General features: G+C 61.0%; 47 protein-coding genes, 6 pseudogenes and 1 riboswitch (1 of these 54 only partly in view). Of the genes and pseudogenes, 34 read left to right on the forward strand and 19 right to left on the reverse strand.

Annotated elements, in window-relative coordinates:
* Positions 1-87 (reverse strand): annotated as a pseudogene (locus K9B37_RS22405) (IS5/IS1182 family transposase); the annotation flags it as partial.
* A gap of 452 nt (positions 88-539) precedes the next feature.
* On the opposite strand from K9B37_RS22405, the gene K9B37_RS22410 reads away from it, so the two are divergent.
* Complete coding sequence (locus tag K9B37_RS22410) at positions 540-2,195, forward strand: squalene/phytoene synthase family protein (protein ID WP_224315769.1); 1,656 nt, start codon at positions 540-542, stop codon at positions 2,193-2,195.
* The gene (locus K9B37_RS22415; protein WP_224315770.1) at positions 2,192-3,436 is read left to right on the forward strand and encodes a hydroxysqualene dehydroxylase; all 1,245 of its coding nucleotides are present in this window, start codon (positions 2,192-2,194) and stop codon (positions 3,434-3,436) included. The genes K9B37_RS22410 and K9B37_RS22415 overlap by 4 nt, the downstream gene beginning before the upstream one ends.
* A gap of 1,283 nt (positions 3,437-4,719) precedes the next feature.
* On the opposite strand, the gene K9B37_RS22420 is transcribed toward K9B37_RS22415, so the two are convergent.
* Positions 4,720-5,124, reverse strand: a complete 405-nt coding sequence (locus K9B37_RS22420) for a winged helix-turn-helix transcriptional regulator (protein WP_224315771.1) — start codon at positions 5,122-5,124, stop codon at positions 4,720-4,722.
* Between the two features lie 74 nt (positions 5,125-5,198).
* Here K9B37_RS22420 and K9B37_RS22425 point away from each other — a divergent pair, with 74 nt between their 5' ends.
* From K9B37_RS22425 to K9B37_RS22435, 3 genes and pseudogenes are all read left to right on the forward strand, one after another.
* A complete protein-coding gene (locus tag K9B37_RS22425) occupies positions 5,199-5,786 on the forward strand; it encodes an NADPH-dependent FMN reductase (protein ID WP_224315772.1) in 588 nt (195 codons plus the stop codon).
* Positions 5,787-6,238: 452 nt separating this feature from the next.
* Positions 6,239-6,937, forward strand: a pseudogene (locus K9B37_RS22430) (IS6 family transposase).
* A gap of 244 nt (positions 6,938-7,181) precedes the next feature.
* Complete coding sequence (locus tag K9B37_RS22435) at positions 7,182-7,922, forward strand: hypothetical protein (RefSeq protein WP_224315773.1); 741 nt, start codon at positions 7,182-7,184, stop codon at positions 7,920-7,922.
* 436 nt (positions 7,923-8,358) lie between these two features.
* Here the strand turns inward: K9B37_RS22435 and K9B37_RS22445 are convergent, their stop codons facing one another.
* Positions 8,359-9,201: an IclR family transcriptional regulator gene (locus K9B37_RS22445; RefSeq protein ID WP_224315774.1), complete on the reverse strand. Its 843-nt coding sequence runs from the start codon at positions 9,199-9,201 to the stop codon at positions 8,359-8,361.
* A 1-nt stretch (position 9,202) separates the two neighbouring features.
* Positions 9,203-9,955: pseudogene (locus K9B37_RS22450) on the reverse strand (Rossmann-fold NAD(P)-binding domain-containing protein); the annotation flags it as partial.
* Between the two features lie 193 nt (positions 9,956-10,148).
* Between K9B37_RS22450 and K9B37_RS22455 the strand changes: the two are divergent.
* The 3 genes and pseudogenes from K9B37_RS22455 to K9B37_RS22465 all read left to right on the forward strand — a co-directional run bounded on the left by K9B37_RS22455 (position 10,149) and on the right by K9B37_RS22465 (position 12,587).
* Positions 10,149-10,847 (forward strand): annotated as a pseudogene (locus K9B37_RS22455) (IS6 family transposase).
* A gap of 459 nt (positions 10,848-11,306) precedes the next feature.
* The gene (locus tag K9B37_RS22460) at positions 11,307-12,320 is read left to right on the forward strand and encodes a nitrilase-related carbon-nitrogen hydrolase (protein ID WP_224315775.1); all 1,014 of its coding nucleotides are present in this window, start codon (positions 11,307-11,309) and stop codon (positions 12,318-12,320) included.
* A gap of 18 nt (positions 12,321-12,338) precedes the next feature.
* Complete coding sequence (locus K9B37_RS22465; RefSeq protein ID WP_224315817.1) at positions 12,339-12,587, forward strand: transposase; 249 nt, start codon at positions 12,339-12,341, stop codon at positions 12,585-12,587.
* Between the two features lie 10 nt (positions 12,588-12,597).
* On the opposite strand, the gene K9B37_RS22470 is transcribed toward K9B37_RS22465, so the two are convergent.
* Complete coding sequence (locus tag K9B37_RS22470) at positions 12,598-13,029, reverse strand: hypothetical protein (RefSeq protein WP_224315776.1); 432 nt, start codon at positions 13,027-13,029, stop codon at positions 12,598-12,600.
* Between the two features lie 308 nt (positions 13,030-13,337).
* Positions 13,338-14,909, reverse strand: a complete 1,572-nt coding sequence (locus K9B37_RS22475) for a winged helix-turn-helix domain-containing tetratricopeptide repeat protein (protein ID WP_224315777.1) — start codon at positions 14,907-14,909, stop codon at positions 13,338-13,340.
* A 217-nt stretch (positions 14,910-15,126) separates the two neighbouring features.
* Here K9B37_RS22475 and K9B37_RS22480 point away from each other — a divergent pair, with 217 nt between their 5' ends.
* The 5 genes from K9B37_RS22480 to K9B37_RS22500 all read left to right on the forward strand — a co-directional run bounded on the left by K9B37_RS22480 (position 15,127) and on the right by K9B37_RS22500 (position 21,039).
* The gene (locus tag K9B37_RS22480) at positions 15,127-15,555 is read left to right on the forward strand and encodes a hypothetical protein (protein ID WP_224315778.1); all 429 of its coding nucleotides are present in this window, start codon (positions 15,127-15,129) and stop codon (positions 15,553-15,555) included.
* Between the two features lie 1,371 nt (positions 15,556-16,926).
* The gene (locus tag K9B37_RS22485; RefSeq protein WP_224315779.1) at positions 16,927-18,099 is read left to right on the forward strand and encodes a patatin-like phospholipase family protein; all 1,173 of its coding nucleotides are present in this window, start codon (positions 16,927-16,929) and stop codon (positions 18,097-18,099) included.
* A 137-nt stretch (positions 18,100-18,236) separates the two neighbouring features.
* Positions 18,237-19,022, forward strand: a complete 786-nt coding sequence (locus K9B37_RS22490) for an acetoacetate decarboxylase (protein WP_224315780.1) — start codon at positions 18,237-18,239, stop codon at positions 19,020-19,022.
* Positions 19,023-19,370: 348 nt separating this feature from the next.
* Positions 19,371-19,781, forward strand: a complete 411-nt coding sequence (locus K9B37_RS22495) for a DNA-binding transcriptional response regulator (protein ID WP_224315781.1) — start codon at positions 19,371-19,373, stop codon at positions 19,779-19,781.
* A gap of 472 nt (positions 19,782-20,253) precedes the next feature.
* A complete protein-coding gene (locus K9B37_RS22500; protein ID WP_224315782.1) occupies positions 20,254-21,039 on the forward strand; it encodes a 3-hydroxybutyrate dehydrogenase in 786 nt (261 codons plus the stop codon).
* Positions 21,040-21,130: 91 nt separating this feature from the next.
* On the opposite strand, the gene K9B37_RS22505 is transcribed toward K9B37_RS22500, so the two are convergent.
* Positions 21,131-21,775 (reverse strand): TetR/AcrR family transcriptional regulator, encoded by a 645-nt coding sequence (locus tag K9B37_RS22505; RefSeq protein ID WP_224315783.1) that lies wholly within the window; start codon positions 21,773-21,775, stop codon positions 21,131-21,133.
* A 384-nt stretch (positions 21,776-22,159) separates the two neighbouring features.
* On the opposite strand from K9B37_RS22505, the gene K9B37_RS22510 reads away from it, so the two are divergent.
* The 5 genes from K9B37_RS22510 (at position 22,160) to K9B37_RS22530 (ending at position 29,024) form a co-directional block, all read left to right on the forward strand.
* A complete protein-coding gene (locus K9B37_RS22510; RefSeq protein WP_224315784.1) occupies positions 22,160-23,266 on the forward strand; it encodes an efflux RND transporter periplasmic adaptor subunit in 1,107 nt (368 codons plus the stop codon).
* The gene (locus tag K9B37_RS22515) at positions 23,263-24,342 is read left to right on the forward strand and encodes an efflux RND transporter periplasmic adaptor subunit (protein ID WP_224315785.1); all 1,080 of its coding nucleotides are present in this window, start codon (positions 23,263-23,265) and stop codon (positions 24,340-24,342) included. The genes K9B37_RS22510 and K9B37_RS22515 overlap by 4 nt, the downstream gene beginning before the upstream one ends.
* The gene (locus tag K9B37_RS22520) at positions 24,339-27,425 is read left to right on the forward strand and encodes an efflux RND transporter permease subunit (RefSeq protein ID WP_224315786.1); all 3,087 of its coding nucleotides are present in this window, start codon (positions 24,339-24,341) and stop codon (positions 27,423-27,425) included. The genes K9B37_RS22515 and K9B37_RS22520 overlap by 4 nt, the downstream gene beginning before the upstream one ends.
* A gap of 127 nt (positions 27,426-27,552) precedes the next feature.
* Entirely contained in the window at positions 27,553-28,047 is a 495-nt protein-coding gene (locus K9B37_RS22525) for a hypothetical protein (RefSeq protein ID WP_224315787.1), read from the forward strand.
* Positions 28,048-28,424: 377 nt separating this feature from the next.
* Positions 28,425-29,024: a M15 family metallopeptidase gene (locus K9B37_RS22530; RefSeq protein ID WP_224315788.1), complete on the forward strand. Its 600-nt coding sequence runs from the start codon at positions 28,425-28,427 to the stop codon at positions 29,022-29,024.
* Between the two features lie 657 nt (positions 29,025-29,681).
* Here K9B37_RS22530 and K9B37_RS22535 read toward each other — a convergent pair.
* The 3 genes from K9B37_RS22535 to K9B37_RS22545 form a co-directional block, all read right to left on the reverse strand.
* Positions 29,682-30,698, reverse strand: a complete 1,017-nt coding sequence (locus tag K9B37_RS22535; protein ID WP_369414407.1) for an IS481 family transposase — start codon at positions 30,696-30,698, stop codon at positions 29,682-29,684.
* A 481-nt stretch (positions 30,699-31,179) separates the two neighbouring features.
* Positions 31,180-32,229 carry a LacI family DNA-binding transcriptional regulator gene (locus tag K9B37_RS22540; protein WP_224315790.1) on the reverse strand — a complete coding sequence of 350 codons (1,050 nt, stop codon included), beginning with the start codon at positions 32,227-32,229 and terminating at the stop codon, positions 31,180-31,182.
* 79 nt (positions 32,230-32,308) lie between these two features.
* A complete protein-coding gene (locus tag K9B37_RS22545) occupies positions 32,309-33,499 on the reverse strand; it encodes a glycoside hydrolase family 88 protein (RefSeq protein ID WP_224315791.1) in 1,191 nt (396 codons plus the stop codon).
* A 146-nt stretch (positions 33,500-33,645) separates the two neighbouring features.
* Here K9B37_RS22545 and K9B37_RS22550 point away from each other — a divergent pair, with 146 nt between their 5' ends.
* The 6 genes from K9B37_RS22550 (at position 33,646) to kduI (ending at position 40,772) form a co-directional block, all read left to right on the forward strand.
* A complete protein-coding gene (locus tag K9B37_RS22550; protein ID WP_224315792.1) occupies positions 33,646-34,611 on the forward strand; it encodes a carbohydrate ABC transporter permease in 966 nt (321 codons plus the stop codon).
* A gap of 28 nt (positions 34,612-34,639) precedes the next feature.
* Positions 34,640-35,473, forward strand: coding sequence for a carbohydrate ABC transporter permease (locus K9B37_RS22555; protein WP_224315793.1), 834 nt, complete (start codon positions 34,640-34,642; stop codon positions 35,471-35,473).
* A gap of 42 nt (positions 35,474-35,515) precedes the next feature.
* Positions 35,516-36,610, forward strand: coding sequence for an ABC transporter ATP-binding protein (locus K9B37_RS22560; protein ID WP_224315794.1), 1,095 nt, complete (start codon positions 35,516-35,518; stop codon positions 36,608-36,610).
* A 46-nt stretch (positions 36,611-36,656) separates the two neighbouring features.
* On the forward strand, positions 36,657-37,943 hold the full coding sequence (locus tag K9B37_RS22565) for an ABC transporter substrate-binding protein (RefSeq protein WP_224315795.1): 1,287 nt from the start codon (positions 36,657-36,659) through the stop codon (positions 37,941-37,943).
* A gap of 74 nt (positions 37,944-38,017) precedes the next feature.
* Positions 38,018-39,880, forward strand: a complete 1,863-nt coding sequence (locus K9B37_RS22570; protein WP_224315796.1) for a DUF2264 domain-containing protein — start codon at positions 38,018-38,020, stop codon at positions 39,878-39,880.
* A 52-nt stretch (positions 39,881-39,932) separates the two neighbouring features.
* Positions 39,933-40,772, forward strand: coding sequence for a 5-dehydro-4-deoxy-D-glucuronate isomerase (gene kduI, locus K9B37_RS22575; RefSeq protein ID WP_224315797.1), 840 nt, complete (start codon positions 39,933-39,935; stop codon positions 40,770-40,772).
* A 195-nt stretch (positions 40,773-40,967) separates the two neighbouring features.
* Positions 40,968-41,055: riboswitch (glycine riboswitch) on the reverse strand.
* 298 nt (positions 41,056-41,353) lie between these two features.
* Here the strand turns inward: kduI and K9B37_RS22580 are convergent.
* The 3 genes and pseudogenes from K9B37_RS22580 to K9B37_RS22590 form a co-directional block, all read right to left on the reverse strand.
* Positions 41,354-41,854, reverse strand: a pseudogene (locus K9B37_RS22580) (transposase); the annotation flags it as partial.
* 58 nt (positions 41,855-41,912) lie between these two features.
* A protein-coding gene (locus K9B37_RS22585; RefSeq protein WP_224315818.1) for an IS6 family transposase occupies positions 41,913-42,612 on the reverse strand; the annotation gives its coding sequence in 2 pieces (ribosomal slippage) (positions 41,913-42,113 and positions 42,115-42,612; 699 coding nt in all).
* A 338-nt stretch (positions 42,613-42,950) separates the two neighbouring features.
* Positions 42,951-43,268: a DUF1236 domain-containing protein gene (locus K9B37_RS22590; protein WP_224315798.1), complete on the reverse strand. Its 318-nt coding sequence runs from the start codon at positions 43,266-43,268 to the stop codon at positions 42,951-42,953.
* 234 nt (positions 43,269-43,502) lie between these two features.
* Here K9B37_RS22590 and K9B37_RS22595 point away from each other — a divergent pair, with 234 nt between their 5' ends.
* Positions 43,503-43,694, forward strand: coding sequence for a hypothetical protein (locus tag K9B37_RS22595; RefSeq protein ID WP_224315799.1), 192 nt, complete (start codon positions 43,503-43,505; stop codon positions 43,692-43,694).
* Positions 43,695-44,048: 354 nt separating this feature from the next.
* On the forward strand, positions 44,049-44,384 hold the full coding sequence (locus tag K9B37_RS22600) for a hypothetical protein (protein WP_224315800.1): 336 nt from the start codon (positions 44,049-44,051) through the stop codon (positions 44,382-44,384).
* Between the two features lie 18 nt (positions 44,385-44,402).
* On the opposite strand, the gene K9B37_RS22605 is transcribed toward K9B37_RS22600, so the two are convergent.
* Complete coding sequence (locus tag K9B37_RS22605; protein WP_255616742.1) at positions 44,403-45,356, reverse strand: sensor histidine kinase; 954 nt, start codon at positions 45,354-45,356, stop codon at positions 44,403-44,405.
* A 248-nt stretch (positions 45,357-45,604) separates the two neighbouring features.
* On the opposite strand from K9B37_RS22605, the gene K9B37_RS22610 reads away from it, so the two are divergent.
* Positions 45,605-45,853 carry a hypothetical protein gene (locus K9B37_RS22610; RefSeq protein WP_224315802.1) on the forward strand — a complete coding sequence of 83 codons (249 nt, stop codon included), beginning with the start codon at positions 45,605-45,607 and terminating at the stop codon, positions 45,851-45,853.
* A 478-nt stretch (positions 45,854-46,331) separates the two neighbouring features.
* Here the strand turns inward: K9B37_RS22610 and K9B37_RS24730 are convergent, their stop codons facing one another.
* The 3 genes from K9B37_RS24730 to K9B37_RS22620 all read right to left on the reverse strand — a co-directional run bounded on the left by K9B37_RS24730 (position 46,332) and on the right by K9B37_RS22620 (position 48,473).
* Positions 46,332-46,463: a hypothetical protein gene (locus tag K9B37_RS24730; RefSeq protein ID WP_255616743.1), complete on the reverse strand. Its 132-nt coding sequence runs from the start codon at positions 46,461-46,463 to the stop codon at positions 46,332-46,334.
* Positions 46,464-46,876: 413 nt separating this feature from the next.
* The gene (locus K9B37_RS22615) at positions 46,877-48,199 is read right to left on the reverse strand and encodes a type II toxin-antitoxin system HipA family toxin (protein ID WP_224315819.1); all 1,323 of its coding nucleotides are present in this window, start codon (positions 48,197-48,199) and stop codon (positions 46,877-46,879) included.
* Positions 48,189-48,473, reverse strand: a complete 285-nt coding sequence (locus K9B37_RS22620; RefSeq protein ID WP_224315803.1) for a helix-turn-helix transcriptional regulator — start codon at positions 48,471-48,473, stop codon at positions 48,189-48,191. The genes K9B37_RS22615 and K9B37_RS22620 overlap by 11 nt, the downstream gene beginning before the upstream one ends.
* 413 nt (positions 48,474-48,886) lie before the next feature.
* Between K9B37_RS22620 and K9B37_RS22625 the strand changes: the two are divergent.
* From K9B37_RS22625 to K9B37_RS22640, 4 genes and pseudogenes are all read left to right on the forward strand, one after another.
* Positions 48,887-49,584, forward strand: a pseudogene (locus K9B37_RS22625) (IS6 family transposase).
* A gap of 276 nt (positions 49,585-49,860) precedes the next feature.
* Complete coding sequence (locus tag K9B37_RS22630; RefSeq protein WP_224315820.1) at positions 49,861-50,859, forward strand: ABC transporter substrate-binding protein; 999 nt, start codon at positions 49,861-49,863, stop codon at positions 50,857-50,859.
* 187 nt (positions 50,860-51,046) lie between these two features.
* Positions 51,047-51,868 carry an ABC transporter ATP-binding protein gene (locus K9B37_RS22635; protein WP_224315804.1) on the forward strand — a complete coding sequence of 274 codons (822 nt, stop codon included), beginning with the start codon at positions 51,047-51,049 and terminating at the stop codon, positions 51,866-51,868.
* Positions 51,869-51,880: 12 nt separating this feature from the next.
* On the forward strand, positions 51,881-52,765 hold the full coding sequence (locus K9B37_RS22640) for an ABC transporter permease (protein WP_224315805.1): 885 nt from the start codon (positions 51,881-51,883) through the stop codon (positions 52,763-52,765).
* Between the two features lie 8 nt (positions 52,766-52,773).
* Here K9B37_RS22640 and K9B37_RS22645 read toward each other — a convergent pair whose 3' ends face one another.
* Positions 52,774-54,162 (reverse strand): sensor histidine kinase, encoded by a 1,389-nt coding sequence (locus K9B37_RS22645; protein WP_224315806.1) that lies wholly within the window; start codon positions 54,160-54,162, stop codon positions 52,774-52,776.
* Positions 54,146-54,826 (reverse strand): response regulator, encoded by a 681-nt coding sequence (locus K9B37_RS22650; RefSeq protein ID WP_224315807.1) that lies wholly within the window; start codon positions 54,824-54,826, stop codon positions 54,146-54,148. The genes K9B37_RS22645 and K9B37_RS22650 overlap by 17 nt, the downstream gene beginning before the upstream one ends.
* Positions 54,827-55,880: 1,054 nt before the next feature.
* On the opposite strand from K9B37_RS22650, the gene K9B37_RS22655 reads away from it, so the two are divergent.
* The 3 genes from K9B37_RS22655 to K9B37_RS22665 form a co-directional block, all read left to right on the forward strand.
* A complete protein-coding gene (locus tag K9B37_RS22655; RefSeq protein ID WP_224315808.1) occupies positions 55,881-56,189 on the forward strand; it encodes a hypothetical protein in 309 nt (102 codons plus the stop codon).
* A gap of 149 nt (positions 56,190-56,338) precedes the next feature.
* Positions 56,339-56,482 carry a hypothetical protein gene (locus K9B37_RS22660; RefSeq protein ID WP_224315809.1) on the forward strand — a complete coding sequence of 48 codons (144 nt, stop codon included), beginning with the start codon at positions 56,339-56,341 and terminating at the stop codon, positions 56,480-56,482.
* Positions 56,483-56,644: 162 nt separating this feature from the next.
* Positions 56,645-56,649 carry the beginning of a CBS domain-containing protein gene (locus tag K9B37_RS22665; protein ID WP_224315810.1) on the forward strand. Its footprint extends 727 nt past the window's final position, so only the first 5 of its 732 coding nucleotides appear in the window; it begins with the start codon at positions 56,645-56,647; the stop codon falls past the right edge of the window.

The raw sequence follows: 56,649 nt of genomic DNA on the forward strand, positions 1-56,649 counted from the left end.
TCTTCCACCTCTGGGCTTGGCGGGCTCCGGCGGCAGGAGCGGCTCAACGGCCGCCCACAGAGCTTTGGAAACAAGAGGTTGGGCCATGCCAAACCAACGCACTCACGCCAGTTTTGTTAGGCGCTCTAAATGCACAAGTCTGAAACGCGACGATTGCATTCGGCGGAGAATAAAGAGGCAATAGTCCACCGGGCCTGTCGGGATGATATAAAAATATCTCTCTGGTTCATCAATTGCATAGTCTAGCGATACACATGAGCCAAGCCACGTGTGCTTGTGTCCATCAGGCATCACATATTAGCCAATTTTGAGAATATTTATCATTCTATATGCCGCGACTCCTGATAGCACCTATTAAGGAGCTCGATTGTCATAAGAAAATCGCGGCTTTTTGCAGGCTCGCATCCGCGTATCATAGGAGTGTTCTTGGCTTGCTTTCATCGTCCTAATGAGCCGGGCGACTCAATGGGGTGTATTCCTGCGAAGTAACCAAGCCTCCAGCGGACTGGAGGCGCAGGCATTATCTGATAAGATAAGGCATGCACGCACGCGATAGGCTCCGAGCGAAACGACCTAAGCACGAGAATTTTCCTGTTGCCTCACTCATGCTCTCTCGCGTCCATCGCGACGCAGTGCTCGCCTTCTATCGCTTTGCCCGGCTAGCTGATGATGTTGCAGATGCTCCCGATCTGACAGCCTCCGATAAGCTTGCCGAGCTCGAAGCACTCGAGCAGGCCTTGATCTGCGGCGATCCCCAGACGCCGGAGGCCGCGCAGCTCCATGCCGTGAATGCCCGCCACGGTGCCGGCGTCTCTGAAGCTCGCGACCTGCTGCGCGCCTTCCGGCAGGATGCGGTGAAAACATGCTATCAAAGCTGGGCGGATCTCGTGGCCTACTGCGCCTTTTCGGCCAATCCGGTGGGACATTTTCTCCTGCGCCTACATGGAGAGCACGCAGACGCCCAGGCTCCAGCGAACGCCCTTTGCACCGCGCTTCAAATCCTCAATCACATGCAGGACTGCAGGCTCGATTGGGAGCGTCTGAAGCGTCTCTATCTTCCACTCATCTGGATTGCGAGCATAGGTGGAGAAAGCACATTCTTCGAGCCGTCCCGCGCATCCCTGCGCCGCCCGGTTCTCGATACCATGCTCAACCGCGTCGACGCGTTGATCGACCGCGCGCGCGTTCTGCCCGAGCGTCTGCAGAACCGAGGTCTCCGGGCCCAGAGCATCGCGACGATTGAGCTCGCGGGACGGCTGAGCCAACGCCTGCGCAGCCGCGACCCGGTTATCACCCGCGTCGAGATCAGCAAGTCCGACGCCGCCATAGCTTTCCTCTGTGGTCTTGGCGGTGCCCGCTGCCCAGTCAATCATGACCACCATGTAACCTCTGCGATGGTGCAGCACGCTGACTTGTCCTATCGGCTCAGCATACAAACCCTGTCGGGGGAACGTCGCCGCGCCATTCATGCGGTCTACGCCTTTTACCGCGCGGTGGACGACATCGCCGACGGCGTAGCTCCTCCCTCCGAGAAGCGCTTCTTCCTGGGCGAGTGGCGCAGGGAAATTGACCGCTTGCATCGTGCCCCCGAGACCCCGGTCGGACGCGAGCTTGCGCGCGCGTTGAGCGTCTTTGCGCTGCCGCTGGACGAATGCCATGCCCTGCTCGACGGCATGGAGACCGACAGCGTCGAGCGTGTGCGATTCGTGGATGATCGCGCGCTCGATCTCTACAGCCGCCGCATTTCCGGATCGGCATGCGCTCTGTTGATCTGTATCTGTGGTGCTCCCAACGCGAATGATTTTGCCTTTGACCTTGGGAGGACCTTGCAGCTCGTTAATCTTCTGCTCAACACGGACGAGGACGCCGCGAGGGAGCGCGTCTATGTTCCCCTATCACGGCTAGCCCTCCTCGACCTGTATGACGCGCCGGCTGCAACTCTCGTAGCCGACCCGCGCTTCGTGCGCGTCTGCCAGGACTTGTCTGAGGACGCCCGCGCCAGTTTTGCCGCAGTCGACGAAGCGCTGAAACGGCTCGATCGCTGCGCCCTGAAGCCTGCGATCCTGATGATGGAGAGCCATCGCCGCATCCTCAATCAGCTGGTAGCGCGCGGCTGGGGCGCGCGGCGTGGAAAACTCCGCCTCACCGCGACCGACCGGTTCCAACTCATCACTCTGGCCTTGAGGCCTGAATGACGATGAAGCGGACTCACATCGTGGGCGCCGGCATTGCGGGCTTGAGTGCAGCGCTCGCGGCAACCGACGAAGACGGTGAGGCCGTTCTCTACGAAGCCGCGCCACAGGCCGGAGGGCGCTGCCGAACACTCTATCCACCGGACGGCTTCGTTCATGATAATGGCACCCACGTGCTCTTCACTGCCAACCGGCGCGCCCTTGCGTTCCTGAGGGCCATTGGTGCCACGCACCGGTGGGCCGAGCCTGAGCCCGGCGGAGTTCCGATCTACAATCGGCGCACGGAACGGATGCGACGCGTCGGCCTGTCGCCGTGGTCGTGGCTCTTTCCATCGCGTTGTCCTGAGGGATTGGGCCCGCAAGATCTCGGGCGTATCCTGCGCCTGATTTTATCGTCCTGCGACCGGCCGGTGGCATCCGTTATCGGCGAGCGACCGATCATGGAGAGCCTGATCGAGCCGCTCACGGTCGCAGTGCTCAACACGCCCGCTGCAGAGGCATCGTCGAAGCGCCTCGGCCGCACCCTGCGGCTCCTCCTACGTCCAGGGGCGAGCAAGCTCTTGGTGGCACGCTGCGGGCTGAATGAGGATCTCGTCGCTCCGGCCCTTACGCTCCTTCAGGCCCGAGGCGTGCGCCTTCTCACCAGCCAGCGTCTTCGCTCCGTGCTGGTCGATAATGGGCGCGCGACGGGGCTCGCCCTGGCAGACCGCATCATTGCCCTAGGCCCCTCGGATCAGGTCGTCCTGGCGCTGCCGCCCTGGGAAATCGCACGGCTGCTGCCCACAATCCCCGTCCCATGTCGCTTCGAACCTATTCTAAATTTTCACTATCCCCTTCGGGGACCAGACCGCCCTCGCTTTATTGGACTTATCGGCACCCTCGCCCAATGGGCCCTGATCCGGCGCGACCATGTGAGCGTGACGGTATCGGCTGCCGATGCGGTGATCGACCGGGATGTGAACGAAGTGGCGGCCCAGATCTGGCGCGAGATTGCGCCGGCACTTGCCGCCCTCGGCCTTAACGTCGATGTCGACCGGCAACCCAGAGCGCGGGTCGTGAAGGAAAAGCGCGCGACGATTCGCCAAGCTGCCGGCCCGCTTCCCCAGCCCCCGGTTCGCCCCCTGGTCAATCTGGCTCTAGCGGGCGACTGGATTGGCTACCTGCCAGCCACTATCGAGAGTGCTATCACTGCAGGCGAGGACGCGATTTCTGCTCTTCGAGATCGACACGTCAAGTTAACCTGACGGCGCCCTCAAGCTGGCGTACGAGCATCATGACCACCTGAATGCCGAGACCATTGCTGGCCCCTAGCCGAAAGGTCTCAGGAAGTCCCGACCCGAGATCGGCTACGCTCAGGCAGAGCTCGTTGGCGACCCGGTCCAGGGGGCTCCGTTGCAAACCCTGACGCAAGTCAAGCGAAGGCTGGAAGGGGGCTCAGCTTAAGCAGCAGCACTGAAGAGAGCAGCAATGAATTTGCTCTGAGCCTCCATGTCGTTCGCGGGTGCGTTCGCGACCTGTCCCTTACTGTCGCTTTGCCCCTAAAGGCGAGACCAGGAACTCAACAACATCACTGGCAATCCTTTGCCGCTCAATGTGAGATTTTTTGCCTAAATGTGAGCCAGCGTTGACCGGGGCGTGCAGCTGGCTGCAATGGCGATGGAACGGGACCTGACAAGGTCGCCTTGCTCCGGAGCTGTCACAAGCAAGCCCGTTGGCGCGCCACCGTCGATCGGATCGCGCCCCGGATCCAGCACCGCGGTCACAGGCAGGGATCAAAGAGCCGCGAATACACCTGATCGGCCTCTCGCCGTTAAGGGCAAAGAAGGTCACTTTTCGACACCCAGCGCGACAAATCTCAAAATTAAGGGCAAAGTGACACGAGGGATCGCGACAGAGTTCCGAACTGGCCATTCGCAATCGCGCGCGGATCGGCGTTCGTCAGGCGTTGAGAAAGAGCCACGTCGAGGCCTCTGAACTCTCGATGCACGGCCTCCTCGGCAAGACGAGCGCCGGCGCGCGTCGGCCGGCGACGCCAGCGCCTCCCGCATAGCAGGGGAGGGCAGGGGGATGCCAATCTTCGCCCGCGCCCGGACGTCCCGATGCTCGAAGCGGGCGCGGCCTTCGAGCTCCGGTCGATCCGCAAGGATCGTCGGGGCGACAAGGTACTGGCGCCCTGCATTATGGAGAGCACAAGGAAATGTGGGGCAGCGATGTCTCCTGCGATATGGTACCGCCACCGATCAGGCTTGCTGCAACCTTCTGAAGGGCCTCCCGCACCGGTCGCCCCACATAACCTCATGCTCCCGTTCATTGGGGGCCAGCGCAAGATCTGATGGGACTCCCCACCTTTTCTGAGTGACTGTTCCGGGCTGGACTTAGGCGCTGGAAGGAAGCCTTCGGGCGCCCCAGGGTTGAAGAGAGTGCCATGTCTGAGCATGGCGCAGGCCACATTCAGAAGACGGTCAGCCACACTGTGCAGGGCGCGTGGATGAGAATGACCGCGTTCGCGAACCCGATGACGGTCCAATCAGCCGGTCATCGATGATCCATGCAACTTGGCGCGAGGTTCGTTCAGCGCATCGAAGGTGGCGCGAGCGGCCTCGACGCGCCGTCGATTTTTCTGGGCCCATTCGCCAAGCGCGGTTACAGGTTTCCACAGACCTCGCCCGAGTTCCGTGAGTTCGTAGTCGACGCGTGGCGGAATGGTCGGGGTCACCGTGCGAACAACGAAGCCGTCGCGCTCCAATCCCCGCAGTGTCGATGTCAGCATCTTCTGGGAAATTCCGTCGAGTGAGCGCCGCAGCTCGGTAAACCGCATCTTGCGCCGACCCAGGTGGCGGACCACGCCAACAGACCATTTGTCGCCGATCCGGTTGAGAAGCTCCGTTACGGCACGGCAACTGTCGGGCACCTCGGAGTGACTGGGTTTCAAAAAAGTGCCTCCTTTTGCGTACCGAGTTTCCAAAATAGCCTCAGTTTCCAAGATATACCAATTCGGAGATCACAGTGACCCGCCCCAGGATCGGCATTATCATCAGTTCCACACGTGAGAAGCGCTTCGGAGAGAAGGCGGCCAGATGGATCCATGGCCTCGCCGCCCGGCGCACGGATTTGGATTTCGAGATCGTCGACCTGCGCGACTATCCGATGCCGTTCTTCGAAGGCATCTCGCCGCTCCATGCACCAGTGACCGACGAGGCAGCAATCCGCTGGGGGCGCAAGATGGCCGAGCTCGACGGCTATCTGTTCGTCACCGCAGAATATAACCGGTCTATCACCGGCGTTCTCAAGAACGCCCTCGATTGGGCCTATCGCGAATTCAACCGCAAGCCGGCCGCCTATCTCGGCTATGGCGGCGTGGGCGGCGCTCGCGCGATCGAGCAGCTCCGGCTGATCTGCGTCGAGCTTCAGATGGCGCCGACGCGGCCGGGCGTTCACATCGCCGGCAGCGATGCAACCGCCCTGATCTTCCAGGGCAAGAGCTTCGAGGAGCTGGAGCTGCCGCATCTGGTGCAGGCCGCCAACATCATGCTGGACGATCTCGCCTGGTGGACCTTCGCCCTGAAGGCGACGCGAGATGCTTCGGCGGCTTGAGCACCGGGCGCGGTCTTGAATATTCCTGACATTCGGCGAGCGACATCGAAATGACTGCCCATTCACCCGAAGAGCTTCTGCCCTAACCGCTGCCATCAACGCCGGCGACCTGACCGATGTGCTGCGCTATTGGGATGAGGAGGGCTGCTTCGCTCTACCCGACGGCATGCAGCTGAGCGGGCATGCCCAATTGCGACGACTTTACGAGCAAAGGCTCGCCCTTCGGCCCACATCTCAGCCTGCACCATCGCCGCTCACCCCACTGACCGACGTCCTGGAGAAGCAGTGGAACCGGGAGCACGAGGATGCTAAGTTCAAGGCGCACGATCCCCTACGTCGCCTGCCTTATGGACGTGTTCGACAACCTCGATGCCGCTTACCGCAGGTTCTGTCGCAACTCTTGCTTTCCTGTCGCGGACCTAGAACTTCATAGGCGGGGAGGATGAAACAGGATGTTCAAGGGCAGGCATTTTGATCGGTCGGTGATCCTGCTCTGCGCTCGATGGTACTTGGCTTACAGCCTCAGCCTCCGAACCTTGGAGGAGATGATGGCCGGACGCGGTGTCTCCGTCGACCATGCCACGCTTCATCGCTGGACATTACGCTACGCGCCTGAGCTGCTGGAGCGCTTCGATCAACCCAAGAGAGCTATCACAGGCCGATGGCACATCGACGAGACCTATGTCAGAGTCCGAGGCTAGTGGCGCTATCTGGATCGCGTCATCGACAGCAACGGTGACACAGTCGAGTTCTGGTTCAGCGAAAGGCGGAATCTCACTGCGGCCGAACGACTTTTGCGCGAGGCATTGAAGCGACATGGCCGGCCTGAGCGCATCGTCATTGACGGCGGCCAAACGAACCGCGAGGCGATCCTCGTCTGCGACACAACAGACCGGCTCTGTGATCGATCTCGGCGCCAGCTGAAACCAATCCGCATCCGGCAAAGTGCCTACCTGAACAATCGCATCGAGCAGGACCATCGGGCCGTTAAGCGCTGGGTTCGATCAATGCTCGGATTCAATTCAGTTTTATCCGCGCGGGCAATACTAGGTGGGATCGAGATGGTTCACATGATGCGCAAACAACAGGCAAAGTACGCCTGCAATTCGCAACTATCTCTCGTCGAGCAGTTCAAGCGTGTCGCCGCATAAGAGGATACGAGCCGCTCTCAGATCTTTTTGTCCGCAGTCCAAGTTTGCGACAGAGTCCCTGTCCCTGCATTCAGTCCCCCGCAGCAACGCTGCACCCGTCCATGAAGACGAGAGCCTTAGAACCCAACTTGTCGCCATAAGGTTAAGAGGCGGTCAACGTATCTTCGGTATCTTTCGCGCACCCTAGGATTGCGAACGGTGGATGCGAAATTGGCGCTGAAATCGATGAGACAGCGGATCTGACATGTCGAGTTGGCGAGAAGAGAAAAACCAGAAGGCACATGCCCGGCTCGAGAAGCGCCTCTCTGAGCACTTTCCCTCGTGCGTTCTGTCCCACGCGCTCCGACAGCCGTTGATCCCGCCGACGCAGCGGCGCGCCATGGAGTCCTATTGGCGGCATCGTCCGCTTCTGGCCGATAGATTGGCCCGGGCTCTCGCAGCCAAGAGCGGACAGCCTGCAGGCTGGCAGTGGCGCCTCGGATCCGGCAAGGACGAGGGCTTGCCGATGTCGTTTCGCTTGCCGCCGTCGCCCTATCGCGAGGGCGCCTTCTCGCGCGGGCCAGGGCATTGCTGCGTCTGCGGGCAGCCTGTTTATCGTCTGGGATGGAATCGTGATCTCTGGGGTGACGGCACGCCCAACAAGAATGCCTCCTGGCATGCCGCTTGTGTCGTGGCCTGGCAACTCTGGACTGCACCGACCGATCATCTGAGGATGCTGAAGCTTCGCCAGAGCCGGAAATGCGCAGCAACCGGACGTCGCCTGCTGAGGACTGCCGAGGTGGACCATCGCGTCCCGCTCTTTGCTGTCTGGTCCCAGTACCGTGCGAAACCTTGGCCGGAACTGCTTGCGTTCTGGGGCGCCCCCAATCTCCAAGTCATCAACAGAGCAGCGCATGTCGAGAAGTGTGCGGAGGAGGCGGCGCAGCGGTCAGAACGACGGATTGTCGTACTCTCTTCTAAGGAGAGGACTGTCGGGAGCGCATAAGGAGTTGTGAGGCAGCGATGTCTCTCGCGATATTGAACTGCCACCGATCAGGCTTGCCGCAACCTTCTGAAAGGCCTCCCGTACCAGTCGCTCCACATAACCTCATGCTCTCCCAATTGGATCGAGCAGGACCATCGCGTCCTCAATCACCCGATCCCACCAAAGCTCGGCTTTAAGTCAGGGGCGTCCCCTTGGGCAACCCTGAAGGAGGCCGAGACGGTCCACATGATGCGCAAAGGTCAGGCGAAATACACCCGTAAATCGTTGCCATCGCATGCCGAGCAATTTGAACTGCGCGCTGGCTAAACGCACTATCGAATGCCTGTCCTTTCGTTGTCCCTCCACGAAATTCGCAACGCACCCTTTGTCCAAAAGGGTGGCTCGGTCCAACTCCTGTTTGAGCTGTGCAACGGTTTGCAGCAGACCCCTCTCAGACCTAGCGGAGCCGCGCCTCGATTCGCCGCGAGGCGGCCATCACCTGCTCTGCCGCGCCCAAGGGATAGAAGCGTGTCGCAGGACCGACGACAGTCAGTGCATAAAGTCCTGTTCCATCTTGGATCGGCACCGAGATCGAGGCGGTACCTGGCGTCACCTCGCCGAAGCTGATCGCATATCCGATCTGAGTGACCTCCTGCACACGCGCCAAGATCTGTGCGGGGTTCATCACCGTCTTGCTGGTCTCCATTTCAAGCGGCACGCGTTCGAGCACGTAGCGCAAGTCGTCCACCGGCATATGCGACATCAACGCGGCGCCCGTGGCACCGGAATGGAAGCGCGAGGAATAGCCGCGGCCGTATTCGAACTTGATCCCATGCAGCGATACGATCTCTTCGACAATGGCCTTGCGCGTGCCCATGCGTCGGCACAGGCAAACAGTTTCGCCGATGATATCCCGTAGTGCATACATCTCATCTGACGCCACTATCACATGGCGCGAGAACTGGCTTTCCATTTTTGCAGCCAAGCGCAGAAGATCCGCACTCAGGAAATAGTCTTTGGTTAGCGGATCCTGCGAGACAAAGCCGGCATCGGATAGGTTCTTCAGTAGCCGGTGCAGTGTGCCATTCGAATGGCCGGTGATCCGCGACAGTTGGGAAAACCGCGAGACCCCCTCGGCCAGCAGATCGAGAAGCTGCGCACTCTTCCCAACCATGTTCATAGCTTTCGGCGGAGCAGGCGCGGTTCCTTCCTGCTGCATCTCTGCGGTCAATTCCATAAGATCCCCATTATGTTCGTCGGGCGGCGCAATATCTCGTGCGCCACCGGCCGGGTCGTTCATTTCAGCCCCAGTGACCCTGTTCCCAAAGGATTAGCTCCTGTCCGGCGGCCCTTACTTCCGCAGCCTTCTGAACGCGATTGCCGCAGATTGCATCATAGATTGCCATGCCTCGCGCGAAATAGACAATGATCTGGTCATCGTTATCGCGCCCGGCGACGTCGCCCGCGATGACACCCCCCAGATCCAGGAGCTGATCCGGCTTCAGGATCCCGGCATCCACAAGGCAGCCCGGCGTGAGGTTGTGCCGCTCGATGGATTCTGCGGCATTCGCGTAGAACTTGTCGGCATGTTCATACAGGTCGAATTTCGCATCCCAGATCGAAAGATAGATATAGAGCGCGCCGCGCTTGAACCACTCGTACGGAATATAGGCCTGTTCGGGCACAGTAAGCGTTGTTGCCGGCATGACGATATCCGCTGCGCGGACGGCCGCCTCGACACTGTCGGCCACCTGGGTCCGAACCTTCAGCTCCTGCTCGATCCGGCGTGCGTAAGCTTCTGCCCGCTCGCGGTTCAGGTCGAAGACATGAACAACGCCGATATCGGCGCCATCATTGCAGACGTGGTGCAGGGCTGCCATGGCCGCTTGGTTGATCGGACCGACACCAATCAAGCATACGTCATTCACCCCTGAGTGCCGCAGGTAGCGTGCGCCAATCGCGCCGAGCGCGCCAGTGCGGGTGCAACTGATTACCGCACAATCCATCAGGGCAATAGGATATCCGCTTTCGGGATCGAGCATAGTCAGGAGACCCGAGGCCCGGGGTCCGCGGTTCTTCTGCGGATTCTAGGGATTCGAAGGGATGTTCTTGACGCCGACCATGCGCTCGCCGGCATTGTCAACGAAGGCCGCATGGCAGTTCACACGCTTTGTCCCCTTGTAGCCGGGGATCGTTGCATTAACCCCGGCCGTATAACGAGGAGCGGTTCGTCAAGGAGCCGTCTCGTTGTCTCTGTTCAAGCGCCGCCGCTTTCCTGTCGAGATCGTCCTGCTGTGCGTGCGCTGGTATTGCAAATACGGGATCAGCTATCGCAACTTAGCTGAGATGATGCAAGAGCGCGGTGTGGAGGTCGATCCCTCCACCATCTTCCGCTGAGTTCAGCGCTACGCGCCCGAGATCGAGAAGCGGATCCGACCTTACCAGGGACCTCGCTCAGGATCGTGGAGGGTGGACGAGACCTATGTGCGGGTCGGTGGCAAATGGAAATACCTGTTTCGGGCTGTCGACAAGCACGGTCAGCTGATTGACTTTATGCTCTCCGACCGTCGCAACACCCGAGCGGCTTATCGCTTCCTGCGAAAAGCCCTCAAGACGATGATTACCTATCCGCCATCTTCGATCACAACTGACAAACTCGCTTCCTACCCGAAGGCAATCCAACGCTTACAAAGCGAAGGGCTGCTGTCGAAGGATGCCGAGCATCGCACCTCGAAATTTCTCAATAACGTCATTGAGGCGGATCATTGTGCGCTCAAGCGCGTGATCCGGCCGACACGCGGCTTCTAGAGCATGAAAACGGCGCGTGCAACAATCAAAGGCTTCGAGGTGATGCGCATGATCCGTCGCGGGCACTGCATCTCGCAACTGCAAGGAGTGACAGGCGAAAACGGTCTCGTTAACCGGCTCTTCGCTCTCGCCGCGTGAGGCAAGCTCCCAGATGGGTTCGTTATGCCCTTTCCAAGTTACTGCAACAGAGCCCATGAGGCGCCCCTTCTCTCATTCAGAGCCCCTGGTACCTACAGTCGGCACATGTCACTTCCTGGCACTCCTGCGACGTCGGCGCTCGGTTCGCTTGAGACCTCAAGAGCTGACGTTCGTTAAGCGGTCAGAATGTGAAAGTTTGACCCGAAGGAGACTTTCGGCGCGCCTGCTCTCGGTCGAAGGCTACGACGAGCCTACCGTAAACGAGGACCGTTCGCGCCCGTTCGGCGAGGCTGGCGCCAGACTGGATCCTGTCTGTGAACTCTACCTGCTCGAGCGCCTCACTCGGCGGCCTGAGATACACCTGGAGTCGTCGTAATCGCCGGCATCAGCTCGAGCCAGTCCATCATTGTCTTATCCATGTTATAAGGAACGCCTCAGGGTGAGCGGAGGATTGGGATTATGACTGATGCCAATGGGACGGGCTCGCATGGCGCAGCCCGACGCGTTGCGGTGGTTCAGGCGGCTCCCGTCGCGTTCAATACTGCCCGAACTCTGGAGAAAGTCTCGGATCTTGCGTCCGACGCCGCGCGGGCGGGCGCGCGCCTGACGCTCTTTCCGGAAGCTTTCATCTCAGCTTACCCGCGCGGGCTTGGCTTCGGCGCTGTGGTAGGATCCCGGACCGCCACCGGACGGGAGCAGTTCCGGCTTTATTGGGAAAGTGCGATCGACGTGCCGGGGCCGGACACGGAGCATCTCTCCCGGATTGCACGAGCTAACCAGATCCATCTCGTGATCGGAGTGATCGAGCGGGACGGGGGCACCCTCTATTGTACGGTGCTTTTCTTCGGCCCAGACGGCCGCTATCTCGGCAGGCACCGCAAGCTCATGCCTACCGCGAGCGAACGCCTGATCTGGGGCTTTGGCGATGGCTCGACCCTACCAGTGCTGCAAACCGACATCGGGCGGGTCGGTGCGGTCATCTGCTGGGAGAACTACATGCCGCTTTTGCGGACGGCCATGTACGCCAAGGGTGTTGAGATCTACTGCGCGCCGACCGCGGATGGGCGAGACACCTGGCTGCCGACCATGCAGCATATTGCACTGGAAGGCCGCTGCTTTGTCCTGTCCAGCAACCAGTTCGCCCGGCGACGGGACTACCCGCCGGAATACGAGACGGCGTTCGGCGACGAGCCGGATACGGTCCTCTCCCGCGGCGGAAGCTGCATCATCGGCCCACTTGGGCAGATTCTCGCCGGTCCGGATTTCACGGGCGAGGCCATCCTGACCGCGGACATTGATCTTGGTGAGATCGCCCGTGCCCGCCTCGATTTCGATGCGGTGGGCCACTATGCCCGGCCCGATGTCTTTCAACTGCATGTTGACGAGACAAGTCGGACTGCCGTCTCTTTCCGCAATACCACCCCCAGCGAAGGCGCGTCACTGACTGTGCCGGACACCGCTGGCGTCACCTGATCATCGAATGGCGAGAGCATCTCGACGAACCAGATCGAGAGCGTCTTCTCGCGGGTGCGGCGGGCCTACAGGGGCATCCATCATCGCTTCTCGGTGAAGTACCTGGACTGGTACATCGTCGAACTTTCCCGGCGCGAAGACCGTAGCCGCCTCGGCAACCGTGGGCAGACGCTCGAGATGCTCGGGCGAGCGCTAGCCCATCCGACCTCACGGAACCTATGCGGCTACTGGCAGGGCAACAAGCCACCGACCTGGTGTGGGAACTAGGCGGCAAGGCCTAACGCGCGATCTCCCAAAGGTTCTTGCGCCCATCGACGGTTCCTGCCTGTCGCACCCGTCCACGCTTCTCCAAGTTCGAAAGGGTGGCTGAGATACGGCTCGGCATCGCCTTGAAGAAGGGATCGTCCTCGGCAAGTCCCTTATCCCTCGCAATGGCCGAGGAGCACGCCGCCGTGCTGATGGATTCCTTGGCTTCCCGGATCGTCTTGAGGGCGATCGCGCTCAGGTTCTCTCCCGTGAGCGGGTTGCTGCCAGCGGGCAGCTTCTTTCGTGAGGTTATGGTCGGCAGAATGCTTGGGTCGAACAACCTTGCGACCTGATCGATGGCGGCCAAATCGCTGTCGATTTGCTTGATCTCCTGTTCCAGGGTTCGCCGCCGCTCGGTTAACTCGCCACGCTTCTTTAATAACTCCTCAACTGCACCCGCCATCCTACGCTCCGCTCGCCCCGAATTATGCAAGGAAACCCTGCACAATTGGTTGCGGACATTATCGGATCAGGTCACGGAAATCTGGTGGCGTTTGCTACCGAATGCCGCGAATTTATCTGAGCGGACGGAGATTGGTTCCGCGTGACAACCTGCCAACAAGATGGCATCTCTATCGCACAGGAAGTACGGCTGCTCGCGATCTCCGACGCGGAGTGATGGCGAGTGAGGCCTGTTGCTGGGCCCGTATTGCTCGCCGGCGTAAGCCTTACACTTGGTGGCTCCCCACGAACGGAAACAACCTGGACAGTTTACTGCGGCAGCCCGGCTCGGCGGAGCGTCTCGATGTAGGTTTGCAATACCGGCTCGCTGACATACGGCATCCGATCAGGGATCCTGGCGACAGTTGCGTCCGGTTCGATCGTCAGGATCTCGTTCACGATCAGTCGCGCTCTGTCCACTTCGCCAACATTCACCAGAGCGACCGCGAGGCTGCGGAGCGCGAGAGCAAAGCGGCGATTTTGAACCACCGCCTGTTCAGCCCACCAAACCGCCTCTGGATATTTGCCTTCGGCAATATACGTGAACGCCATCCCGGCCAGCGCGACCCATGGCGTGGGAGGGGTGGGGTTGAGACGCCTGGACTTCTCGATCAACTCCCGGCCCGCCGCGGGATTTCCATTCGCGGCCTCGACCCAGCCAGCCAGCGCCATTGCGATCTCGGAGTTCTGATTGATGCTCAGCGAGCGCCGAAAAAGCTCCTGGGAGCGTGGCCCGTCCTTGGCCAAGACCCAGATCGCGAATGCTGCCATCCACAGCACGTTGGGGTCGTTAGGAGCAAGGGCGATGGCATCCCACGCCAGCCGCACGCCCCTGGAGCTTGGCTCCTCCGAGGGGCCTGCCCAACCCTGGAAGAGGGACAAACCGCGATAGCACGCCGAAGCCGCCATGGCCTGAGCGTAGCTGGGATCACACTCCAGGGCCTTGTCAAAGCAATGCAAAGCCTCAAGAGTGGCTTCAGCGGTGTATTCGTTGATCAATGAGAGCCCACGGAGATAGAGGTCATAGGCATCCGGGCTCTGTGGCGGCCGCCGACGGGTACGGTCAGCCTCGGTAAACAGCAGCTTCGGTTCGATAATCGCAACCACACTTTCTGTGATCCGGTCCTGGAGCTCAAAGACGTCTTGGGAGCCCCCATCGAAGCGGTCAGCCCACAGATGGGCCCCAGATCTCGCGTCGATAAGCTGGGCCGTAATGCGCAATCGCGCGGCGCTGCGGCGGACGCTGCCTTCCAGCACATAGCTCACGCCGAGTTCATCCCCGATCCGCCGAATGTCGACCGATCGTCCCCTGAAAGTGAACGAGGAGTTCCGGGCCAAGACAGTCAATCCACTGCATTGCGCCAGCCCGGTAATGATCTCCTCGGACATCCCATCTGCAAAATAGTCGTCTTCTCGATCACCGCTCATGTTGTCGAACGGCAGCACGGCAATCGATGGGCTTTTGGCTGTGGAATCCGAGGAAGTAGCCTGTAGGGACACCGGCTCAAGTTCTGACTTTGCGTTCCATTCCTGCTCTTCTCGGACCTCCCCAACAAAGCGGACGCCCTTGCGCGGCAACGTCCGGATCAGACGCTGCTCCGAGCCGGAGTCGCCGATCGCCGCTCGTGCGGCATTGATCCGGCTGCTCAGGGTTGATTCGGATACGAGGCGCCCCCGCCACACGGCTTCGAGCAGGTCATCCCTGCTGGCCACCCTGTCGCGTGTGCGGATCAGGAATTCCAGGACATCGAACACCTGAGGCTCAAGTTCAATGCGGTCGCCCGTCCGACGGAGCTCGCGACGGTCGGGGTCAAGCACGAAGTCATCAAACAGGTAGCGCATGGTGAGGCTCCTACCGGGAGCACACCAGCGCAGATTATCACGACCGCGGCTGGGGCAACAATCGCTTCCGTGGAGTCAGAAAATCAGGGATACCTGACCGTACGCTAGCTCCTGGCGGCGTTTGTGTTGGTTGATGACCGCGGGTTGATCCTATGACGTCGCCGTCTACATAAAGCGTGGGCTGGGGTTGGGCGAACCTTTCGAAAGGGGATCCACCATGGCCAAGCCTCTCTCCGAACTACTCACTGAATTGTCGGCTCGCGCCAAGAACGCCGAGGATCATGTGGCGGCGGCCCAGCAGGAGGCGCATGACAAGATCGCGGCGCGTAGGGAGCAGTCACGTGCCGCCGTCGAGACGGCAATCACGAAGGTGAATCAGGACATCAAGTCTGCTGGCGAAACTGCGGCTGACAAATGGAAGTCGCTGCAAGCAAAAGTCGCCGCTGACATGGAGGCCCTGAAGGAAAATATGGCCCAGCGTAAACATGAACGAGATGTCAAACACGCGGAGAACCGTGCCGAAAGGCTAGAGTGGGAGGCCGCTCTTGCGATTGACTATGCCGCGGCGTCGATCGAACAGGCCGAGCTGGCCGTCTATGATGCCATTATTGGCCGCGTTGAGGTCGCACAGGCCAGAAACGCCTAAGCACTGCCTTTCGATCCGATGCTCATTTTCTCAAGCTGCGCATCGTGCGGAAATCGCGATCCACTTATCTGCTCTGCACGGTGCGCTACGCTGACTGCTGATGCGTGCAGACCCAAGGCCCGTCCAGTATCAGATTTCGGCTCCCAGCTTCCTTGGTCAGGTCCACAGATACCTTTGCCGAAATCCCGGCCTTGATCCAACGGCTGAAGCGGTTAAGCGCCTTCTTCCACTTGTCGTAGCGCTCAAAAGGTTATGCCAATGAGCGCTCGGGCACAGAATCCCGATATCCCCTTCCGACATAGACGGCAGTCCGCTCCCGTCCTGCCAAGGTCTCTAGCCTTATCATGCAGCGGCAACATAAGTTGTTGCCGTTGCATGTCGCTATGTTCGTAACGGTTCAAGCCCGTCAAAAGACTGCGCGAACCGCGGAGCTTCATGAATGCCCCGTCACTCAAAAACGGGAGCCCTGAATGTCCAGTGGACCCAGCTACGCTTTCTGACGTTGGTCCCAGGCAGCATCGTTGCACTACCATCTGCCATGTTTGATCGGAATCATCCGCCGGCTGAAGCTCGCACGGCCATCGAGCGGATGCCAGATCGGCTCACGGATTCGCTGGATTAAAGTCCGCTGAAGTCAAATCAATCTCAAATGAAAATCAAGCCGGTCTCAACGGAAAATGGATGCTGTCTCAAAGCGGAGCGTGAATTGCTCTGGCAAGTTCCATATGTCCGCTGGCGAGGCGCCAAGCCTTTCGATCGCAGGCATCGCCGGCAACTCACACCTGTATGGAGACCGGAATGCTGCCTGAACCTAGCCTAATGATGCCTGCCGCCATCCTACCGATGGAGGGTTGCAGCGAGGTCGCACCGAACGAAGGGCTCAAAGGCCGGCCGGGCCCGGCAGCGTTAGGTTTCGCGGGGGACTTCTCTCCCGCTTGCAACCTGTTTCGGAACAAACCTGAACTCGACCTGTTCTGCTCCGTCCCGGAGGATCGTCCGGTTCCAGCCTTCATCAAAGCACCAAACTGGACGTATGCCGGCAGGACCGACGCTGTTTCTCGGGGAGCATTCGAGCCCGAAACAGCGAGCGCAGCCGTGCGGACTACCGGCGCCCATCTGTTTTTTGCTCTCGATCGGCAAGGGCGCGGACATCCTGACCAGAAATCTGTGGCGGGATCGGAATTCCGCCGAAACCCGGCCTGTTGAAGCTGATGGGTCCTGCCGATGACCAGTTTCAGCGAGGCTACACGAAACGAAGCACGAGATCCGGCTGGCCGACGCGATCACCCGCATTGTTGATCGGTTTGGGCCACGGCGCGGGTCCGCATGATGGCGGCTGCCACGGACCATCGAGGCAAAGGAACACATGCCATGAACATTCAAATTCACCCGTATCTCGCGGCCGCGGAACAACCGCTCCCGTTTGAATGCGTCGCGCTGGTACTGCAAGGCGGGGGTGCGCTGGGGGCCTACCAGGCGGGAGTCTACGAAGCTCTCGCGGAAGCCGGCATTCGTCCCGACTGGGTCGCCGGCGTCTCAATCGGCGCGGTCAACTCCGCGATCATCGCCGGGAATGCACCGGGTGACCGGGTGGCGAAGCTGCGCACGTTTTGGCAGGAGATCACGGCCAACCCGCTGCTCGACTGCTCCCCAGCCTTCCATGCCATCAGCCCCAAAGGAGACTTGGCACGCGCTCTCTTCAACCAGATGAGCGCGACTTGCGCACTCGTCAGCGGGGCCGCGAGCTTTTTCACGCCCCGGCTGCTGGCTCCCTGGCTGCATCCGGACGGCGCTCTCGAGGCGACGAGCTTCTACGAGACCAAACACCTGAAAAGCACGTTGGAGCGGGTCGTCGACTTTGACCGGATCAATACGGGCGAGGTGCGCTTCAGCGTCGGTGCCGTGAACGTGCGCACCGGCAACTTCGTCTATTTCGACAACACCACGCACACAATCCGACCCGAGCACGTGATGGCGAGCGGAGCGCTGCCGCCCGGCTTCCCGGCCGTCGAAATCGACGGCGAGTACTATTGGGACGGCGGCCTCATCTCGAACACGCCGCTGGAATGGGTCGTCGATTCGAGCCCGCGGCAGGACACGCTTGCGTTCCAGGTCGATCTGTGGAGTGCCCACGGGGAACTGCCGCGCAATTTGGCCGAGGTCGCAACGCGGCACAAGGAAATCCAGTATTCCAGCCGGACGCGCGCCAGCACCGACCAGTTCAAGCGCGTGCAGCGCCTACGCAATGCACTCGCCAGTCTGCTGTCGAGAATGCCGGATACCCTGCGAACCACCGAGGAGGCGAAGATCCTCAGCCCGGAGGCGGACCGCAAGACGTACAACATCATCCAGATGATTTACCGGTCGAGGCACTACGAAGGCCACTCGAAGGATTATGAGTTTTCGCGGGTGTCCATGGAGGAGCACTGGCGTGCCGGCTATCACGATGCGGTGCGCACGTTGCGGCATTCCGAGGTGTTGCAACGCCCTGACGATCAGGAAGGGGTCCGCACATTCGACCTGGTCAAGGACGGACGAGAATAGCGCCAAAGAGACAGTCGCGCCAAGAGCATCCCGCGGCCAGGGTTCTGAAGCGCAACTGGGCTCTGCACCGACGCATGCGGTCGCGAACTGGTTCTCAGCCCCAGCAACCCTCTCGCCAAACATTGGAGATTTCAGCCATGCACGAAGATACCGTTCGGACCAGAGCCTTCGCTATGCCCTTGACGAGCCCCGCCTTCCCGATCGGGCCCTATCGCTTTCACAACCGGGAATATCTGATCATCACCTACCGGACCGACCCGCAGAAGCTGCGCGAGCTTGTTCCGGAGCCGCTCCAGGTCGACGAGCCGCTGGTGAAGTTCGAGTTCATCCGCATGCCGGACACGACCGGCTTCGGCGACTACACCGAGAGCGGACAGGTCATCCCCGTCTCGTTCCGGGGCCGCAAGGGTGGCTACAGCCACTGCATGTTTCTCAATAATCATCCGCCCATCGCCGGCGGTCGTGAACTGTGGGGCTTTCCCAAGAAGCTTGCGAACCCCACCCTGCGTACGGAAGTCGATACCCTGGTCGGCACGCTCGACTACGGTCCGGTTCGCGTCGCGGCCGCCACGATGGGCTACAAGCATAGGGCGGCCGATCTCGGGAGCGTGAAGGCCGCGCTCCAGAAGCCGAATTTCCTGCTCAAGATTATCCCGCATGTCGACGGTTCGCCGCGGATCTGCGAGCTCGTCGAGTACTACCTGGAGGATATCGACCTGAAAGAGGCTTGGGTCGGTCCTGCATCCTTGAACCTCTGGTCGCATGCCTTGGCGCCGGTCGCGGAGCTGCCGGTGCTGGAGGTGGTCTCGGCCACCCACATCCTCGCCGACCTGACGCTTGGGCTCGGCAAGGTTGCGCATGACTATCTGGCGCCATCCGAGCCGTCCCACCGGAAAGAGAGGCGCCATGAATTTCTGGGATGAGGCTTCACCTACTGTGCACGCGACGAGCTGCGTTGCTCGTCACTTGGTCGAACATGAAAGGAGACTAGATTATGATCACGAATCTCACATCTCTCCACGCTTACGTTGCTACAGTCGCATTTGCGAACGCCTCGCCAGCGTCGTCGGAGCATCGGCCTGCGTGTGACGTTGCACCCGTGGCGCTCCTCGCCACACCGTGGACAAGGGCAAGCCGGGTGCCCGATGCAGCCGCCAATGCTGGCGGCAGGCATGCAACGCGCGAAAGTCAACACGCATCTCGAAATTGAAATAACAAACGGATGAGCGTGACCGACGGACTGAAGCCATCAGCTCATCCCGGAGAGCACCATGAGCATGGTCGAACCACAACGGATCCTCATTGCCGACAACAACCCAATCATGTGCGAGGCGGTCGCACGATGGCTGCGCGCTCAGGGCCATGAGGTCATTACGATGGATACGGGCGAGAAAGCGCTCCTGGCTTTGCGCGATTGGAACCGCCCCATCGGCTGGCTGTACACACGTGCCGCGCTGCCCGGCCTCGTCGACGGCTGGATTCTCGCCGATGAGTACCACGACATGCACAAGGGGCGGGTTGTGATCCTGGCTGGCTCCGAGCAGCGGGTATCGGCACGCGGCGACCTTGTCCTGAAGCAGCCGGCGCCGGTTGAGGTATGCCATGCCATTCGTCAGGCCCTGGCGGCCGAAAGAGCAACGGCCTTTGTCGCGGCGCAGGTCGAGATGCGCCAAGCCGCCTGAGGCTGCGTCTGCCTGACATTCGGTGATGCAATGAGACAAGTTCGGCGTTGGACGAGCGCACTTTGGAGGGGTTCGGCTCACACCGTCACTTCAGAAGCCGCTTCGCTATCGATGGCTCACGATTGGAATTGCGTCTGCGTGTTGGCCTACGAAGGCGCCAGCGCGTTCAGGGAGACATGCCATGACAGGCAAAGCATTGTCTTTCGCTCTAGGGATTGTTGCCCCGCTCGCATTGGTCGGATGGGCGCTATTTTTCCACTGACGGTACCCTGAGAACGCCTGGTACAATGTCGAAGATGCGTTTGATCCTGCCATCAGGAGCCCCGATACATGGGGATCTACGCACACGAACAATGGTCGAGTGAAAGTTCGTACACGGTACCACACTCGACGGGTCGAGGATCGTGAGGAGATCCCAGATCAAGACGAGTGCTTCGATTGACCGATTGGACCTAGCAACAAGGAGGCTTCGATGATACTTCGCTCCAGATCTGCCGTCGTGACCGGCTCGACCAGCGGCATTGGCCTCGCCATCGCCCGGGCGCTCGCCAAGGAAGGCGCCAATGTCGTCATCAACGGCTTCGGCGACGCAGGTGCAATCGAGAAGGAGCGTGCCGGCATCGAGCGCGAGTTCGGCGTCAAGGCGATCCATTCGCCGGCCGACATGACGAAGCCGCGCGAGATCGAGGAGATGGTGCGGCTGGGCGAGCGGACCTTCGGGTCCGTCGACATCCTCGTCAACAACGCCGGCATCCAATTCGTCTCACCGGTGGAGGATTTCCCGGTCGAGAAGTGGGACCAGATCATCGCCATCAACCTATCCTCCGCATTCCACGCCATCCGGGCGGCGGTTCCCGGCATGAAGGCGCGGGGCTGGGGCCGGATCATCAACACGGCCTCGGCCCATTCGCTCGTCGCCTCGCCGTTCAAGTCGGCCTACGTGGCCGCCAAGCACGGCATCGCGGGGCTCACCAAGACGTTGGCGCTGGAGGTGGCGACCCACGGCATCACGGTCAATTGCATCAGCCCCGGCTATGTCTGGACGCCGCTGGTGGAGAAGCAGATCCCCGACACCATGAAGGCGCGCGGGCTGACCAAGGAGCAGGTGATCAACGACGTGCTGCTGGAGGCCCAGCCCACCAAACAGTTCGTCACCGTCGATCAGGTGGCGGCACTCGCCGTGTTCCTGTGCTCCGACGCGGCCAGCCAGATCACCGGCACGAATCTGCCGATGGATGGCGGCTGGACCGCGGAGTGACAGGTCGATCCGGACCGCGGCAGGAAATCTTCGCTTATCTGATCGAGCCCAGATACCTGCCGCGGCACGTCCGTCCGCCAAGCGGACGTGATTAGGTCGTTGTCCGGCTTGACCTGCCAACCCTATCAGACACGATTTCCATCCTGGGCTGGGACGCGCCGAGGGCGCGCAGCACGGCACCAAGAGCCAGGTCAGATAGATCCGACACAGTCCGTCGCTCGAGACTGCCACGCACAACCTGGAGCCAGATGCCGAGGACGATGTCGGCAGCCAGCTCCACGTCCCGCACACTCAGCCGGCCCTGGTCAATCGCCTCGGTGAGATCAGCCTTGAGATGAGCGCGAATGCCGCGGGCGAACTCAGTAGGAGCCTGCGCGCTCTGGAGCACGAGCCGTGCCCAGGCAGGGTCCGAGGTCGCCTTCTCCAGGAATTGCGTGAAGGCAAAGGACAGACGCGCGATGGGATCGGGCAGCTCAAGCCTGGCGGCAGTCAGCAGATCGTCGAAGCTCTCCCCGAGCTTTGACCCTACCGCGGCGGCCAGTTCCTCGATGTTCTGGAAGTGATAGTAGAACGTGCCCTTCGCGACGCCCGCCGCCTCGACGATCGCATCCACCGTGAGCGCCTCGGGCGGTTTCTCCGCGAGAAGCATCGTGCCCGCTTCGAGGATCTGCGCCCGTGTCCTGGCACGCTTCTCCCGACCGATCTCTGCCCTGCGGGCCGCGTCAATCTTCGCCATGGGGATCCTCACTCCACGATTTCTCAAATTTCCTATTGACTATATAGTCGAATTGACTTAAATGTTCAATATGAGAAAGGGCAGCACGATACGCCCGCTCCTTAGCCTCAGCGACCGCCCACGATAGGGCCGTTCGGATGGAAGGCTCTCATGCAACCGGCATTCGATCAGTTCCTGTGTGCTTGCGTCTCCTTCGGAAGCCGGTTCGACGACAGGCCCCAGTGTGATCGGGGTTGGCGTCGTCACGCCCAACAGACTCGCTTCCGTGGCCCAATCTGCCGACCGCAACCGGCTGCGCCACGGGAGCCATGTGGGATTTGAGGTCGCCTGCCACCTCATCGCCCGCGATTGCGCAACCAGCAGTGCATACAGCCGAGTGGATCGATGATTTCCTGCTTCCGTGCAGACACCTGCCGCTTTGCCTCGGCAGCCTCAGTGGCGGTGATCGCCCTGGGTCTTGCCTCTTGCCAACAACAGACGAGCGAGCCGCAGAGCCTTCCGACCATGGTGCAGGTGGAAACTGTCACCCTGACCGACTATGCCCCGACCGTTCGACTGACGGGCGAGGTCCGCGCTCAGGCCGAGAGCGATCTGTCCTTTCGGGTGGCCGGCCGGGTCAGCGAACGCCTGGTCAATGTCGGTGACCACGTGACCGCCGACCAGGTGCTGGCCAGACTCGACCCGCAGCAGCAGCAGGCAACGCTGACCGCCGCCGAGGCCGCCGTTCAGGCTGCCGAAGCCACACTCCGCCAGGCGACCTCCACCTATGAGCGCCAGGAGGCGCTGCTCGCTCGGGGCTACACGACCAAGCGAGAGCATGACCAAGCCCAGGAAGCCTACCTCACGGCCCAGGCCGCGCTCGACAATGCGAAGGCGCAGCTCGGCACCGCCCGCGACCATCTTTCCGACACGGTCCTGCGGGCGGGCGTTGCCGGTGTCGTCACGGCGCGCAAGGCGGAGGTGGGCCAAGTCGTGCAGGTGGCCCAGACCGTCTTCTCGATCGCCCAGGACGGGTCGCGCGACGCGGTGTTCAATGTCTACGAGTCGATCTTTACCCGCGAACCCGCCGATCCCGCGATCGCGCTGACGCTGGTGTCCGATCCGGCCGTCGAAGCCAAGGGCACCGTGCGCGAGGTTTCGCCGACCGTGGATCTGTCCAGCGGCACCGTTAAAGTCAAGGTCGGCATCGAGCATCCGCCGGCGGCGATGACACTCGGAGCGGCCATCGTCGGCGAAGGCCGGTTCCAGTCCCGTGAACTCGTGATGGTCCCGTCGAGCGCTCTTTCCAGCGAGGGTGGGCACCCAGCGGTGTGGACCGTCGATCCCCAGACCAAAACGGTGTCGCTGAAGCCGATCGCCGTCGAAGGCTACGACATCGGAAAGGTCATCGTGCGGGAGGGGCTCGAGCCTGGCGAGGTCGTTGTGACCGCCGGGGCGCAGTTCCTGCGGCCCCGGCAGGTTGTCGCGTTCACCGAAGGAGGGGCCCTATGAAACCGATCCTCGTATCCCTGACCGCCCTGGGCTCGGTCGGCCTGCTCGCTGCCTGCCAGGATCAGCAGCACGCCAAGGCGCCGGCACCACGGCCGGCTCTCTCCCTCGCGGTGACCTCGCAGGCTGTGCAGACGGTGGGCTTCGCCGGAACCGTCGAGCCTCGATACAGATCCGACCTCGGCTTCCGGGTGCTCGGACGCATCATCAGCCGTGACGTCAATGTCGGTGACGTCGTCAGGAAGGGACAGCGCCTCGCTACACTTGATCCGGTCGCCTACCAGCTTGCGGTGCGATCGGCGCAGGCCGACCTCGCCAGCGCCACTGCCCGCCTGGAGAATGCCGCCGCGACCGAGGCTCGCCAACGCACGCTGCTCCAGCAGAACATTGCCAACCAGGCTCAGTACGACGCTGCGAGGGAGGCCCGCGAAACCGCGGAGGCGGGCGTCACGAGCGCCAAGGCAAACCTCGACAAGTCGGAGGAGCAGTTCGGCTACACCGAGCTGCGCGCCGATTTCGACGGTGTGGTCACCGCCACCGCGGCAGAACTCGGTCAGGTGGTCCAGCCGGGACAGACGGTCGTCACCGTGGCTCGCCCGGACATCCGCGAAGCGGTGGTCGATCTGCCCGACAGCATCGCGCGTGAACTCAAGCCAGGTGATCGTTTGGACATCGCCCTGCAATTGGATCCTTCGGTGCAGGCGACCGGATCGGTGCGGGAGATTGCCCCGCAAGCGGATCCTACCACCCGCACGCTGCGGGTGAGGATCACCCTCGCCAATCCACCGGAGAGTTTCCGGCTCGGAACGACGATCACCGCGACGGTCAGGACGCAGGCTGCCCCGGGCATCGAGCTGCCGGTCTCGGCCCTGCTGGAGCGGGACGGCAGGACGATGGTGTGGATCGTGGATCCGGCCCTCCGGACGGTGTCGACCCGCGACGTGACGGTTGTCGCCCGGGACGGGTCCGCAGTCCGGGTCCTGGATGGGATCGCGCCCGGCACGCGTGTGGTCACCGCCGGCGTGCACAGCCTGACCCCCGACCAAACAGTCAAGATCGCAGACGAGGTCTCCCAATGAAAAGCCGCTTCAACCTGTCCGACTGGGCGCTCGAGCACCGCTCCCTCGTCCGGTACTTCATGATCGTGTCCGCCATTGCCGGCATCTTCGCGTACGTCACCCTCGGTCGCGAGGAGGATCCGTCGTTCACCATCAAGACGATGGTGATTGCCGCCCAGTGGCCCGGCGCTACCGTCGAGGACACCGCCCGCCAGGTCACCGACCGGATCGAGAAGAAGCTCGAGGAGCTCGACGCGCTCGACTACACCCGCAGCCAGACCACGCCGGGCCAGACCGTGATCTACGTCAACCTGAAGGACACGGTCAAAAGCCGCGACGTGCCGGGCGTCTGGGTGAAGGTGCGGAACATGGTCAACGACATCAAACGGGAGCTTCCCCAAGGCGTCGCGGGCCCCTTCTTCAATGATGATTTCGGCGACGTGTACGGCAACGTCTACGCGTTCACCGCGGACGGACTGACGCAGCGGCAGTTGCGCGACTACGTCGAGGACGTGCGGGCCAAGGTGCTGACGGTGCCCAATGTCGGCAAGGTCAATCTGATCGGCGTCCAGGACGAGGTGATCTTCCTGGAGTTCTCGACACGCGAGATCGCCGCCCTCGGCATCAGCGAGCAGGATGTGGTTCGGACGCTCCAGGCCCAGAACGCCATCACGCCCTCCGGCGTCATCCAGGCTGGTCCCGAGCGCATCAGCGTCCGGGTGACGGGGCAGTTCACGTCGGAGGAGAGCCTGCGCGGCCTCAACCTGCGCATCAACGACCGCTTCTTCCGCCTCAGCGACATCGCCACCATTCGCCGGGGCTATGTCGACCCGCCGCAGGCGTTGTTCCGGTTCAACGGCCAGCCTGCCATCGGGCTTGCCATCGGCATGAAGACCGGCGCGAACCTGCTGGAATTCGGCAAGGCGCTGGAGGAGCAGATGGACAGGATCGTCGGCGAACTGCCCATCGGCGTCGGCGTGCACCTCGTGGCCGATCAGCCCGTCGTGGTCGAGGAGGCGGTCGGCGGCTTCACCAAGGCCCTGTTCGAGGCCGTGGCGATCGTGCTGGTGGTCAGCTTCGTCAGTCTCGGCATGCGGGCCGGGCTCGTGGTCGCGCTGTCGATCCCGCTCGTGCTCGCCATGACGTTCATGGTCATGCAGTATTTCGGCATCTCGTTGCAGCGCATCTCGCTCGGTGCTCTCATCATCGCACTCGGCCTTCTGGTCGACGATGCCATGATCGCCGTCGAGATGATGGTGGCGCGGCTGGAGGCCGGCGACACGCTGCGCAAGGCCGCCACCGCCGTCTACACCTCCACTGCGTTCCCGATGCTTACCGGAACGCTCGTCACCGTGGCGAGCTTTATCCCGGTCGGCCTCAACAGCAGCAACGCGGGCGAGTACACGTTCACGCTGTTCGTGGTGATCGCGGTCTCCCTGCTGTTGTCGTGGATCGTCGCGGTGCTGTTCGCGCCCCTGCTCGGCGTGACGCTTCTGCCAAAGACAATGAAGAAGCATCACGACGAACCGGGCCGCCTCGCGAGGGCGTTCTCGCGCGTCCTCGACGGCGCCATGCGCTGGCGCTGGGTGACCATCGGGGTGGCGGTCGCGCTGTTCGGCGCCTCGCTCTACGGCCTGCGGTTCGTCGAGCAGCAGTTCTTCCCGTCCTCGGACCGCACCGAGCTCCTCGTCGACTTCACCTTGCCGCAGAACGCTTCGATCGCGGAGACGAAGGCGCAGATGGACCGCTTCGAGGCCAAGCTCGCAGGCGATTCCGACATCGATCACTGGTCGTCCTATGTCGGCCAGGGCGCGGTGCGGTTCATCCTCTCCTTCGACCCTCAGCCGGCGAACCCCAACTACGGCCAGATCGTCATCGTGACCAAGAGCATCGAGGCCCGGGAGCGCCTCAGGTCCAAGATCAAGACCCTGGCCCGGCAGGAATTTGCCGGCCTGGATGTGTACGTGGACCTGTTGGCGTTGGGGCCGCCAGCCGGGCGCCCGGTGCAGTACCGGCTCAGCGGGCCCGATGTCCAGAAGGTGAGGGAGCTGGCCCAGCAGCTCGCGGCTCTCGTGGGCGAGCATCCTCTGGTCACTGATATCGGCTTCAACTGGAACGAGCCCGCCCGCGTGGTGAAGGTGGACGTGCTCCAGGACAAGGCCCGCCAGCTCGGCGTCACCTCGCAGGACATCGCCGGCGCCCTCAACGGCATCGTGGGCGGAACGAGCATCACCCAGGTGCGCGACGCGATCTATCTGGTCGATGTGGTGGAGCGCGCGCGCTCCGCGGAGCGCCAGTCGATCGAGACGCTCCAGAACCTGCAATTGCCGGGCCGGAACGGCCAGTCCGTGCCGCTGGCGGCCGTCGCGACCTTCCATTACGAGCTCGAACACCCCGTGATCTGGCGCCGCACCCGGCTGCCGACGATCACGGTCCGGGGCAGCATCGCCGATGCGACCCAACCGGCCACGGTTGTCCGGCAGCTCGAGCCCAAGGTGCAGGAATTCGTCCGCACGCTCCCGGCCGGCTACCGGGTGGCGGTGGGCGGTCCCGTGGAGGAGAGCGCCAAATCCCAGGGCCCCATCGCAGCGGTGGTACCGCTCATGCTGTTCATCATGGCGACGATCCTGATGGTTCAACTCCAGAGCTTCTCGCGGCTGTTCCTGGTGGTGGCGGTCGCGCCGCTTGGGCTGATCGGCGTGGTGGCGGCGATGCTGCCCAGCGGGGCTCCTCTGGGCTTCGTGGCGATCCTTGGCGTGCTGGCGCTGGTCGGGATCCTGATCCGCAACTCGGTCATCCTGATCGTGCAGATCGAGGATCTGCGGCGTGAGGGCTGGGCTCCATGGGAGGCGGTGATCGAGGCGACCATGCACCGGACGCGGCCGATCCTGCTGACCGCGGCGGCGGCGAGCTTGGCGCTGATCCCGATCTCGCGCGAGGTTTTCTGGGGCCCGATGGCCTACGCGATGATGGGCGGGATCATCGTCGGCACACTGCTGACCCTCCTGTTTCTGCCGGCGCTGTACGTGGCCTGGTTCCGCATCAAGGCGCCCTCCCTGTCCAGGGAAGAACCGCTGGCGGAGGCGGCGCATGAGGCGGCATAGAACGCGACGAGCTGACGGCTCGCATCACGGACCGTGGCCCTTCGTTCCCGGTCCGGTTGCCCAGCTGGCCGACGCCCGACATCCAGGCTGAAGGAACCGCGAAAGCCCACACCCGAGGACAACGAACATGGACATCAACCCACAGTGGATCACCCTGATCTTCGCCAGTAATGCGATGATCGCCTCGATTGCCGGCGCGTTCGTCAACACGAGGAACGCGAAAATCGAGTTCAAGGCGAACGTGCTGTCGGTGAATCGCCAGAGGTGGATCGAGACGATGCGCGACCTTGTGGCGAGCCTCAATTCGCAGCTTCTGACCACGGCAGCCGTGCGCCACACCGTGGAGGAGCCCATCGGCACCGTCATCGCCCGGGATCCCGAGCTGTTCAGACGGGTCGAGAGCCTGCTGCGGATAGTGTCCAAGACCGAGCTCATGTTGAACCCGCTGGAGAAGGATCATCAGCAGCTCAAGGCTCTGATGAGCGAGGCAGTCGACCAACTTCGGTCACCCTCGCCCGGGGAGGACATCGACGAGCGCATCGATATCATCAGCCGTGCCATCATCCAGGTCTCGCAAGCTATCCTCAAACGCGAGTGGGTGCGGGTGAAGCGGGGCGAGTAGGTCATCAGACCTCATCTCGGAACGTCTAGGTGCGGTTGCCGAACTCAGGGCGCAAGTATTTTAGGTCCACCTTGCTCATCATGGGCCCGATACCGCGCAACCTGTGAGTTAAAAGGACCGAACAAGGGAGAGGTCTGCTCCTGGCGCTTCTCGGACATTGCGCCATGGTCAGCTTGCGGCCGCCAAGAAGAAGTTCATAAAGCTCAAGTGATAGTGCTGTTCGGCCTGTTGCAAAACCCTGCATGCTCGTTTGTGATCGAGCCATTCTGGAACGAACGGCAGCAGCCCGCGCTTTCCAGACTGAGCAGGATGAACCTGACGAGCCGCATGGCTCTGCCTTCCTTTCGCACCATCGTGCTGTGACTGTGCATGTCGCCATGACGCGAAACCTACGATTCCTCCATCTCGGGTTGCCCATCGTTGTGCTCATCGGTTTCGGTTCGGACGCCGCGGCTCAAGGTGCAACCGGTATCGGATCGCGAAGCCCTCCGGCTATCGCCGCCAATCTCCTGAGCGGACCGGGCGGTGTGTACGCGAAGATCCCCGCGAGAGATGAATATGGGCGGGATCAGCTCGCGATGTTCCGGGCCTGGAATCCGGACCCCGTCGGAAATCATGAGGCCAACCTGCGCTCCCTCGACCCGGCACTCGCCAATGTGGTGAGAAAGGCGCAGGCCGATAATCCAGGCCTGCGCTTCGTGATCGGATCGGGCCGACGCACCGACAAGCTGCAACGCCAAGCGGTCGCTTGGGGCTGGTCCAGAACGCAGGACAGCCCGCATCGGTCAGGCAATGCGGTGGATGTATGGCCTCTCGACCCGCAGGGCCATGTCTATTTTGATCGGCAGGTCCAGAAGCGGATTGCCATCGCGCTGAAGAAGGCTGCTGCCGAACTGGGGGTATCTATCCGCTGGGGTGGCTATTTCCATGGGTTCAAGGACATGGACCGCTCGCACTTTGAACGCGTGCCGCCATGATCGGAACAGGTGCCTAGCGGCAGTTTAGAGCGAGCGACTATGGCTGCATACAGCCGAGCTTCCATGTTCAAGCGGAAGACAGACTGTCATTGCCTCCTTTCAAAGTCGCACCTTGACCCCAAGGTGACTTTGCGAACGCCGGACGCTGATGCCGAGAGTGTCCGAATGCCATCGAGACGAGCCGCACGCTTTCCAGTTCGCATGCGGATGTCTCAAACGGATAAGTCGCTGTCCGAGGCAGTCAAGCAGGCGGTCGCCGATGGGCTGTACGGTACCAATTCCGTGGCTGGCCACGCCCTGTGCCGACAACGGTTGCGCTTGACTGGCTGTTCGAAGCCTCTTCGCTGAACACAGGACACACGGGCCATGACAGCGATCTTCCGAACCCTTTCCCGCCGGTTGCTGCCCAGTTGTCTCGCCTTGTTGATCCTGGGCTTGGTGGCCGCGGCCCATGCGGCCGCAACGAGGTATGTCCGTTGGCTCATCGGCGGTGCCTTCCATTCCAGGGACTGGCCGCAGTAGCTTGCGCGGGCCGTTCCGATGAAGCGTAGCGTAAGGAAAGGCAGGACGGAAAGCGGTTCTTTTGGAGTGTAGTAGTCGGTATTTGATCTGGCATTTGGCGTCTGAGAGTGATCGGGTTGAGCCTGTCCGACAGGATCAGGCTGCAATCATCTTCTCCTTTGCCAGCGGCATGCCATCCAGGAAGGTTTGCATCGGCGTCTTGCCAAAACACCACCGGCCTTGGTGCGGCCGCTCCTCATTATAACTCCGAACCCAAGCATCGAGATCACTCTGCAGTTCTGCAATCGAGCCATAGATCTTCTTGCGGAACGCCACACGATAGAACTCGTCCAGCACCGTCTTGTGGAAGCGCTCCACAATGCCGTTGGTCTGTAGGCTCTTGGTTTTGGTCCTGGAATGATCCACGGCCTCAACCGCCAGATAGAGCTCGTACTCATGGTGCTCGAGATTGCCGCAGTACTCGGTGCCGCGGTCGGTGAGCACCCGACATAGTTTCACCTCGTGGGCATCGAAGAAGGGTAGAACCCGATCATTGAGCAGGTCGGCCGCGGTGATCGGAGTCTTGCGGTCGTACAGCTTGGCGAACGCCACCTTGGTGTAGGTGTCGATGAAGGTCTGCTGGTAGATGCGCCCAACTCCTTTCATGGTGCCGACGTAGAAGGTGTCTTGGGCTCCGCAGTAGCCGGGGCACTCGCTCTCGAACTCACCATGCGCATCCTTCTCGGCCTTGGCCTTCTCCAGGGCCGCCACCTGGCTCTCGGTGAGGATTAGGCCCTCCTGCGCCACCTTCGCCTCGAGCGCCTTCAGGCGTTTCTTCATCGTCTCGAGATCGTGCCGCTGCCACACCCCGCGCACGCCGGCCGGGGAGATCGAATGGCCGTGCTTGCGCATCCCGTTGGCAATCCGGATCTGGCCGAAGGCGGGTTGCTCCAGGGACAGTTCAACGAGGACGGCCTCCACCCCCGGTGGCGTGCGGTTGGCCAGCAGCGGCTTGCGCCGGGTCAGCTCCTGCAGCGCCATCTCGCCGCCGGCCTCGTAGAGCTCTTTGAAGCGGTAGAAGCTGCCGCGGGAATAGCCCATCATATGGCAGGCTTGGCTGACATTGCCGAGCTGCTCGGCCAGCTCCAAAAGGCCGAGCTTGACGCGGATGATCTTCTGCTCGTTGGTTCATGGCGGTGGTCCTTGTGAACGCCGAGGCCGGGCGCTGCGCACCCCGACTACTCCGCGCCCGGCCTCGGCTCTTGCCTCAGCCAATCGACACCGTCTGTCAGATTAAGTTCCAACTACTTCAGTTCAAGTCGGTCCGGCACGCGCAGCAATTTCTCGCCACTCACACTCCGATCCACAACCACTTTCAACTCCGCCGTCACCGTCCTTCCGCCAGTGAGTATCGCGTGGCCCGCGATCGCGCTTTCAATTCCTGGCGCGATGTGTCCGGGGTTGCCTTGATAAGCTGATTGGACTGGCTTGATGGCTGTACTTGCGGTAGCTGTGCCGATCGGGCGTCAAGTTGACAATACCGCCTCTATACCTGATGGCCAGCCCTATCCGACACCCGAACCTTTTTATGCACCAACGTCTCGAAAGGTGAATGAGCGCAGTCCGGGAAGGAGGCCCGTCACGAAACGGCCCATTAAGCCGGCTGCGTGCGCGGAGGGCCAACTGTTGCGCGTTCGATCAGTGGTACAGCCATTGCAACACGGCGAGGGCTGGCATTGGGATTGGCAATCCTCTCCATCAGCATTGCAATCCCCTGCCGTCCCAATTCTCCGCGGTCGATCCTCATCGTGGTCAGCGGCGGTCGGCTGTGCAGCGCGATTGTCATGTCGTCGAAGCCGATGACCGAGTAGTCGGATGGAACCGACAGGCCGCGCGCCTCAAGCGATTGCAGGACGCCCAGAGCGATCACATCGGTGCTGCAAAGAAAAGCCGTTGTGTCTTTGAGACGCCCACTCTTGAACGCGCGGTCGACTGCAATGCGGGCCTCGAAATCCGCGACCTTTTCCTTGTCGAGGTCGATCACATGACGATCGGGGTCGAAGGCTATTCCGGCACTCTCCATGGCATCCCGGAAACCGTCGAGGCGCCGGCGCAGCGACAACCTGAGTGGGAGAGTGATGTAGACGATCTCGCGATGACCGGCATCGAGCAGCCGGCGCGTCGCCAGCCAACCGGAGAAACGGTTGTCGGGCGAGATGCTGCTCAAGCGCATCGTCGGATCGAGGCCATTAATGATGACGGCCGGAACCCCGCTTGCCACGACCTGATCCACGATGGCGGGCTGGTCCAGTCCCAAAAGCAGGATAGAGCTAGGTGGCCCATTACGGATAATGTCGGAAACATCGACCTCCGTCTGGGGGCGGTCCGACGGAAGAAGTCGCACATCGGTGTCGAGTGAATGTGCATCGGCCTCCTCCACAATCCCCTGGAAAATCTCCTCGTAGAATTGGCTGTCTGACAAATAACGGGACAGGGTGACGATCGTGACGCTGTTGATCGCCGAACGAGAGGCGCGCCCGGCACGGCCGAGATAGCCGAGTTCACCCGCAACACCGAGAACGCGGCGCCGGCTTTCGTCGCTAACGCCGGGGCGATTGTTCAGAACCTTTGAGACTGACGCAACGGAAACGCCCGCCGCCTGGGCGATATCGTGAAGGGTTGGTGTCGCCGGTCGATTATCCATCACTTCAGTCTACTTTTCATGGCTGCGGTGCAATATCGAGCTGCTCCATTGCACTTTTAGAATCTGTTTATTTCTGCCTCTACCAGAAAAATTGGGTGTGACCCAAGGAGCGCATTAAGGCCTCCATGAAATAATAGTCGCCGTAAGGCAGCATCGTGTCCGTGAATCCCGCTTTCACGTGAGCGGCCCCATGGTCCAGCAAACCATGGGCCGCCGGATTCGTTGTCAGATCGCAGGTCGTCAGCAGGCCATCCAGCAGCCGGTCGCCGAAGGCGTTCCAGCGCGCGGCCTCAGCCCCTGTGGTCAGGCTTGCGATGATGTAGACGCCGGCCGCCATGATGGCACCGGCCGAGCTGTCGCGATAAGCCGGAGTGTCTTCGGTGATGCAGTAATCCCAGACGGGCACTGGATCCTGGCCCATGAGAGCCTCTGCCTTGGCCGCGAGCCTGCGAGCGATGTCGAGAGCTTCCTTGTCGCCCGTGGTAAGTGCGCATTGAGCGAAGCCATGGATCATCCAGGCCTGTCCGCGCGACCAGCAGGACTCGTCGGCAAAGCCCTGATGGGTTTCGCCGCGCAATGGCGCTCCTGAAACGGTATCGAAGACAAAGGTGTGATAGCTCGTACCGTCGCTTCGGACCAGATGTCTGGCGGTCGTCGCTGCATGCGCGAGCGCCGCGTCGCGAAAATCCGCATGCCCGGTTTCCTGATGCGCCCAGTACAGGAGGGCGAGATTCTGCATCGTGTCGGCAATCACGCGTCCGGCCACGAACTCGGCGCGGGATCCGCCGTGGGTCGTGCGCGGATTCCATGCCTGCAGATACTGGCCTTCCTCGTGAAAACGGGCCAAAAGGGCTTCTGCAGCGCGCAAGCCCAGCTCCCGTGCCTCCGGCGAACTCGTCATCAGCCAGTCGGCGACGCAACTCAAGGAGAACTGGAAGCCGAGATCGTGATCGCGGGCGTGACGGTTCTGAAGAATCTGTCGGAAGATGGGGCGCCGCGCGCGGGCGGCATTCAGGAATATCGGCTCGCCGGTGAGCTGAAGCGCCAGCCATAGCTGGCCGGACTGGAAGCTGACTACCCAATCGAAAGGTCCGCAATAGTTCCAGGTCAGGTCCGGGCGCCCGATCTTGGGATTCCTCAGCCCGACAATCGGCATCACGTCTCGAAGCCGCTCGAGACAGCGCTCGAGCGCTCGTTGGTAACGATCGGTCGAACGGGTCGCCCCGGCCTCGGTAAGAACACCAAAGTAGGAATCCAGCTGAGCTCTCATAGGTCCATCCGAAAATTTCTACAATTTTCTAATTAAACGAAAGTTTCGTCAATATATAAATTTTCGGTTGACATTTTTTCGACCTGTCAGCACGCTAGCCGACAATAAAAAAGAAAACCGGAATGGGCCTTGCATAGGGAGGGTTCATGGAGGCGCAATATCTTCGCGAAGATGCGAGTCGCATTGCGACCGCGGCCGATCGTCAGGCAACGACCCGTCATGAATGCGGTTCCGCCCTGCGCTATCAGCTCGCGTCCTACAGCTTTCTTCTTCCCTGGCTCATCGGCTTTTTCGCGCTGACACTCGGACCGGCGCTGAGCTCGCTTTATTTATCCTTCACCGACTACGATCTCGTGGACACGCCGTACTGGATCGGCATCGGGAATTATGCGCGCATCGCGAGTGATGATCCGCGCTTCCTGAAGGCGATGCAAGTCACCTTCACCTTCGTGGTTCTCTCGGTGCCGTTGAAGCTCACTTTCGCTCTCGCCATCGCCATTACCCTCAACAAGGGACTGCGTGGCCTCACATTCTTTCGAGCTGTTTTCTATTTGCCTTCCCTGATCGGCGCGAGCGTTGCCATCGCGGTTCTCTGGCGCCAGATCTTTGCTGGCGACGGGTTGCTCAACAAGCTGCTTGCGAGCGTTTTCGGATATGAGGGGCCGAGCTGGATCTCGACGCCCGGAACGGCTCTTTATACAATCGTCCTACTGGCAGTCTGGCAGTTCGGTTCCCCGATGATCATCTTTCTCGCGGGCTTGCGCCAGATTCCTCAGGATATGTACGAGGCGGCAAGCATCGACGGAGCAGGCGCGCGACGTCAATTCCTCAAGATCACGCTGCCGCTTCTTACGCCTGTCATTTTCTTCAACGCCGTGATCCAGACAATCGACGCCTTCAAGGCGTTCACATCGGCCTTCGTCATCAGCAACGGAAGCGGAGGGCCGATCGATAGCACGCTGTTTTACACGCTCTATCTCTACCAGGAAGCCTTTGTGAACTTCCGCATCGGCTATGCGTCGGCGCTGGCCTGGGTGCTTGTGGTCATCATCTGTATCTTCACTGCGCTGTCCTTCCTGTCGGCGCGCTTCTGGGTGCACTACGATGACTGACGGGTCCGTAACGCCATCGATCTCGGGGATGCGTTCTCACGCAACGCGCGCGGTCCTCTATGCAGGCCTGATCGCAGTCAGTTTCGCGATGCTTTATCCGCTGTTGTGGATGGTTTCGAGTTCATTCAAACCCGACAACGAGATCTTTTCTTCTTGGTCATTGATCCCGAAAGCCTTCAGCCTCGATGCTTACAGCAGAGGCTGGAACGGGCTGAGCGTCAGCTTTGGCCGCTTCTTCCTCAATTCCCTTCTGATATCTTTGCTTTCGGTTGTCGGAAATCTCGCTTCGTGCTCGCTGGCCGCCTACGCCTTCACGCGCCTGCGCTTCTTCGGGCGAAACTTTTGGTTCGCCCTCATGCTCGGCACTTTGATGATGCCCCAGCATGCCGTTCTGATCCCGCAATATGTACTGTTTCTCAATCTCGGATGGGTGAACACGATCTTGCCCCTGGTCGTTCCGAAGTTTCTCGCCATGGATGCATTCTTCATCTTTCTCATGGTGCAGTTCTTTCGCGGCATTCCGCGCGAGCTTGACGAGGCGGCGACTATGGATGGCTGCGGTCCGTGGCGGATCTATTTCAAGATCATCCTGCCGTTATCGATGCCTGTCCTCGCGACGGCGGCGATCTTCTCTTTCATATGGACCTGGGACGATTTCTTCGCTCCGCTGATCTACCTGAACGATGCCCACAGCTACACGGTGCAGCTTGGACTGCGCACCTTCGTAGACTCGAGCGGCCAATCCGATTGGAGCGGGCTCTTCGCCATGTCGACGCTGGTCGTGCTGCCGGTCTTCGTCCTCTTCCTTTTCTTCCAACGCCTTCTCATCGAAGGTATTGCGACCACTGGTATGAAGCGTTGAGGTCCGATCCATTCCACCTGCCGAGTGCTCCAGAGAAGACCGATGACCAGTCTCGTTCTCGATAAGATCGTCAAACGCTTCGGGTCGATAGAAGCCATTCACGACGTTGACCTCGACATCAGAAGCGGCGAGTTCGTTGTCTTTGTCGGGCCGTCAGGCTGCGGAAAGTCGACGCTTCTGCGAATGATCGCCGGGCTGGAGTCGATCTCGGAAGGTCGGTTGACCATCGGAGGTCAGCTTATGAACGGACGTGCGGCTGCCGATCGCGGCATCGCCATGGTGTTTCAGTCCTATGCGCTCTATCCGCATATGAGCGTTTACAAGAACATGGCGTTCGGTCTCGAGACCATCAGGATGCCTAAAGCCGAGATCGAAGTCCGGGTGCGCAAGGCCGCCGCGATTCTGCGGCTTACGGAGTTGCTCGATCGTAGGCCGAGAGAGCTCTCTGGCGGCCAGCGTCAGCGCGTCGCCATCGGCCGGGCGATTGTGCGCGAACCGAGAATTTTCTTGTTCGATGAGCCGCTCTCCAATCTCGATGCGGAACTGCGTGTTCAGACACGGGTCGAAATCGCCAAGTTGCACGCCGATCTCGGCGCCACGATGATCTATGTCACGCACGACCAGGTCGAGGCCATGACTCTCGCCGACCGGATCGTCGTTCTACGTGCCGGCCGTGTCGAGCAATTCGGCCGGCCGCTCGACATCTATAACAAGCCAGCCAACCGGTTCGTTGCGGGCTTCATCGGCTCGCCGAAAATGAACTTTCTCGATGTGAAATCGCTTGGAACACGCCCGAATGGCGTCGCAGTCGATTTGGCCGGCCAAGAGCTTGTGACGCACGTGGCGGCCGACAAGGTCGTGCCGATCACCGTCAATGCACCTCTTACTCTGGGGGTGCGGCCCGAGCACATCGTCATCGGTTCCGGCGACGGATTGCAGCTGGGTCAGGTCCGCGCCGAGCATGTGGAACATCTCGGCAGCCAGACCCTCATCTACGGCAAGCTGACCGATGGTCAGAATATGACCATCGTTTGCGACGGACAGAAGCGCACGCATGTCGGCGACGCCGTGGAGGCGAGTGTCGCTCCGTCGCTTTGTCATCTGTTCGATACGGACGGGAGAACGCTCACACTCTGAGCCTGCCCTTTCATGAAACGCCGCTGACAAAAAACGGGAGGAAACCATGATCAGCAGACGTCACTTGATACAACAAGCCATGGCACTCGGCGCCGGTGCCTTGGCCTCGCAGATTCCCTTCATGTCGGCCAAAGCTGCTGACGCAGCCTTGCGTCTATATTGGTGGGGCTCTCCGGATCGCTCGAAGCGCACCCTGGATGTCGCCAAGCTCTTCGAGCAATCGCATCCCGGCGTCACGGCCACGGGCGAGGCTGTAGGCGGCGACTATTGGACAAAGCTCGCAACCATGCTTGTCGGCCGCAACCTGCCTGATATTATCCAGTTCGAGCCGACGACGTTGCCGGACTACTACCGTCGTGGCGCCATGCTGCCACTCGACAGCTACCTTGGAAGCACGATCAAGACCGAAAGGTTTGGCCCCGGCGTTCTCGATCTGGCGCGTGTCGACGGCAAGGTCGCCGGCATCGCGCTCGGCATCAATTCATTCTCAGTCATATACGACACAGAGGCCTTTTCGAAAGCGGGGCTCACGCCTCCATCCGCAAAGACCACATGGAAGGAATTCGCCGACTTGTCGGTGGAGCTGACAAAGGCGATGGGCAAGGAACGCGTCTGGGCTTCGCCGAATGCCTCGCGCTACAATTCCGTCTTCGATGTCTGGCTGCATCAGCGCGGCAAGGGCCTGTATACGGAAGACGGACAGCTGGGTTTCAACGTCGACGATGCCAAGGAGTGGTATGATTATTGGGAGACGTTGCGACAGCGCGGCGGCTGCGTGGCTCCGGACGTCCAGTCGCTCGACCAGAGTCAAATCGACACGAACCCTCTGGCACGCGGCAACAGTGCCATGTCCTTCGCGTATTCGAACCAGCTCATCGGTTATCAATCGGTACTCAAGCAGAAACTCGGGATCACAAATTACCCGGTCACAAAGACTGATGGACCCTCCGGACTCTATTATCGACCTGCGCTGATCTGGTCCATCGGCAAGACCAGCAAAAGTCCCGACGCTGCCGCGGCCTTCATCGATTTTTTCGTGAACGATCCGGAAGCCGGTAAGGTCCTCAGCGTCGAGCGTGGTGTTCCTGTGAATCTCGACATTCGCGGGGTGGTCGGGGCGCTCGTCGACGAAGTTCCCCGTATGACGATCGACTACGTCAATGCGATTGCCAACCGTGTCGGGCCCTATCCGCCACCGGCGCCGAAGGGCGCCACGGAATTCGACCAGATGGTGATGCGCCCAGTCGCCGATCAACTGTCCTTCGGACAGATCTCCGTTACACAAGCGGCCGAGCGCCTTATCTCGGAAGGCAAGCGCGTCATTCGCTCCTGAAACCCGATATCCGGCGCGGCATTCGTGCCGTGCCGCCCTCCCGCCGCCGCGTTCGCACGGCGAAGGATTGCGCAATGCCCGTCTTTACGCCGCCTGCCGACCTCTTCAATCCTCTTGCGGACAATCCCTGCCGGACCAGAGAGGATGTCGAGAGAGCCTTGCAGGCACTCGTTCGTCCTCTCGAAGCCTTTCGCTCTCCTGGCGGGGCGCGTGTTCGCCTCGATGCGGCCGCCGCCCATTTCGATCTGGCGGCGGCGGATTTCGAAGGCTTCGCTCGTCCGCTCTGGGGGCTTGCTCCCGCAGCGGCGGGTGGCGCGACATGGATTGACTGGGAGCCGGTCGCGCGCGGTCTTGCCGCGGGTACGGACCCCGAGCATCCGGAATACTGGGGCGCGGTTGGAGACAGGGATCAGCGCCTCGTCGAGCTCGCCGCCATCGGGCTGACTCTCCGGCTTGCCGGCGAACATGTCTGGGAGCCGCTTTCCGATCGGCAGAAGCGCAACGTGGCCGATTATCTTCTGGCGGCGCGCCTGAAGGAATATGCCGATAACAATTGGAAGTTCTTCCGGTTGATGGTCGATATGGGCCTGAAAGCCGTCGGCGTTTCGTTTGATCCAGAGCCGTCAGATCGTTTCCGAGGGGAGATAGATGCCCTCTATCTCGGTGACGGCTGGTATCGCGATGGCTCGCCGCGACACGTTGATCACTACATTCCCTTCGCGTTTCATTTCTATGGCCTGATCCTCGCGACGCTTGACGACGATGCTCGCAACGAGCGCTTTCGCGAGCGTGCGAAAGCCTTTTCAGCCGATATATCCCGCTGGTATGCGGATGACGGAGCGGCTCTCGTTTTCGGGCGCTCGATGACCTACCGGTTTGCGACGGCCGGTATTTGGGGCGCGATGGCTTTCGCAAGCGAGGAGGCGCTGCCCTGGGGTGTCATCAAGGGGTACTATCTGCGCCAGCTGCGCTGGTGGACGCGCCAGCCCATCGCGCATCGTGACGGCGTTCTATCCGTCGGCTACACCTATCCGAATCTTCTCATGTCCGAGAGTTATAATTCGGCGAGCTCTCCCTATTGGGCGCTCAAGGCCTTTCTGCCTCTCGCGCTGCCGGCGGACCATCCGTTCTGGAGTGCCGAGGAACTTCCGTGTCCGGCCCGGCCCGCTTCGAGGGCGCTGCGCCATCCTGGTATGGTCGTCTCTAATCCACCGGGCGATTCCATTGCGTTGTCGTCGGGTCAGCAGAACCTGACGATGCGCTTCGGCGCGGAAAAATATGCGAAATTCGCCTACTCGGCCCGGTATGGGTTTAGTGTCGAGAGCGATGAACGTCGCTTCTTCGACGCCGTTCTCGATGGCGTCATTGGCTTCAGCGATGACGGCAGGCATGGACGGACGCGCGAGGCGAACGAGATCGCGCTCATTGCTCACGAGACGCTTTATGCTCTCTGGCGTCCGTTCCCCGATGTCGAGGTCGAGAGCTGGGTGTATTGGGCTGAGCCTTTTCATGTTCGTGTGCACCGTGTTCGCACGCCGCGCCCCTTGCACACGATCGAAGGTGGCTTTGCGGTGGCGCGGCAGGGCGACATCGCGCCGATTGTCGATGAGAGCGCTGGACGAGCTCTTGTCGAGACGAAGGCCGATCTATCGGCCATCGTTGACCTGAACTCAACGTTAGGAAGGACTGGACGGGCTCACCGGGCGCCCCCTAACACCAACCTCATCGCGCCGAAGACAATCGTGCCGCAATTGCTGGGCCAAATACCAGCGGGCGAAAGTCTGCTCGCCTGCGCGGTCACCGCGCAAGGCAATCCGACAGCCTTGCGAGATGCGCTCGGGAGCCTGCCGCCGAGCCCCGATGTGACAGCGCTCGAGCGCTTGATGGCCGGGAGCGGCGTCCCCGTTACAGCTATGACCGGCGCCGCCGACCGCTGATACGCCGGCGGCAAAAACACTTCACTTTTGATACAATCGGAACGGAGCAGCTATGGACGTGCGTCAAGCCATTCATCACGAGCAGGCCGAAACGCTCGATACGGAGGGACTGCGCCGACATTTCCTCATCGAGGAAGTGTTCGCGCCTGGGAAGATCCGTGCGACGTACACGCACTACGATCGCTTGGTCATTCTCGGAATCTCTCCGCTCGGCACAGCGCTGTTCTTCGGGCCTGAACTGGCACAGGTTGCCGGTGTCTCCGATTTCATGGAGCGCCGAGAACTGGCGCTGATCAACATCAGCGCGGGTGCTGCTCGCGTCTCTGTGGACGGGCAGAGCTTCATCATCGAGAACGAAGAAGCGCTCTATATCGGAAGGGGGGCGGCCGATGTTTCTTTCGCTTCCGTGGATCCCGCTCGTCCGGCAAAACTGTATGCGGTATCCGCTTCGGCACATACGAGCCACCCCCATCGCAAGGTCATGAAGAAGGAGGCTTCGCCGCAACCGGTTGGCACGGCAGAGGCTGCCAACAAGCGCATCATAAGCAAGTATATCCATGCTGACCTGCTGCCGACCTGTCAGCTCATGATGGGCCTGACCCGCTTCGAACCCGGCAGTGTGTGGAACACGATGCCCGCCCATACCCATGATCGCCGCATGGAGGCATATCTCTATTTCGATATGCCCCCAGAGCGTCTCGTCGTTCATTTGATGGGCCGCCCGTGTGCCACGCGCCATCTGATCGTGCGCAATGAGCAGGCGGTGCTATCGCCGCCTTGGTCGATCCACAGTGGCAGCGGCACCGGTTCTTATGCTTTTATCTGGGCCATGGCGGGAGATAATCAGTCCTTCATCGATATGGATTTTGTCCCCATGGAAGCACTGAAGTGATGCCCGCGAAATCGTAGAGATACGACGATTCCGGCCTGTATGGGCGAAGGCATTCGTCAGGCTCCGTCATGGTCCGCAGGCGATCCTGCGGTGGAGCCCCCTCTGTCATTGGCCTGAGAGTTTCGTCGGGATGCGCAGGGCAGCCGCGACTTTCACCATGGGCGGGAGCAGGCTGCTCCACTTTTCAGAGTGTTGGGCAACGAAGCGGTCCTGGTGCCTGAGGGTTTCCGGGGCAGTTGCTCCTTCGGCGGCCAGCACGCTGGCTCTCTCCCGCTCATTGCTAAGCTCAATCTAATTCGGTTTGTGGCAGAACTGTGTTCGCCGACGCGATTCTGGGCTGCACAATGCATTGCTCAAGGGAGACCTGAACTGGTGAGGAATCCAAAGCAGCAGTGAAGCGAACGTCTCAAAATGGCAGATTTTGTTGAAAAAGTCCCGAGTGGTGTTCGATCCATCTCTTACTTGGGCCAGCCTGCCAGCTCAGGTCCATCATCCAGTCTGTCGATCACGCGAGAAGCGACCTCCACCGACTTTGGTGCGCAATTGAGAGATGGGCCGCGTTCATCCCTTGACCCTAGGGTTCAGACGAGGCGCTGGGATACTGGCATGCCAAGATGCGCCATGACGTTGAGGACCTTGCAGCCGACGGCAGCTTCAGCCTTTTGCGTCGGCAGAGTCCGGGCGTGGAGGCGGCGGCCGATCAGGGTCTTGTAGCGCATCATCGCCACCTCGCCCAAAGACCGCCGGCCATAGTTGACGGCCTTTTGCCAGCCGCGCCAACCACGCTCCTGGATCAGTTGGAGGTGCCGATTCCGCGGCGTAGGCGCCGTCTCGGCCGTGTCGCTCGGCACTGCTGTTGAGCGCGGTGGAATGATCACAGCGGCGACAGGATGCCGCTGAGAGATGGTGCGGTACACGGGATCGCCATCGTACGCGCCATCCGCCGTGACCGAAGCGATTGGGCCGGGGATCTGATCCAGCAAAGGCCCAACCTGTGAGGCATCGCCGTCTTCCGTGGTCGTCAGCTCCGAAGCAAGGATTTCACTGGTATCCGGGTCAGCAGCAAGGTGTAACTTGCGCCACGGGTTGTGTCACAATTTAGAGAGGAGACGCGAAAGGGCCAATCGCACGGTGGAGCGTTCAGGCGACAAGCAACTCAAACTGTTCAGCGAGCGACAGTTGACGAGTGCAGGCGTATTTCGCCTGTCCCTTGCGCATCATATAGATCATTTCGATGCCGCCCAGCACTGCACGAGCGCTATTCACGGACTTGAACCCCATCATCGGCCGTACTCGCCGCTTGATAGCTCGGCGATCCTGCTCAATTCGGTTGTTGAGGTTAGGCACTTTGGCGGATGCGAATGGGTTTCAACTCCTGCCCTAACCGATCCTGGAGCCGGTCTGCGGCATCGCAGGACAGGATTGCCTGCCGGTTGGTCTGACGGCCGTCGATGACAATCCGTTTAGGACGGCCACGCCGCTTCAGCGCCGTGCGCAGGAACTGCTTGGCAGCCCCCAGATTACGCCGCTCGCTGAACCAGAACTCAACGGTATCGCCAAGGCTGTCGATGGCGCGGTAGAGATACATCCAACGCCCACGGACCTTGATATACGTTTCGTCCATATGCCACCGGTCGGTGACCGAGCGCTTGCGCCGATTGACCTGCGCCAGCAGGAACGGAGCATAGTGAACGCTCCAGCGATGGATAGTCGTGTGGTCAACGGAGATGCCGCGCTCAGTCATCATCTCCTCAAGATCGCGCAAGCTCAGGCTGTACGCGAGATACCATCGGACGCACAGCAGGATCACCGAGCGATCGAAATGGCGGCCCTTGAACATCATGCACCTCCGCAGCTTGCCGGAGGCATATGCCGAACTGAGTTACCGAAAAGTTTGCAACAGATCCTGTTCTCTCGCTTGAGGACGTGCCAAGCGTAGTGCGGTGGGCGCAGGCCGGGAATAGCTCCCTCGCAGATAACAAGAAAAGGATTGGGGCGCATGCGCTCCCTCCTGACTGCATACGCCAAGACGAAGCTAGTCCCGGCTAAGATTTGCAATTTCTAAGGAGAGGCAATCCCAGGAGGTGGTTTGACGCAGCCTTCCAACTCGGGAGGGATGGCAGATCCCTACCGAGTTGAAGATCGAGCCTGGCGCCGCGTGGTGCCGATGGACAGCAGCTATTTCGTCTCAATCACCTTGACGACCTTACGGGTGCCGGGATCGACCAGGACGGTGCGGTTCTTGATCACCGCCACCCGATACTTCTGGACGCTCGGCACCGTGTGGAGCTCAACAGAAGAGGGCAGTTCCGTGCCGACCGTGACCGAGGTGACGTCCGGAACATCGGCCGAAGTCATGGGATGTTCGGTGATGTACTTCGTGACGGTGGTCTCTTCCTCGGGGCTGATCGTGATTGTGGTCGACTGGGCTATGGCCAGAGTGCCGGTGCCAAGCCATGCAATCGCAGCGACGACACCGAATATCATGCGTTTCATGAGGCAGCCTCTTCTATTGGCAAGACTTTCCAACAAGTCGGCGGAAAAACGCATCCCTCATTGAGGAGTCCCCGCCACGCGATGAGCACTTAAGGAAACCAACGAACAGAAGAAACGTTAAGGTTTGATCCGAAGTTAACTCAGCCGGAGCACTATCTAGATGCGAGGTCCAACCCATTACAGTTGTTGTCGAAGGCGCAACATGCTGGGCGACTGTGGGATGTTCCGCTTGCCATGTATAGCGGGGCCAAGCTGGGGATGCTGATCACCTTGGCGCACCATCTCTATCACGCGATCTATGACGTCACGCTGAGTGTCGATTTCCTGGCCCATCGGCTCACCGAGTGGGTTGGTTTTACATTCGCCGGCATGCTCCTGATGGGCGGTGTAGCCCTCGTTCACAACTGGAGCATTCGGCGCGGCTAGCGGCTCGCTCGGGGCACCCGCCGCAATAGTGCCATCACATGCGCTTTGACCCGCGCGGCTTCGGCGAGCTTTTCAGTGTCTCGCCAGCCTGAGTTGGGATTCTCAGGACCAGGAGGCGGACTGGGCTTGTTCGGATCGGACATGGCTCACACGGCACAGGGTATGCTGCGCGAGGAAACGCATCAGTGCGGTGAAAGAACTCGCAGTGAACCCTTAAAGAAGTTGGCTCTTTGGGAGAGGTTTGGCGGCTGTCGCGCTCGAAGGAGGTAGGCCTCACCTCTAACGGAGAAGACAAAGGATAATTTGCCGTGTGTTTGGCGTTATTTCCAAAGCATCTCACATCCGGAGGACCCCATGCGTGCTCTGTCGAAAGCTCTTCTTGCTGCAACTGCGGCCTTTGCTGTGGCGAGCACGGCCGCGCCGCCGGCCGAGGCTGGCGGAAAGTGGCGGGCACGCTGGGCGTTCTCGAGCGATCACGGCGGGCATTCCAGTGGCGCGCCTGGGGGCTCTCCTGGAGGATCTCCCGGCGGTTATCACAGCGGCGGGAGTAATGGCGGTGGAGGCGGCATCGTCAGTGGTGGCTCGAACCGCGGTGCCCCAGGACCGATAGCCGGCGCTGGCCTGCCGTTTCTGTTACTGGCTGGCGGCTATGCGCTCGTACGTCGCTACAGGAATCGGGCGCAGCCCTAGCACCTAAGGCGACATCTTTCAGCCGACGGAAACTGGGAAGCGAACGGTCGCACAAGCGCCCGCCGGGCCGTCAAACGTGATCTTAGCGGTGCCTCCCAGTTGTGCCGCCATCGAGTGAACGAGGCGCTGTCCGAGACCGGATGAGCGGCGAGTGCCGACTGTGTGCGTAGGGCCGATGCCATCGTCCGTGACCGTCAGCTCATAACACTCGTCCTGACGCACGAACCCGATGACGATCGTCCCGCTGCGATCATCGGGAAAGGCATATTTCAGGCAGTTCGTCACCAGCTCATTGACGATGATCCCGATCGGAACGCTACGCTCTTGCGATAGCCAATGCCGCTCGACCTTCGTCCGGATGGCGATCGGACGGGCACCGATGAGCGACGCCGTGATGTCCTCGCACAGGTCGGTTATGAAGTCGGCAATGTTGATCACCGAGGTCGTACCCTCGCCCGGGTGTAGGCGTTCGTGCACGCGGCTCAGCACATGGATCCGGTTGGCCGTAGTGGCAAGCGTATCTCGCACATGCGGATCCTTCTCTGTGCGCTCCTGAAGGCGGACCAGTGCCACGATCATGGCGAGGTCGTTCTTGATGCGATGTCCGGCTTCCTGAAACAGGAGTTCTTTTTCTCGTTCTGCGGCTGCAAGGCGCTGATTGGCCTCGATCAGGCGATGGGCAGTCGTGTGGAGCGCCTCGATGATGAAGCTGATCGCGCAACCGATGCCGATGAACAGCAGAAGGCCGACATTGGTGCGAGCATCAGCAAGAGCAAAGCTGCCAGTCGGCTCGAAATAGAAATAGCGTGCTAATGCGGCGCTCAGTACGACCGAATAGATGCCTGTGCCGCGGTCGAACAACGCGGCATTGATGAGAATGGCCGGGAAAAACAGCAGATATAGAGGGGCTGGGACATAGACTGCTAAGCTTTGGCGCAGAAGTACCATCCCCGCAACAATGATAGACGCCATGAAATAACGGACCCAAATCGGCCAAGCTCGGGTTTGGGCGCTGTAGATGAGAAAGCTCTGCATCGTAAAGCTAAAGCCCCCGCATGTGTCAGGTTCCGAAGCGGAAGGAAGCGAGCGAATGGAGCAGTTCTTGCTGCTACGCCGCCGAATGGGACCTCAATGGTATAGGCGTGGGACCTTCCGGGGTAGTTGCCACAATTGAAGGGGGCGATGCGCTACAAGAGACGCGCCATTCCTGGGAGATGTCGATGAACATATTACACAAGAGCCTCGTTGCGGCGGCAGTCGCCTGTGTCATGGGTTCATTCGCCGCTGTTGCTGCTCCAGGTGGCAATCCTGGACCGCCGCCATGGGCTGGCGGCCCCGGCGGCAACCCCAATGCACCTGGTCAGAACAAGGGTGCACCCGGACCACTGGCCGGAGTTGGTCTGCCGTTTCTGCTTCTCGCCGGCGGATATGCTCTGGTCAGGCGCTACCGTAATCGCGTGCGCTCATAGGACCGGCTTTTATCTCCCTTGAGAGCGCCCCTGGGCGCTCTTTTTGTTGCTGAACTTGGATCTTGAGCAGTGAATCGTGCCTTGCCCGCATAGTGATGGGCGACGGTCGAAGTCAGCTGAAAATTCCTGCTGTAGCCAAGTTTTCATAACGTGTGTTGGCGCGGTGTGTCAGTGACGCCTATCCGACGGAGGCAAGGAGGAGATCCCGCATTGTCGCGGCATGCGGGTAAAGCGTCCGGAGCAAGTCAGCCCTGTGCCGGAACCTCCGGCCCGCGCTCACTAGTCTATCAATGTGAAGGCAATCCCCTGCCGAAACTGAAGCCCGCTACCGTTCGATGCACGGTCCAGATCTTGAACGTTCCTGGGCGTGTTCGATGGTCCGCAGGGCCTCGCGGCCAGTGTTCACTTGCTTGACCAACGTCGCGACTTCCCGCGCAGCCTCGGGCTTGATGCCGAGGGATCGCGATAGGATTTCGAACTAGTCATTTGCGATCGCGCGTTGATCGGCATTCGTCAGGCGTCGAGACAGAGCCACGTCGAGGCCTCTGAACTCCCGACGCATGGCCTCCTCGGCAAGACGAGCGCCGCGCTCGTCCGCCGGCGATGCCAAGGCCTCCCGCAAAGCAGGGGAGGGAAGGGGGATGCTAATCTTCGGGTTCTGTCGCAAGCTCGAAGTATAGGCGTTTTTTAGCGCCATTTTCGGTCATGACGGTCGCGCTAAGTCGTTGATTTTACAGCAGCCGGTCAGCGCGAACTCCACAGTATAGATAAGTAAAGACCGAGTTTGCGACAGAACCATGCGACAGAACCAATGGAACACCTGCTGCTTTCTCGTCCTTGTTCCGGAATTGCGACAGAGCCTCTGCGCCGGGCCCGCCCAGGAAGAAAAGGGCGCCTGATGGCGGCTGCCCAGGAAGGTGAAGCCGGAGGCGGTCTGCTCGGCAGCCCATGAAGCATGGCCGAGGGAGCGGAGTAATGCTCCCGGCCATGCGCGTCTTTTGAGCTGCCTTGGCGCTGTCATCGTCAGGCGCCTTCGCTGGTGAGCAGCGTGTTGTGCGCGGCGCGGAAGGTATCCTGCAGCGCCTTGCGGTTATTAAGGCCTTCAAGGGCATAACTGTTGAGAAACTGGCGTCCGGCGAAAAGCTTGCGGTCGACGGCGCTCACGTCTGCTTCGTCACAGACGTCTTGCCAGTGTTCGGCGATGGTCGTGATCTGGTGTTCGATCAGCGCAGCGGCTTCAGCCTCTTTCAGGTGATAATCCGGCGCGGCGGCGAGCAGAGTGGCGAGCGTGCTGGCACGGCCATCGCCCTTGATGAGCATGGCCTGCGTGGCTTCGTTGCCGGTGCGGCTTTGCGGGCAGATGTCATAGGCAGGCGTAAGCGTGAGCATCCTGCCGTCCCAGAAGGCGGCATGGTTGCGGGCGTGGTCGTCGGTATTGCCGCACAGTACGTTGAAGCAAATTCGTCCGTAGAGCTCCTTGAGCGTGTCTTTAGGGTCAGTGAAGCGGTGGCGGATGAGCTCGGCGAGGTCCTCATAGGACGCATAGCGGGCCATCATCTCATCAAGGCCCAGCATGGTCAGGGCCGAGACCATCGCGTGGCGCGTCCAGCCATTCTCTGTGTGCGTGCGGTCGAAGCGCTCGATCAGCAGCACGTCCTTTTGCGCGGCACGGGTCATCGCCACGGACGCGGCGTTGAGCCCGCAGGCGGTCGCCAGCCTCATCGCGATGAATTCGGCCTTCACAACGCTGTAGGTGTCGTTGGTCGCCGAGAATTTAGCGATGAATTTCTTCGCGCCGTCATCAATCAGAGCCTTGGGGCGTGCGCCGCCGATCGACGTGCCGTGATTAAGGGCCTGGTCGAGCGCCGGTGTCAGGGGCACGCCTTTTTCGATGAAGGCGGCCGCCTCAATGAGCTCGTCAAGCGAGGCTTGTGCGGCAAGGCGGGGGACATACTTTGTGGCTGATGCCTGAAAATCGAGGGCGCCAATCCGGTCGGAGCCTGACTGGAGCAGAAAGGTCAGCTCGCTGATCTCCGGCACGCCGGCAGCGTCGGGCTTTTTGCCCGTCAGCCTGTTGATGATGACACGGCGGCCCCAGGCATCCGGCGAGGCGTCGCGAATGCTGCTTGCCATCGACAGGCCGTTGATCGGGACAATCGTGCCCTCCTGAAGCGGCAGTTCCGGCTCATAGAGGGAAATGGCGCTCTTACGGCGCCGGTAGCTGGCGCCATAGGTAAAGAGCAGGCGATCGCCATCCTGATCGAGGCGGCCCGCGACCACCGGTTCCGTTGCGCCCGGGAGCCACATCCAGACAAAGGCTTCGGTAGCGTCCGCCCTAGAAGTCATCATCGACCCCCTTCACGGCATGGCGGACGCTCTTCGGCAGCAGGGTCAGTTTTTCGTCAAGGCGGGCATTGTGCATTTGCAGGGTGCGCTCGTCATAGTCGAACAGGCGTACGCCGACGAGCGAGGCGACCTCGAAGACGATGCCGATCTCAGGGCCCGGCGCGCCTTTCTCGATGCTGGACAGGGTCGTGCGGCTGATGCCGGCGCGGTCGGCCAGTTCCTGCGCGGTCAGGCCGCGCTCGGCGCGGCCGACGCGGATCAGCTTGCCAAGCATGGTGAGGGCTTGGCGCGTGACTCTAGAGTAGCTTCTCTGGCGCGGCACGGTAGGCACCTGCTTTGTTCATTTGAATGGACATGAGGCCTTCTCACGTCCAGAATTTTGTACGTTGTGCCATGGTGCTTGGGGCGAGGTCAAGTTTTGTTCATTTGATTGGTCATAAGAGCACTTCGTATCCAGAATTCTGTACATAGTGGTATACAAGTCGGGCGGCGGCAGTGAAGGGCGGTTTGGGCTATTATGAAGGTTGGATATACGGAATGTTCTTTTGGCTACGCGTTTACGGAGAATCTAATCCGCGGATCAACCGCGGCTCCCACCGGCGCACCGGAGTTTCCCAGGCTTTGTCGCAAACTTTTTATTTCAGAGTTTCAGCTACTGGGAGAGCGGTCTCAGTAGCGGAGAAACGGGTGTTCAAGGGTAGACATTTCGATCGCTCGGTCATCCTCTATGCGTCCGGTGGTATCTGGCCTACAGCCTGAGCTTTCGCAATCTCGAGGAGATAATGGCCGAGCGCGGCATCGCAGTCGACCATGCCACTATTCATAGGTGGGTCTTGCATTACTCACCTGAGTTGCTGGAGCAGTTCAACCGCCGCAAGCGACCTGTGGGCCGGAAATGGCATGTGGACGAAACATACATCAAAGTCCGCGGGCGTTGGATGTATCCCTATCGCGCCATCGACAGCAATGGCGACACCGTCGAGTTCTGGTTCAGCGAAAGGCGGAATCTCACCGCGGCCAAACACTTTCTGCGCAAGGCGCTGAGGAGGCGCGGTTGTCCAGAGCGGATCGTGATCGACGGGAGCCAGACGAACCGGGAAGCCATCCTGCTGTGTGACGCTGAAAGCCGTCTGCTGGATCGTTCCAGGCGTCGGCCCAAGCCGATCAGGATCCGCCAAAGTGCCTACCTCAACAATCGCATTGAGCAGGATCATCGCGCTATCAAACGGCGCACTGGTCCGATGCTCGGTTTCAAATCAACGCAGAGTGCCCGCGTGATCCTGGGCGGGATTGAGATGGTTCACATGATGCGCAAATAACAGGCGAAGTGCGCCTGTCTTTCGGACCTCTCACTTGCCGAGCAGTTCGAGGCGCTCGTCGCATAAGCGACTACCATGCGCTCTGGCATCTCTGTGTCGATCGCCAGAAATTGCGACAGAGCCTTTTATCCCGCTTCCTTTATGGTAGGCATGCCTCGTTTCGGCATACCAAACCATTGGCACGTGCGCATTGTCAGACCAAAGGCGCATGATCCGGCGCCTCATTGAAAGCGAACTGAAAGCTTCGCATGCCACGGTCCGACCATGGCTGGATCCCAATAACAACAACCAGTCCGAGGAAACGCGTAGGAGAGGAAACCGATGCTGACACATCGTCTCAAGATGCTTGGCCTGCTCACCGCAACGGTGCTCGCAAGCGGCGCACTCGCGCCGAAGCCGGCTTCGGCCGCCGACAAGATCACCATCATGGTCGGAGGGCTCGAGAAACAGATCTACCTGCCCTTCATGCTGACGCAGCGCTTGGGTTACTTCAAGGACGAGGGTCTCGATGTCGAGCTGCTGACCGAGCCTTCCGGTGTCGACGCCGAGGATGAGCTGCTGGCCGGCGCCGTGCAGGGCGTCGGCGGCTTCTACGACCATTGTGTTGACCTGCAAGCCAAGGGCAAGTTCATCGAGTCGGTCGTCCAGATCAACCAGGCACCGGGCGAGGTCGAGCTGGTCTCCACGAAGCATCCCGAGATCAAGTCGCCGGCCGATTTCAAGGGAACGAGCCTGGGCGTGACCGGGCTGGGGTCCTCGACGAACTTCCTGACCCAGTATTTGGCGGTCAAGTATGGCGTCAAGCTCGGCGATTTCACCTCGGTGCCGGTTGGCGCCGGCGATACCTTCATCGCCGCCATACAGCAGGACAAGATCCAGGCTGGCATGACCACCGAACCGACCGTCTCGCGCCTGCTGAAGACAGGCGAGGCGAAGGTTCTTGTCGATCTCCGCTCGGCGGAGGCGACCAAGGCCGCCCTTGGCGGGACCTATCCGGCAACGTCGCTCTACATGCAGACCTCCTGGGTCGACGCGCACAAGGCGGAGACGCAGAAGCTCGCGAATGCCCTCGTCAGGACGTTGCGGTACATCAGCACGCACTCGGCAGACGAGATCGCCGACAAGATGCCGAAGGAATACCTGGTCGGAGACCGGGAGGGTTACGTCAAGGCGCTCGCCGACGGAAAGGCCATGTTCACCCCGGACGGCGTCATGCCGGAGGGAGGGCCGGAGACGGTTCTGGCCGTGCTGTCCGGCTTCTCCAAGAACGTCAAGGGAAAGACCATCGACCTGTCCAAGACCTATACGAGCGAGTTCGTGAAGAACGCTCCGAAATCCTGACGCCCTCCGAAGGCGGCCGTTTCGGAGTACTGATCCGAAATGGCCGCCATCAACCAGGAGACCGCGAGGCGGACGAAGTTTCGGCCCCTGCGGCCTGTAGGCACCGTCATGCCGTTGCCGTCGAGCGGCCTACGCTCAGCTCACCCTTGCAAGCCGGATGTTCGAAGTCCCGCAGCCAGAGAATGCCATGTCAGATCAACAAAACCCGTCCGTGCCGGCCATCGAGCTGATCAACGTCAGCCGGCGCTTTCTCAGCCCGGATGGCAAGTCGTTCATGACCCTGCAAGACTTCAGCATGACCGTCGCTAGGGGAGAGTTCGTGGCCCTTGTCGGCCCCACTGGCTGCGGCAAGTCGACCACCCTCAACCTGATCACCGGCCTTGGCCGGCCCTCGAGCGGAGAGGTCCGCGTCATGGGTCAGCCCGTGCGCGGGATCGATCCGCGCGTCGGGTTCGTGTTCCAGGCCGATGCCTTGTTTCCCTGGCGGAACGTCATCGACAACGTTGCCGCCGGGCCTCTCTTCCGCGGCAGGCCACGCGCCGAAGCCTACGAGGCCGCGCACGACTGGATTGGCCGGGTCGGACTGGCGAAGTTCGAAAGGCACTACCCGCACCAGCTCTCCGGCGGCATGCGCAAGCGCGTCGCGCTGGCGCAGACCTTCATCAACGGACCCGAGATCCTCCTGATGGACGAACCGTTCTCCGCCCTTGATGTGCAGACCCGTGTCGTCATGCACGAGGAACTGCTCCAGCTCTGGTCGATCTCCAAGGCTTCGGTGGTGTTCGTGACGCACGATCTTGAGGAGGCGATCGGGCTTGCCGACAAAGTCTACGTGCTGACGGCTCGGCCTGCCACGGTAAAGGCAATTCATGCCATCGACATCCCGCGGCCACGTGTGATCTCGGAGATCCGCTACGAGCCGCACTTCATCGAATTGTCGCGGACGATCTGGAAGGACCTCAGGGAGGAGGTCCAGATGAGTTCCGACGACATGAAATCCGCAGCCTGACCGAGAACGACCATGACAGACATTGCCATCCAGAGCGGCGGAGCCATCCTCTACGCACCCGGTACCTCGGATGTCGAGATCGAAGCCGCCGCTCGCGCGGCAGCGCTCCAACGCAAGCGCACGGTCATCTTCTGGCGCTGCTTCATTCTCGCCGTCATGCTCGGTGCCTGGGAGGTGACCGCGCGCACCGGGATCATCGATGCCTTCTTCTATTCATATCCTTCGGCGATCGCCGAGCGGCTGTACGAACTGGTGCTCGAGGGCACCGACGAAGCCCCCCTCTGGTATCATCTGTGGATCACTATGGAGGAGGCTTTGATCGGCTTCTTCTTCGGGTCGGTGTTCGGGATCGTCTTCGGCGTTGCGCTCGGCCGCAACCGGATGGCCTCCGACGTCCTGTCCGTCTACATCAAGGTGCTGAACGCGATTCCCCGCGTCGTGCTGGCGCCGATCTTCATCCTGCTCTTTGGTTTCGGGCTGTGGTCGAAGGTGGCGCTGTCGTTCATCATGGTGTTCTTCGTCGTGTTCTCGAATGCGTTCCAGGGCGTGTTGGAGGCCGATCGCGCGATGATCGCCAACGCTCAGATCCTGGGGGCTTCGCCCTGGCAGGTGACCCGCTCCGTGATCATCCCGTCGGCCATGAGCTGGATCTTCGCCAGCCTGCATATCAGCTTCGGGTTCGCCATCGTCGGCGCGATCGTCGGCGAGTTCATCGGCGCGCGCTATGGAATCGGCTTCATCATCCAGACCGCCCGCGGCGTCCATGACACGGCTGAGATGTACGCCTCGATCGTCATCATCGTCGTCGTGGTTCTCACGGCAGAATATTTGATGACCTTGCTGGAACAGCGTCTTGCGCGATGGCGTCCTGCTCCGGTCGGCGACGGCCACGAATGAACAGTCCGTCAGTTGACCAGCTCCACCGCTGGCAACTGGACCTCGACGACGAGACCCGGCCCGTCGGCCGGGTCCTTCAACATGATCTGACCTCTATGCGCCTCGACGATCGCCCGGGCGATGGCGAGGCCGAGGCCGGAACCTTCCACACTGACACCGGGCGTCCGGTAGAAGCGCTCGAAGACTCGCTCTCTCTCGCGCTGCGGAATTCCGGGGCCCGTGTCAGCTACCGTTAGGCACACCGTCTGGTGACCCTTGGTAACGCTGACCACAATGGCGCCGCCCGCCGGGGTATAACGCAGGGCATTGTCGACCAGATTGGTGACGAGTTCCGTCAGAAGCCTCTGATTGCCCCAAACCAAGGCCGGCTCTGCGACGGACTCGAAGCTGAGTTCCAGGCCACCGGTGATCGCGCGTTGTGCCTCCGCGGTCAGAACGGCGCGAAGGACGTTCGCGAGATCAACCATGGTTCGATGGGTGATCGTGCTCACGGAACCGGCTCTGGCAAGAGTGAGAAGCTGATTGGTCAAGCGTGTCATCTCGGCGGAGGTGGTCGCGATCGCATCGAGCGTTTCGTCCTTCTCTGCAACCTTTGCGGTCTTGCGCCCGACGGCGGCCTGCGTCCGCAGAAGCGCCAGCGGGGTACGCAATTGATGCGCTGCATCCGCAATGAATTGGCGCCGCTGCTTGATCTGCTCCTCAATCCGTCCGATTGCGGCATTCAGCGCCAAGACCAAAGGCTTCAGCTCGCTCTGAACGGCATCGGAATCGAAGCGACTGAGGGAGCGCGGATCCTGGGCCCTGACGGCGTCCCGCCACCGCAGTAAGGGTCTGAGGCCCCGTGCCAGTCCGATGAGGGCCAGAATCCCCGCCGTCGCGACCAGCAGGGCCTGCTGCCAGGCGGTGCGGAGCCAGAGATCATGCTCCATGCGGCTGCGGCTTTGCAGGGTTTGGCCGACAATGACCGTTGCCGGCTGCGCCTCCCCGCCGGTCAGGGGTTGTCCGAGCGCGACCGCGCGGATTGGAAGGCTCCGGAAGCGGCTGTCGTACCATTGTGCCTCGAGGGCGCGGATCGGCTTCGGTGGCGACGGGACATCGGGATATCCTGCCAGGAGATCCCCAGCCGGGCCGAGGACACGGTACACGACCCGGTCCCGGTCTGATGAGGAGAAGCGTTCGATGGCCGAGGGCGGAATCAGAACCTCGATCGTCCCATCCCTCTCGCTGATCTGCTCGGCGATGCTGCGCGCCGAGGCCAGCAAGGCCGTATCCTGGACAAGCCCTGCGGTGATCTTGGCGCTCGAGAAACTGATCCAGAGATTCACCCCCAGCAGCAACGTCAGGGGCCCGAGAATCCACGCCAGGAGCTGAGCGCGCAGGCTAGTGCGAACCGTCATCACTTCCCCGGAGCATGTAGCCAAGTCCCCGCAACGTCGAGATCTCGATGCCGCTTCCGAGGACTTTCTTGCGGATGCGGTGCACGTAGATCTCGATCGCATTCGGATCGGCATCCTCGTTGAAGCCAAAAATGGCAGCCGCAAGCGCCTCCTTAGGGACCACCGACCCGACACGGTTGATCAAAACTTCAAGAACGGACCGTTCGCGCGGCGTCAGGCCCAAGGGCGCCCCGGAGAGGGTGAAGACCCGCGTGTTGGTGTCGAAGGTCAGCGTGCCGACGCTGATTGTTGCCGTGGCCTGCCCATGCGCCCGCCGCAAATGAGCGCGGATCCTCGCCTCCAGCTCCTCGGTCTCGAAGGGCTTGGCGAGGTAGTCGTCGGCTCCGCTGTCGAGCCCTGCGACCCGGTCGCTCAGTTTGTCGCTGGCGGTCAGGATGAGAACCGGGGTCAGATCGCGACGGGCCCTGAGTTGTTTCAGGAACTCCAGGCCACTCATCCCCGGCAGCCCGAGGTCGAGAATGATCAATGCATAGGGATGCAGGAGGGTGGCGGCATCAGCTTCCTCGCCATCGAAGGCCTGGTCGACCGTATAGGTCCGGTCCGCCAGAAGCCGCGACAGCCACTCAGAGAGCTTTCTGTTATCCTCGACGAGGAGAATTCTCATGGTGCGAGCCCATCAGTCAGGTCCGTAGGTCGCTTCGGTCACACGGCCCGCAGTGCCTTTCAGGTTACGTGATTTCGCAAGCGTCTACCAGATCGTCCTGTCCAGGAGAGCCGCTTCGCCATTGCGCCGCCGCTGCATTCACGGCGCCTGCGGTGATGACCGCCGCTGGTGCGACTAGCGGCTCGCCCGCGGAATCCGTTGCAGCAGCGCCTTCACATGCGCTTTGGCCCGAGCCACTTCGCCGCGCTTCTCGGCGTCGCTCTTGTTCTGAGATCGGTGGGACCGGGGGAGACTGGGCTTATCTTGATCGGGCATCACTCGCTCTACGTGAGGCGTTGCGCATACAAACACGTCACCGCAGTGAAAGACCCCGCGCAGAACCTCAAAAAGCCGGCAATTTTGAATGGGGGTGGACGGCTGTCGCATCCCAAAGAGGTAAGCGTCTCCCCTTTTGGTGAGGACAACGGATAATTTGCCGCGTGCTTGACGTATTCCCGAGACGTCTCACGTCCGGAGGACTCTATGCGTGCTCTGTCCAACGTTGTTCTTGCTGCGACTGCCGTCTTTGCTGTTGTCGCTTTGCCCCTCAAGGCGAGATCAGGAACTCAACACCATCACCGGCAATCCTTTGCCGCTCGATGTGAGATTTTGCCTCTAAACTCGAGGCTCTTTCCCCTCAAAGTGAGACAGCATTGACAGGGGCGTGCGGCTGGCTGCGATGGAATGGAACGGGACCTGACAGAGGTCGCCAAGGTCGCCTGGCTCCCGACCTCTCACCAGCAAGCCCGGTCGCGCGCCACCGTCGATCGGATCGCGCGCCGGATCCGGCACCGCGGTCACAGGCAGGGATCAAAGAGTAGCGAACACACCTGATCGGCCTCTCGCCTTTAAGGGCAAAGAATGTCGCTGCTCGACACCCAACGCGACGAATCTCAAAATTAAGAGCAACGTGACACTAAGGGACTTCCCGCAACGACAGAAGGCAACTGGCTTCAACATGGACGAGGTGTTGGCGGGGCTGCGAGAAGGCACAGCGAAGTAGGAGCTCATGGTCATGGATTGGGTGAACGGCAGCGCCATGAACGCAGCCGTGCTGTCGGAAAGTCTGGAAATGGCACACCTGAGACCTCAGTCCGAGGCAGCAATTCTTACTGAACCAGACATTCCGAAAGCCCCAGGAACTTCACTGCCTGACCCGCTACGGACATCAAGTGTCAAGGTGAGCAGCCAGGAGATCTACACCAACCTGCGGGCCTATTTCGGGTTCGACTCCTTCCGCCGCCTCCAGAGCCATGCTGTTTTCGCGACGGTCAACATCCCGCTGTCGGGGCTGTTGCAGGGCCATCCGGGGCGGCCACCATGAAGGCCGTTGCCGAATGCCGGATCAGAGTGCGACGTCAACGGCGTCCTCGGAGGGACCGGGCAGTGGTATGGTCAGGTCCAGCAGAAGAACCTGAACCCCGATCGGGATAGCTACGGGCCGTTCCAGGGGCCTGCTTACGGAGTCCGCTGATGAGAGATTCCGCCTACATCCTCGTCGGTCTTGGAGCAGTTGTTGTCGTGCTTCTGGCCTTGTTATTCCGCGCCATGTTCTTTGGCCTCGGTCTCCGCGCCGTCGGAGACAAGTTCGCGAAGTGGATCGGCCGGCAGCCCTAGGTTCGGCCTCGATCTCAAGGCCGTCGCGATCCACCGTTCCGCTGCCGCGCGCAAGTCCAAGGCCGGAGGCACCACTGGCCTGGTCCGCTACGCAATCCGGACCAAGCACGTCGAGCCTTTGGCCGCCCGAGAAGCACGCGACCATAGCATCAGGAGGGACGCATGAT

Source organism: Microvirga puerhi (genome assembly GCF_020089865.1).
GTDB lineage: Bacteria > Pseudomonadota > Alphaproteobacteria > Rhizobiales > Beijerinckiaceae > Microvirga > Microvirga puerhi.

What these genes read in the sequence shown, in the direction of transcription:
- K9B37_RS22410 (WP_224315769.1), top strand. Translation starts at nt 540, where the DNA reads ATGCACGCACGCGATAGGCTCCGAGCGAAACGACCTAAGCACGAGAAT.
- K9B37_RS22415 (WP_224315770.1), top strand. Translation starts at nt 2,192, where the DNA reads ATGACGATGAAGCGGACTCACATCGTGGGCGCCGGCATTGCGGGCTTG.
- K9B37_RS22435 (WP_224315773.1), top strand. Translation starts at nt 7,182, where the DNA reads ATGTCGAGTTGGCGAGAAGAGAAAAACCAGAAGGCACATGCCCGGCTC.
- K9B37_RS22445 (WP_224315774.1), bottom strand. Translation starts at nt 9,201, where the DNA reads ATGAACGACCCGGCCGGTGGCGCACGAGATATTGCGCCGCCCGACGAA.
- K9B37_RS22460 (WP_224315775.1), top strand. Translation starts at nt 11,307, where the DNA reads ATGACTGATGCCAATGGGACGGGCTCGCATGGCGCAGCCCGACGCGTT.
- K9B37_RS22470 (WP_224315776.1), bottom strand. Translation starts at nt 13,029, where the DNA reads ATGGCGGGTGCAGTTGAGGAGTTATTAAAGAAGCGTGGCGAGTTAACC.
- K9B37_RS22475 (WP_224315777.1), bottom strand. Translation starts at nt 14,909, where the DNA reads ATGCGCTACCTGTTTGATGACTTCGTGCTTGACCCCGACCGTCGCGAG.
- K9B37_RS22480 (WP_224315778.1), top strand. Translation starts at nt 15,127, where the DNA reads ATGGCCAAGCCTCTCTCCGAACTACTCACTGAATTGTCGGCTCGCGCC.
- K9B37_RS22485 (WP_224315779.1), top strand. Translation starts at nt 16,927, where the DNA reads ATGAACATTCAAATTCACCCGTATCTCGCGGCCGCGGAACAACCGCTC.
- K9B37_RS22490 (WP_224315780.1), top strand. Translation starts at nt 18,237, where the DNA reads ATGCACGAAGATACCGTTCGGACCAGAGCCTTCGCTATGCCCTTGACG.
- K9B37_RS22495 (WP_224315781.1), top strand. Translation starts at nt 19,371, where the DNA reads ATGAGCATGGTCGAACCACAACGGATCCTCATTGCCGACAACAACCCA.
- K9B37_RS22500 (WP_224315782.1), top strand. Translation starts at nt 20,254, where the DNA reads ATGATACTTCGCTCCAGATCTGCCGTCGTGACCGGCTCGACCAGCGGC.
- K9B37_RS22505 (WP_224315783.1), bottom strand. Translation starts at nt 21,775, where the DNA reads ATGGCGAAGATTGACGCGGCCCGCAGGGCAGAGATCGGTCGGGAGAAG.
- K9B37_RS22510 (WP_224315784.1), top strand. Translation starts at nt 22,160, where the DNA reads ATGATTTCCTGCTTCCGTGCAGACACCTGCCGCTTTGCCTCGGCAGCC.
- K9B37_RS22515 (WP_224315785.1), top strand. Translation starts at nt 23,263, where the DNA reads ATGAAACCGATCCTCGTATCCCTGACCGCCCTGGGCTCGGTCGGCCTG.
- K9B37_RS22520 (WP_224315786.1), top strand. Translation starts at nt 24,339, where the DNA reads ATGAAAAGCCGCTTCAACCTGTCCGACTGGGCGCTCGAGCACCGCTCC.
- K9B37_RS22525 (WP_224315787.1), top strand. Translation starts at nt 27,553, where the DNA reads ATGGACATCAACCCACAGTGGATCACCCTGATCTTCGCCAGTAATGCG.
- K9B37_RS22530 (WP_224315788.1), top strand. Translation starts at nt 28,425, where the DNA reads ATGACGCGAAACCTACGATTCCTCCATCTCGGGTTGCCCATCGTTGTG.
- K9B37_RS22540 (WP_224315790.1), bottom strand. Translation starts at nt 32,229, where the DNA reads ATGGATAATCGACCGGCGACACCAACCCTTCACGATATCGCCCAGGCG.
- K9B37_RS22545 (WP_224315791.1), bottom strand. Translation starts at nt 33,499, where the DNA reads ATGAGAGCTCAGCTGGATTCCTACTTTGGTGTTCTTACCGAGGCCGGG.
- K9B37_RS22550 (WP_224315792.1), top strand. Translation starts at nt 33,646, where the DNA reads ATGGAGGCGCAATATCTTCGCGAAGATGCGAGTCGCATTGCGACCGCG.
- K9B37_RS22555 (WP_224315793.1), top strand. Translation starts at nt 34,640, where the DNA reads ATGCGTTCTCACGCAACGCGCGCGGTCCTCTATGCAGGCCTGATCGCA.
- K9B37_RS22560 (WP_224315794.1), top strand. Translation starts at nt 35,516, where the DNA reads ATGACCAGTCTCGTTCTCGATAAGATCGTCAAACGCTTCGGGTCGATA.
- K9B37_RS22565 (WP_224315795.1), top strand. Translation starts at nt 36,657, where the DNA reads ATGATCAGCAGACGTCACTTGATACAACAAGCCATGGCACTCGGCGCC.
- K9B37_RS22570 (WP_224315796.1), top strand. Translation starts at nt 38,018, where the DNA reads ATGCCCGTCTTTACGCCGCCTGCCGACCTCTTCAATCCTCTTGCGGAC.
- kduI (WP_224315797.1), top strand. Translation starts at nt 39,933, where the DNA reads ATGGACGTGCGTCAAGCCATTCATCACGAGCAGGCCGAAACGCTCGAT.
- K9B37_RS22590 (WP_224315798.1), bottom strand. Translation starts at nt 43,268, where the DNA reads ATGAAACGCATGATATTCGGTGTCGTCGCTGCGATTGCATGGCTTGGC.
- K9B37_RS22595 (WP_224315799.1), top strand. Translation starts at nt 43,503, where the DNA reads ATGTATAGCGGGGCCAAGCTGGGGATGCTGATCACCTTGGCGCACCAT.
- K9B37_RS22600 (WP_224315800.1), top strand. Translation starts at nt 44,049, where the DNA reads ATGCGTGCTCTGTCGAAAGCTCTTCTTGCTGCAACTGCGGCCTTTGCT.
- K9B37_RS22605 (WP_255616742.1), bottom strand. Translation starts at nt 45,356, where the DNA reads ATGGCGTCTATCATTGTTGCGGGGATGGTACTTCTGCGCCAAAGCTTA.
- K9B37_RS22610 (WP_224315802.1), top strand. Translation starts at nt 45,605, where the DNA reads ATGAACATATTACACAAGAGCCTCGTTGCGGCGGCAGTCGCCTGTGTC.
- K9B37_RS22615 (WP_224315819.1), bottom strand. Translation starts at nt 48,199, where the DNA reads ATGACTTCTAGGGCGGACGCTACCGAAGCCTTTGTCTGGATGTGGCTC.
- K9B37_RS22620 (WP_224315803.1), bottom strand. Translation starts at nt 48,473, where the DNA reads ATGCTTGGCAAGCTGATCCGCGTCGGCCGCGCCGAGCGCGGCCTGACC.
- K9B37_RS22630 (WP_224315820.1), top strand. Translation starts at nt 49,861, where the DNA reads ATGCTTGGCCTGCTCACCGCAACGGTGCTCGCAAGCGGCGCACTCGCG.
- K9B37_RS22635 (WP_224315804.1), top strand. Translation starts at nt 51,047, where the DNA reads ATGTCAGATCAACAAAACCCGTCCGTGCCGGCCATCGAGCTGATCAAC.
- K9B37_RS22640 (WP_224315805.1), top strand. Translation starts at nt 51,881, where the DNA reads ATGACAGACATTGCCATCCAGAGCGGCGGAGCCATCCTCTACGCACCC.
- K9B37_RS22645 (WP_224315806.1), bottom strand. Translation starts at nt 54,162, where the DNA reads ATGACGGTTCGCACTAGCCTGCGCGCTCAGCTCCTGGCGTGGATTCTC.
- K9B37_RS22650 (WP_224315807.1), bottom strand. Translation starts at nt 54,826, where the DNA reads ATGAGAATTCTCCTCGTCGAGGATAACAGAAAGCTCTCTGAGTGGCTG.
- K9B37_RS22655 (WP_224315808.1), top strand. Translation starts at nt 55,881, where the DNA reads ATGGATTGGGTGAACGGCAGCGCCATGAACGCAGCCGTGCTGTCGGAA.
- K9B37_RS22660 (WP_224315809.1), top strand. Translation starts at nt 56,339, where the DNA reads ATGAGAGATTCCGCCTACATCCTCGTCGGTCTTGGAGCAGTTGTTGTC.